At 65.1% G+C, this 56,201-nt stretch carries 51 protein-coding genes and 1 pseudogene (2 of these 52 cut by a window edge); 30 read left to right on the forward strand and 22 right to left on the reverse strand.

The features are described 5' to 3' along the window. Nucleotides 1-130, forward strand: the 3' portion of a protein-coding gene (locus tag HAP47_RS14395) for a DegT/DnrJ/EryC1/StrS family aminotransferase (protein WP_173637670.1). Its footprint begins 968 nt before the window's first position; the window shows 130 of its 1,098 coding nt (coding positions 969-1,098); its start codon lies beyond the left edge, outside the window; it ends in the stop codon at nt 128-130. Nucleotides 131-156: 26 nt separating this feature from the next. Here HAP47_RS14395 and HAP47_RS14400 read toward each other — a convergent pair whose 3' ends face one another. Both HAP47_RS14400 and HAP47_RS14405 read right to left on the reverse strand, forming a co-directional pair. After that, a complete protein-coding gene (locus HAP47_RS14400) occupies nt 157-687 on the reverse strand; it encodes an HAD family hydrolase (protein WP_173637669.1) in 531 nt (176 codons plus the stop codon). Between the two features lie 100 nt (nt 688-787). Beyond that, nucleotides 788-2,011 (reverse strand): phenylacetate--CoA ligase family protein, encoded by a 1,224-nt coding sequence (locus HAP47_RS14405; RefSeq protein WP_173637668.1) that lies wholly within the window; start codon nt 2,009-2,011, stop codon nt 788-790. A 95-nt stretch (nt 2,012-2,106) separates the two neighbouring features. Here HAP47_RS14405 and HAP47_RS14410 point away from each other — a divergent pair, with 95 nt between their 5' ends. Then, nucleotides 2,107-3,255: an AGE family epimerase/isomerase gene (locus tag HAP47_RS14410; RefSeq protein WP_173637667.1), complete on the forward strand. Its 1,149-nt coding sequence runs from the start codon at nt 2,107-2,109 to the stop codon at nt 3,253-3,255. 64 nt (nt 3,256-3,319) lie between these two features. On the opposite strand, the gene HAP47_RS14415 is transcribed toward HAP47_RS14410, so the two are convergent. The 4 genes from HAP47_RS14415 to HAP47_RS14430 form a co-directional block, all read right to left on the reverse strand. After that, nucleotides 3,320-4,159 carry an ABC transporter ATP-binding protein gene (locus HAP47_RS14415; protein WP_173637666.1) on the reverse strand — a complete coding sequence of 280 codons (840 nt, stop codon included), beginning with the start codon at nt 4,157-4,159 and terminating at the stop codon, nt 3,320-3,322. Nucleotides 4,160-4,339: 180 nt separating this feature from the next. Then, a complete protein-coding gene (locus HAP47_RS14420) occupies nt 4,340-5,623 on the reverse strand; it encodes an ABC transporter substrate-binding protein (RefSeq protein ID WP_173637665.1) in 1,284 nt (427 codons plus the stop codon). A 54-nt stretch (nt 5,624-5,677) separates the two neighbouring features. After that, nucleotides 5,678-6,751: a branched-chain amino acid ABC transporter permease gene (locus tag HAP47_RS14425; RefSeq protein WP_173637664.1), complete on the reverse strand. Its 1,074-nt coding sequence runs from the start codon at nt 6,749-6,751 to the stop codon at nt 5,678-5,680. A gap of 3 nt (nt 6,752-6,754) precedes the next feature. Next, nucleotides 6,755-7,648: a branched-chain amino acid ABC transporter permease gene (locus HAP47_RS14430; protein ID WP_092115511.1), complete on the reverse strand. Its 894-nt coding sequence runs from the start codon at nt 7,646-7,648 to the stop codon at nt 6,755-6,757. Between the two features lie 107 nt (nt 7,649-7,755). Between HAP47_RS14430 and HAP47_RS14435 the strand changes: the two genes are divergently transcribed. Then, nucleotides 7,756-8,121: an endonuclease domain-containing protein gene (locus HAP47_RS14435; protein ID WP_173637663.1), complete on the forward strand. Its 366-nt coding sequence runs from the start codon at nt 7,756-7,758 to the stop codon at nt 8,119-8,121. A gap of 62 nt (nt 8,122-8,183) precedes the next feature. On the opposite strand, the gene HAP47_RS14440 is transcribed toward HAP47_RS14435, so the two are convergent. Both HAP47_RS14440 and HAP47_RS14445 read right to left on the reverse strand, forming a co-directional pair. Further along, nucleotides 8,184-10,112 carry a long-chain fatty acid--CoA ligase gene (locus HAP47_RS14440; RefSeq protein WP_173637662.1) on the reverse strand — a complete coding sequence of 643 codons (1,929 nt, stop codon included), beginning with the start codon at nt 10,110-10,112 and terminating at the stop codon, nt 8,184-8,186. Continuing rightward, nucleotides 10,109-10,930 (reverse strand): ABC transporter ATP-binding protein, encoded by an 822-nt coding sequence (locus HAP47_RS14445; protein ID WP_173637661.1) that lies wholly within the window; start codon nt 10,928-10,930, stop codon nt 10,109-10,111. Before HAP47_RS14445 ends, HAP47_RS14440 begins: the two co-directional genes overlap by 4 nt. A 401-nt stretch (nt 10,931-11,331) precedes the next feature. On the opposite strand from HAP47_RS14445, the gene HAP47_RS14450 reads away from it, so the two are divergent. From HAP47_RS14450 to fcl, 3 genes are all read left to right on the forward strand, one after another. Next, the gene (locus tag HAP47_RS14450) at nt 11,332-12,006 is read left to right on the forward strand and encodes a Crp/Fnr family transcriptional regulator (RefSeq protein ID WP_092115508.1); all 675 of its coding nucleotides are present in this window, start codon (nt 11,332-11,334) and stop codon (nt 12,004-12,006) included. 142 nt (nt 12,007-12,148) lie between these two features. Continuing rightward, nucleotides 12,149-13,249, forward strand: coding sequence for a GDP-mannose 4,6-dehydratase (gene gmd, locus HAP47_RS14455; RefSeq protein WP_173637660.1), 1,101 nt, complete (start codon nt 12,149-12,151; stop codon nt 13,247-13,249). After that, nucleotides 13,221-14,186, forward strand: a complete 966-nt coding sequence (gene fcl, locus HAP47_RS14460) for a GDP-L-fucose synthase (RefSeq protein WP_371821780.1) — start codon at nt 13,221-13,223, stop codon at nt 14,184-14,186. The genes gmd and fcl overlap by 29 nt, the downstream gene beginning before the upstream one ends. A gap of 114 nt (nt 14,187-14,300) precedes the next feature. Here the strand turns inward: fcl and HAP47_RS14465 are convergent, their stop codons facing one another. Beyond that, nucleotides 14,301-15,143: a uroporphyrinogen-III synthase gene (locus tag HAP47_RS14465; RefSeq protein ID WP_173637659.1), complete on the reverse strand. Its 843-nt coding sequence runs from the start codon at nt 15,141-15,143 to the stop codon at nt 14,301-14,303. A gap of 135 nt (nt 15,144-15,278) precedes the next feature. Between HAP47_RS14465 and purU the strand changes: the two genes are divergently transcribed. Together purU and HAP47_RS14475 are read left to right on the forward strand one after the other, a co-directional pair. After that, nucleotides 15,279-16,142: a formyltetrahydrofolate deformylase gene (gene purU / locus HAP47_RS14470; RefSeq protein WP_173637658.1), complete on the forward strand. Its 864-nt coding sequence runs from the start codon at nt 15,279-15,281 to the stop codon at nt 16,140-16,142. Nucleotides 16,143-16,207: 65 nt separating this feature from the next. Further along, nucleotides 16,208-17,008 (forward strand): phosphodiesterase, encoded by an 801-nt coding sequence (locus tag HAP47_RS14475; RefSeq protein WP_173637657.1) that lies wholly within the window; start codon nt 16,208-16,210, stop codon nt 17,006-17,008. Here the strand turns inward: HAP47_RS14475 and HAP47_RS14480 are convergent. Next, nucleotides 16,998-17,198 carry a hypothetical protein gene (locus HAP47_RS14480; protein ID WP_371821781.1) on the reverse strand — a complete coding sequence of 67 codons (201 nt, stop codon included), beginning with the start codon at nt 17,196-17,198 and terminating at the stop codon, nt 16,998-17,000. The two genes, HAP47_RS14475 and HAP47_RS14480, sit on opposite strands and share 11 nt — an antisense overlap. 454 nt (nt 17,199-17,652) lie before the next feature. On the opposite strand from HAP47_RS14480, the gene HAP47_RS14485 reads away from it, so the two are divergent. The 6 genes from HAP47_RS14485 (at nt 17,653) to HAP47_RS14510 (ending at nt 23,516) form a co-directional block, all read left to right on the forward strand. Further along, nucleotides 17,653-18,834, forward strand: a complete 1,182-nt coding sequence (locus HAP47_RS14485) for an ABC transporter substrate-binding protein (RefSeq protein ID WP_173637655.1) — start codon at nt 17,653-17,655, stop codon at nt 18,832-18,834. Nucleotides 18,835-19,014: 180 nt separating this feature from the next. Further along, nucleotides 19,015-19,884, forward strand: a complete 870-nt coding sequence (locus tag HAP47_RS14490; RefSeq protein WP_173637654.1) for a branched-chain amino acid ABC transporter permease — start codon at nt 19,015-19,017, stop codon at nt 19,882-19,884. Between the two features lie 7 nt (nt 19,885-19,891). Next, complete coding sequence (locus HAP47_RS14495) at nt 19,892-20,920, forward strand: branched-chain amino acid ABC transporter permease (RefSeq protein WP_173637653.1); 1,029 nt, start codon at nt 19,892-19,894, stop codon at nt 20,918-20,920. Then, nucleotides 20,917-21,669: an ABC transporter ATP-binding protein gene (locus HAP47_RS14500; protein WP_173637652.1), complete on the forward strand. Its 753-nt coding sequence runs from the start codon at nt 20,917-20,919 to the stop codon at nt 21,667-21,669. The genes HAP47_RS14495 and HAP47_RS14500 overlap by 4 nt, the downstream gene beginning before the upstream one ends. Next, nucleotides 21,662-22,378: an ABC transporter ATP-binding protein gene (locus tag HAP47_RS14505; RefSeq protein WP_173637651.1), complete on the forward strand. Its 717-nt coding sequence runs from the start codon at nt 21,662-21,664 to the stop codon at nt 22,376-22,378. The genes HAP47_RS14500 and HAP47_RS14505 overlap by 8 nt, the downstream gene beginning before the upstream one ends. A 19-nt stretch (nt 22,379-22,397) precedes the next feature. Next, the gene (locus HAP47_RS14510) at nt 22,398-23,516 is read left to right on the forward strand and encodes a cobalamin-independent methionine synthase II family protein (RefSeq protein WP_173637650.1); all 1,119 of its coding nucleotides are present in this window, start codon (nt 22,398-22,400) and stop codon (nt 23,514-23,516) included. 118 nt (nt 23,517-23,634) lie between these two features. On the opposite strand, the gene HAP47_RS14515 is transcribed toward HAP47_RS14510, so the two are convergent. Then, the gene (locus tag HAP47_RS14515; RefSeq protein ID WP_173637649.1) at nt 23,635-25,365 is read right to left on the reverse strand and encodes a caspase family protein; all 1,731 of its coding nucleotides are present in this window, start codon (nt 25,363-25,365) and stop codon (nt 23,635-23,637) included. 185 nt (nt 25,366-25,550) lie between these two features. Between HAP47_RS14515 and HAP47_RS14520 the strand changes: the two genes are divergently transcribed. The 3 genes from HAP47_RS14520 (at nt 25,551) to ahcY (ending at nt 29,796) form a co-directional block, all read left to right on the forward strand. After that, the gene (locus HAP47_RS14520; protein WP_173637648.1) at nt 25,551-26,906 is read left to right on the forward strand and encodes a hypothetical protein; all 1,356 of its coding nucleotides are present in this window, start codon (nt 25,551-25,553) and stop codon (nt 26,904-26,906) included. Between the two features lie 60 nt (nt 26,907-26,966). Further along, nucleotides 26,967-28,163 (forward strand): methionine adenosyltransferase, encoded by a 1,197-nt coding sequence (gene metK, locus HAP47_RS14525; protein ID WP_173637647.1) that lies wholly within the window; start codon nt 26,967-26,969, stop codon nt 28,161-28,163. A 205-nt stretch (nt 28,164-28,368) separates the two neighbouring features. Next, the gene (ahcY, locus tag HAP47_RS14530) at nt 28,369-29,796 is read left to right on the forward strand and encodes an adenosylhomocysteinase (protein WP_173637646.1); all 1,428 of its coding nucleotides are present in this window, start codon (nt 28,369-28,371) and stop codon (nt 29,794-29,796) included. Nucleotides 29,797-30,203: 407 nt separating this feature from the next. Here ahcY and HAP47_RS14535 read toward each other — a convergent pair whose 3' ends face one another. The 4 genes from HAP47_RS14535 to HAP47_RS14550 are packed head-to-tail and all read right to left on the reverse strand — an operon-like array spanning nt 30,204 to nt 34,720. Continuing rightward, nucleotides 30,204-30,998, reverse strand: a complete 795-nt coding sequence (locus HAP47_RS14535; protein ID WP_173637645.1) for an IclR family transcriptional regulator — start codon at nt 30,996-30,998, stop codon at nt 30,204-30,206. A gap of 29 nt (nt 30,999-31,027) precedes the next feature. Continuing rightward, on the reverse strand, nt 31,028-31,792 hold the full coding sequence (locus tag HAP47_RS14540; protein WP_173637644.1) for an SDR family NAD(P)-dependent oxidoreductase: 765 nt from the start codon (nt 31,790-31,792) through the stop codon (nt 31,028-31,030). Next, complete coding sequence (locus HAP47_RS14545) at nt 31,789-33,507, reverse strand: FAD-dependent oxidoreductase (RefSeq protein ID WP_173637643.1); 1,719 nt, start codon at nt 33,505-33,507, stop codon at nt 31,789-31,791. Before HAP47_RS14545 ends, HAP47_RS14540 begins: the two co-directional genes overlap by 4 nt. A gap of 10 nt (nt 33,508-33,517) precedes the next feature. Continuing rightward, the gene (locus HAP47_RS14550) at nt 33,518-34,720 is read right to left on the reverse strand and encodes an ABC transporter substrate-binding protein (protein WP_371821782.1); all 1,203 of its coding nucleotides are present in this window, start codon (nt 34,718-34,720) and stop codon (nt 33,518-33,520) included. Nucleotides 34,721-35,076: 356 nt separating this feature from the next. Here HAP47_RS14550 and HAP47_RS14555 point away from each other — a divergent pair, with 356 nt between their 5' ends. Then, nucleotides 35,077-36,006: an aspartyl/asparaginyl beta-hydroxylase domain-containing protein gene (locus HAP47_RS14555; RefSeq protein WP_173637641.1), complete on the forward strand. Its 930-nt coding sequence runs from the start codon at nt 35,077-35,079 to the stop codon at nt 36,004-36,006. Nucleotides 36,007-36,094: 88 nt separating this feature from the next. On the opposite strand, the gene HAP47_RS14560 is transcribed toward HAP47_RS14555, so the two are convergent. Continuing rightward, nucleotides 36,095-36,250, reverse strand: coding sequence for a hypothetical protein (locus HAP47_RS14560; RefSeq protein WP_173637640.1), 156 nt, complete (start codon nt 36,248-36,250; stop codon nt 36,095-36,097). Nucleotides 36,251-36,709: 459 nt separating this feature from the next. Here HAP47_RS14560 and HAP47_RS14565 point away from each other — a divergent pair, with 459 nt between their 5' ends. Next, on the forward strand, nt 36,710-38,407 hold the full coding sequence (locus HAP47_RS14565; RefSeq protein WP_173637639.1) for an NAD-dependent malic enzyme: 1,698 nt from the start codon (nt 36,710-36,712) through the stop codon (nt 38,405-38,407). A 64-nt stretch (nt 38,408-38,471) separates the two neighbouring features. On the opposite strand, the pseudogene HAP47_RS14570 reads toward HAP47_RS14565, so the two are convergent. Beyond that, nucleotides 38,472-39,500, reverse strand: a pseudogene (locus HAP47_RS14570) (trypsin-like peptidase domain-containing protein); the annotation flags it as partial. 300 nt (nt 39,501-39,800) lie between these two features. On the opposite strand from HAP47_RS14570, the gene HAP47_RS14575 reads away from it, so the two are divergent. Both HAP47_RS14575 and HAP47_RS14580 read left to right on the forward strand, forming a co-directional pair. Continuing rightward, complete coding sequence (locus HAP47_RS14575; protein WP_173637638.1) at nt 39,801-41,138, forward strand: MFS transporter; 1,338 nt, start codon at nt 39,801-39,803, stop codon at nt 41,136-41,138. 25 nt (nt 41,139-41,163) lie between these two features. Then, nucleotides 41,164-41,547 carry an SPW repeat protein gene (locus HAP47_RS14580; protein WP_231168880.1) on the forward strand — a complete coding sequence of 128 codons (384 nt, stop codon included), beginning with the start codon at nt 41,164-41,166 and terminating at the stop codon, nt 41,545-41,547. On the opposite strand, the gene HAP47_RS14585 is transcribed toward HAP47_RS14580, so the two are convergent. After that, nucleotides 41,544-41,816 (reverse strand): hypothetical protein, encoded by a 273-nt coding sequence (locus HAP47_RS14585; protein ID WP_231168881.1) that lies wholly within the window; start codon nt 41,814-41,816, stop codon nt 41,544-41,546. The genes HAP47_RS14580 and HAP47_RS14585 overlap by 4 nt on opposite strands. Nucleotides 41,817-42,023: 207 nt before the next feature. Between HAP47_RS14585 and HAP47_RS14590 the strand changes: the two genes are divergently transcribed. After that, nucleotides 42,024-42,257, forward strand: coding sequence for a hypothetical protein (locus HAP47_RS14590; RefSeq protein WP_173637636.1), 234 nt, complete (start codon nt 42,024-42,026; stop codon nt 42,255-42,257). A 180-nt stretch (nt 42,258-42,437) separates the two neighbouring features. Next, a complete protein-coding gene (locus HAP47_RS14595; protein ID WP_173637635.1) occupies nt 42,438-42,704 on the forward strand; it encodes a hypothetical protein in 267 nt (88 codons plus the stop codon). A gap of 61 nt (nt 42,705-42,765) precedes the next feature. On the opposite strand, the gene HAP47_RS14600 is transcribed toward HAP47_RS14595, so the two are convergent. The 3 genes from HAP47_RS14600 to galE all read right to left on the reverse strand — a co-directional run bounded on the left by HAP47_RS14600 (nt 42,766) and on the right by galE (nt 46,437). Beyond that, a complete protein-coding gene (locus tag HAP47_RS14600; RefSeq protein ID WP_173637634.1) occupies nt 42,766-43,467 on the reverse strand; it encodes a fumarylacetoacetate hydrolase family protein in 702 nt (233 codons plus the stop codon). A 36-nt stretch (nt 43,468-43,503) separates the two neighbouring features. Next, nucleotides 43,504-45,315 (reverse strand): ABC transporter ATP-binding protein, encoded by a 1,812-nt coding sequence (locus HAP47_RS14605; protein WP_173637633.1) that lies wholly within the window; start codon nt 45,313-45,315, stop codon nt 43,504-43,506. Nucleotides 45,316-45,423: 108 nt separating this feature from the next. Further along, entirely contained in the window at nt 45,424-46,437 is a 1,014-nt protein-coding gene (gene galE, locus HAP47_RS14610; RefSeq protein WP_173637632.1) for a UDP-glucose 4-epimerase GalE, read from the reverse strand. Between the two features lie 137 nt (nt 46,438-46,574). Between galE and HAP47_RS14615 the strand changes: the two genes are divergently transcribed. After that, nucleotides 46,575-47,615 carry a glycosyltransferase family 4 protein gene (locus HAP47_RS14615; RefSeq protein WP_173640497.1) on the forward strand — a complete coding sequence of 347 codons (1,041 nt, stop codon included), beginning with the start codon at nt 46,575-46,577 and terminating at the stop codon, nt 47,613-47,615. Here the strand turns inward: HAP47_RS14615 and waaF are convergent. Beyond that, nucleotides 47,597-48,661, reverse strand: a complete 1,065-nt coding sequence (gene waaF / locus HAP47_RS14620; protein WP_173637631.1) for a lipopolysaccharide heptosyltransferase II — start codon at nt 48,659-48,661, stop codon at nt 47,597-47,599. The genes HAP47_RS14615 and waaF overlap by 19 nt on opposite strands. Before the next feature lie 135 nt (nt 48,662-48,796). Here waaF and rfaD point away from each other — a divergent pair, with 135 nt between their 5' ends. From rfaD to HAP47_RS14650, 6 genes are all read left to right on the forward strand, one after another. Next, nucleotides 48,797-49,777 (forward strand): ADP-glyceromanno-heptose 6-epimerase, encoded by a 981-nt coding sequence (gene rfaD / locus HAP47_RS14625; RefSeq protein WP_173637630.1) that lies wholly within the window; start codon nt 48,797-48,799, stop codon nt 49,775-49,777. A gap of 18 nt (nt 49,778-49,795) precedes the next feature. Further along, nucleotides 49,796-51,268 (forward strand): D-glycero-beta-D-manno-heptose-7-phosphate kinase, encoded by a 1,473-nt coding sequence (gene rfaE1, locus HAP47_RS14630; RefSeq protein ID WP_173637629.1) that lies wholly within the window; start codon nt 49,796-49,798, stop codon nt 51,266-51,268. Nucleotides 51,269-51,276: 8 nt separating this feature from the next. After that, nucleotides 51,277-52,557, forward strand: a complete 1,281-nt coding sequence (locus tag HAP47_RS14635) for an O-antigen ligase family protein (protein WP_173637628.1) — start codon at nt 51,277-51,279, stop codon at nt 52,555-52,557. Between the two features lie 83 nt (nt 52,558-52,640). Beyond that, a complete protein-coding gene (locus HAP47_RS14640) occupies nt 52,641-54,554 on the forward strand; it encodes a nucleoside-diphosphate sugar epimerase/dehydratase (RefSeq protein WP_173637627.1) in 1,914 nt (637 codons plus the stop codon). A 48-nt stretch (nt 54,555-54,602) separates the two neighbouring features. Beyond that, a complete protein-coding gene (locus HAP47_RS14645) occupies nt 54,603-55,817 on the forward strand; it encodes a glycosyltransferase family 4 protein (protein WP_173637626.1) in 1,215 nt (404 codons plus the stop codon). A 59-nt stretch (nt 55,818-55,876) separates the two neighbouring features. Next, a protein-coding gene (locus HAP47_RS14650; RefSeq protein WP_371821783.1) for an NAD-dependent epimerase/dehydratase family protein crosses the window boundary here: on the forward strand, nt 55,877-56,201 show its 5' end (the start). Its footprint extends 554 nt past the window's final position; only the first 325 of its 879 coding nucleotides appear in the window; it begins with the start codon at nt 55,877-55,879; its stop codon lies beyond the right edge, outside the window.

Consider the following 56,201-nt stretch of genomic DNA (forward strand, 5'->3'; position numbering starts at 1 on the left):
GTTTGGCCACCGGGCGGAGCAATTCCCCAACGCTCATCGCGATCAGGGCCAGATTCTCTCGCTGCCGATCTTCGCCGAGATCACGCGCCAGCAGCAGGATGAGGTGATCGACCTGGTTCGGAAGTTCTGATCGTAGCCTCGCGCTGAGTGCAGGGCTCAGCTTCGCTGCAGCAGCGGCTTCAGGAACGCTTCCAGATTGGGGCCTGAGAACAGGTAGCCCCTCACGCCCGCTGCGCGTGCGGCCTCGAGATCGGTCGGCTGATCACCGACCAGAAAGCTTCGTTCGACATCGACCGGAAAGCGCTCCAGGAGATCGGTGATCATGCCCGGCGACGGCTTGCGCCGGTGGCTGACCTGCCGATATCGCTCCACGGTCCCTTCCGGGTGGAACGGGCAATACTCAAAGGCGTCGATGTGTGCGCCGATCTTGCCGAACTCGGCGGCCATCCAGTCGTGGAGCTCCTGGACGTGCGCCTCCTCATAGAGGCCTCTTGCCACGCCTGACTGGTTGGTCACGACGAACGCAAGATAGCCCATGTCGTTGACGGCCTTCACCGCCTCGCGCGCGCCTTCGATCCAGATCAGCCTGTGGCTCTCGAACAGATAGCCGATGTCGTGGTTCAGGACGCCGTCCCGATCGAAGAAGACCGCCGGCCGTCGCGGCTCACTTTCGGAAGCGCTGCTCATGAGGTGATGATCCCGTCTCCACGAGGCATGAGCCAGCTCAATAGTTCACAATGCCGCGCGCGACAATGTGGACCGAGGATGCCCCCGGGTGGCCTCAAGGCTATCGCTCGTCCGCAATCACCTTGCCATCGTTCGGCAGCGAGCCTGCGCCGACCAGCTCGACGGCGCCGCCGAGTTTTGTCACGGCACGCAGCGTCGCCGCAACTTCATTCAACAGGGTATCCGGCGCCGAAGCACATTCGGCTTTCAGCGTCATCGCGTCGGCCTCGCCGGCGCGGGTGACGACGAGGCGCAGCCGTCCGAGTTCGGGATGGCGCTTGCCTATCTCGGCGATTTGCTCGGGGCGCACGAACATGCCCTTGACCTTTGTGGTCTGGTCGGCGCGGCCCATCCAGCCCTTGATGCGCATGTTGGTGCGTCCGCACGGGCTCGCACCGGGCAGGGCGGCGGTCAGGTCGCCGAGCGCGAGGCGGATCCATGGATGATGCGGATCGAGCGAGGTCACCACGATCTCGCCGACGTCACTGGGCGCAACGGGATCGCCGGTGCCGGGCTTGACGATCTCCAGGATCAGATCCTCATTGACCGTCATTCCCTCGCGCGCCGGCGTCTCGAACGCGATCAGGCCGAGATCGGCCGTGCCGAACGCCTGGTAGGCCTCGACGCCGCGCGACTTCATCTCCTCCTGCAACGATTTCGGAAAGGCGGCGCCCGAGACCAGGGCGCGCTTGATCGAGGACACGTCGCGGCCGCCCGCTGCGGCGGCGTCGAGCAGGATCTTCAGGAAATCGGGCGTGCCGCTATAGCCGACCGGGCGATAGGCCTCGATCAGCTCGAATTGCTGCTCGGTATTCCCGGGGCCGGCCGGGATCACCGCGCAGCCGAGCGCCCGCGCGGAGGCGTCGAAGATGAAGCCGCCGGGGGTGAGGTGATAGCTGAAGGTGTTGAGAACCACGTCCCCTTCGCGAAAGCCGGCCGCAAACAGCGCCCTCGCGCCGCGCCAGGGGTCCGCCTGGCGACCTTCGGGCTCGAAGATCGGTCCGGGCGAGGTGAACAGCCGGGCGAACGAGCCGGGCTTGTCGGCCACGAAGCCGCCGAAGGGCGGGGCGGCCTTGTGCAGGGCCGGCAGTTCCGATTTGCGCAACACCGGCAGCCCCGCCAGCGCCTGCCGACTGCTGATGGAGGCGGGATCGGTGCCTCTCAGCAGGTTGGCATAGGCGGGCGCCGCCATCGCCCTGCGCAGCACATCCGGCAGCCGGGCGAACAGGGCGGTCTCGCGCTCGGCCGGATCGCGCGTTTCAAGGGCATCGTAATGGTCGGTCATGGCAGGTCCTTGAGAGGATTTGCGCAGGTGGCGTGTCGGTCCGCCCGTGCTATCAAACGTTGACCGCTGACATTGGGACGGTTCCAGGGAGCACGATGGCTGAGGCAGAGAGCGTTGCGGCGGACGGGGCCGCCGACGTCGTCGCGAGGTTGAAGCGCCGCATCATCGACCACGCCTTGCCGCTGTGGTCGACGGTCGGCTGGGACGGCACGGCCGGCGGCTTTGTCGACCGGCTGCATCAGGATGGGACAGCCGACAACGCCGCGCCGCGCCGCCTGCTTGTGCAGGCGCGCCAGATCTATTGCTACGCCAAGGCGGCCCAGATGGGCTGGTATCCCGAAGGCCGCGCGATCGCGCTGAAGGGGCTGGAATATTTGCTGGCCAAGGCCAAGGCGCCGGATGGCCGGCCGGGCTTCGTGTTCAGCCTGACGCCGGACGGCGGCGTGCATGACCCGCTGCGCGACACCTACGGCCATGCCTTCGTGCTGCTCGCGCTGGCGACCGCCTACGGCCTCGACCAGGACGCCCAGATTCGCGCCGAGATCGACGCGCTGCTGTCGTTCCTCGACACCCAGCTGCGCTCGCCCCATGGCGGTTTCCAGGAAGGCCTGCCGCCCTCGATGCCGCGCCGGCAGAACCCGCAGATGCATCTGTTCGAGGCGATGATCGCCTGCTTCGACGCGACGCATGATTTGTCGTTCCAGAACCGCGCCGGCGATTTCTTCGCGCTGTTCCTGGCCAATCTCTACGACAAGCAGACCCACACCCTCGGCGAATATTTCGAGGAGGACTGGTCGAGGATTCCGCCGGTCAGCGTCGAGCCCGGGCACCTCGCGGAATGGGTCTGGCTGCTGAAGGGATTTGAACGGATCACCGGCTGCCCCACCGGACGCCCGCGCAGCGAGCTCCTGGCCTCTGCGCTGCGCTATCGCGACGCGACCGGCTGCCTGATCGACGAGGGCGATACTGAGGGCAATATCCGTCGCCACAGCAGGCGGCTGTGGCCGCAGAGCGAGCTGGCGAAGGCCTGGATCGCGCAGGCGGAGTCGGGCGAAGCCGGCGCTGCGGATGAGGCCCGCGCGGCGCTGGTGCTGCTGGAACGGCACTATCTCAGCCATCCCGTGGCCGGCGGCTGGTACGACCAGTTCGACCGCGACGGAAATTCGCTGGTCGCCACGATCCCGGCGTCGTCGTTCTACCATGTGCTCTGTGCGGTCACTGAGGCCGAGCAGGTGCTCGGATAGAACCGCCTTCCTGGTCTGACGCGTTTTCTGCACACGCAACTCCGCCCGAAAACGCTCGATACCCTCACAGCCAGCGCTTGCGCCGCTTGAAGCTCTTCAGGTTCTTGAAGCTCTTGCGCTGGTCGCCGGCGCCGCCGAGATAGAATTCCTTGACGTCCTCGTTGTCGCGCAGCTCGTCGGCGGAGCCGTCGAGCACCACCTTGCCCTGTTCCATGATGTAGCCATGGCTCGCGACCGACAGCGCGGCGCGGGCGTTCTGCTCGACCAGCAGGATCGTGACCCCGAGGTCGCGGTTGATCTCCTTGATGATCGCGAACACTTCCTTGACCAGCAGCGGCGACAGCCCCATCGAGGGCTCGTCCATCAGGATCACCTTCGGGCGCGCCATCAGCGCGCGGCCGATCGCGAGCATCTGCTGCTCGCCGCCAGACAGATAGCCGGCGAGACCCGTTCGCTCCTTCAGCCGCGGGAAATATTTGAATACCATGTCGATATCGGCCGAGACCTCGCGGTCACGCCGGGTGAAGGCGCCGAGTCGCAGATTCTCCAGCGACGTCATGTCGGCGACGATGCGGCGGCCTTCCATCACCTGGAAGATGCCGCGGCGGACGATCTTGTCGGGATCGATGCCGTTGATGCGCTGGCCCTCGAACAGGATCTCGCCGCGGGTGACTTCGCCGTCCTCGGTCTTGAGCAGGCCGGAGATCGCCTTCAGCGTGGTCGACTTGCCGGCGCCGTTGGCGCCGAGCAGCGCCACGATCGCGCCCTTCGGCACCTCGAGGCTGAGGCCGCGCAGCACCAGGATGACGTCGTCATAGACGACCTCGATGTTGTTAATGCTGAGCAGTGGCGGCGGCGGGACTGCCGTCGGCACCGGGCGGGTCGCTTCGAGGGTTTCGTTCATGGTCTCGATCACTCTCCACGGTCGTCACCCGCGTTTCGTGCGCAACTGCGCACTGGAGCGGGTGACCCAGTATTCCAGAGACGCCGGCGATCAATCGAGAGGCCGCGGCGTACTGGATCCCCCGCTTTCGCGAGGGATGACGATTGTTGTCGAGGCTGCGCTGGTGGCAGCCTCACGACCTCACCAGCCAAACCATTCCGGCTTGCGCGGCAGTTCGACGGTCTTCACCTTTTCGAGCTTGATCGTGCCCTTGCCCATCAGGTCGTTGATGTCGCCATCGGTCGCGCCGGAAACCTTGGCGCGATAGAGGTCGACCTTCGTCGTCGGGCGATGATCTTTCTCGGTCCAGGTCGAGGGATTGCAGACCCCCTCCATGCCGGCCGGCACCCAGTCCTTCTTCTGGTAGAAGCCTTTGGCGACGTTCTCACCGGTGGCGCCGCCGTTCTTGGCGGCCCAATCCAGCGCTTCCTTCATGTAGAGCGCGCTGCAGACGCCGGCGATGTAGTGCACCGGGCGATAGACCTTGCCCGATGGATCGGACATCTTGGAAATCTCCATCACCGTCTTCATGCCGGGCGCATTGCCGCCCCAGCCGACCGCCGTGCGCAGCGGGAAGATCACGCCGTCGGCGGCATCGCCTGCGGTCTTGGCGGCATTCTCGTCCATGCCCCACACGTTGCTGAGGAACTGGACGTCGACGCCGGCGGTCTTGCAGGCCTTCATGACCGAGATGTTGGAAGCAGCAGTATTGCCGAGATAGGCGTAATTGGCGCCGGAGCTCTTCAGGCTCAGGCACTGCGCCGAGTAGTCGCCGGGCGACAGCGCGAACACCAGCGGCGGCAGCACCTCGAAGCCGAGTTCGGTCGCGAGCGCCTCACCGGCCGCCTTCGGCGCGTTCGGATAGGGATGGTTGGCGCCCATATGGACGAATTTGGGCTTGCCGGGTTTGCCCTTCGCCTTCCAGTCCTCGGCCGCCCAGGTCAGCTCGGCGCGCAGCGCATCCGAGTAGCTCGGGCCGTAGAAGAAATTGTACGGCGCGGGCTTGGCCTTGCCGCTGGTGCCCTCGGGATCGGTCAGCGCGGCGGCGTAGGAGCCCGACATGTCGGGGATCTTGTCCTGGGCGAGGAAGCCGGTCAGCGCCTCGGTGTCCGCCGTGCCCCAACCCATGATCGCCGCGACCTTGGCGTCGGATGCCGACCACTTCTTGTACAGCGCGATCGCGCGCGGCACCTGGTAGCCATAGTCGTTGCTGTCGACATTGAGCTGCTTGCCGCCGACGCCGCCGTTCTTGTTGACCCAGGCGAAGGTATCGGCGACGCCCTGGCCGTAGGGCGTGCCGACGTCGGAGGTGCCGCCCGAGAGGTCCTGCAGATGGCCGATGGCGATCTGCGCCTGCGCGGTGGCGGCCGCGCTGCCGATCAGCAGCGCAAGGGAGACCGAGCTCAAAAGGGATCTAATCGTCATTGGTTGTTTCCTCCTGCTTTTATTCGTTGAACCGAATTTGAGTTGCTTCAAGCGTCAGTGCGAGAACGGATACAGCTTCCAGTAGGCCTTGATCTGCCGCCAGCGATGCGCGAGGCCGTCAGGCTCGAACATCAGGAAGCCGATGATGATCAGGCCGATCGCGATCTCGCGCAGGAAGGTGATGTTGTTGTTGAGCTGCAGCGCCTTGTCGATGGCGCTGCCCTTCAGCCAGGCGCTTAGCCATTCCATCGATTCCGGCAACAGCACGACGAAGGCCGTGCCCATCAGCGTGCCCATCACCGAGCCGGTGCCGCCGATGATGACCATCGCGAGGAACAGCACCGAGCGCTCGATGCCGAAGCCTTCCTGGGACACCACGAGCTGATAGTGCGCGTAGAGCGCGCCGGCGATGCCGGCAAAGAAGGCGGCAAGTCCGAACGACAGCGTCCGGTACTTGGTCAGGTTGATGCCCATGATCTCGGCGGAGAGATAGTGATCGCGGATCGCGACCAGCGCGCGGCCGTCGCGGGTGCGCATCAAATTGGTGACCAGCAGATAGCTGATCACCATGTAGGCGAGCACGACGTAGAAATACTGCCGGTCGCCGCGCAGCGTGTAGCCGAAGATCGAGAACGGATTGGCGCTGGCTGGCACCGAGCCGCCCGAGAACCAGTCGGCGCGCGAGAAGAAGTCGAGCAGGATGTACTGCGCGGCGAGCGTTGCGATGACAAGGTAGAGCCCCTTCAGCCGTGCCGCCGGCACGCCGAACACCAGGCCGACCAGCGCCGTGATCACGCCGGCGAGGGGAATCGCGAAGAACACCGGGATCGGTGCGTTGTTGGAGATGTAGGCCGAGGTGAAGGCGCCGAACAGGAAGAACGCGGCGTGGCCGATCGAGATCTGGCCGGTGAAGCCGACCAGCACGTTGAGGCCGAGCGCTGCGATCGCGAAGATGCCGATCTGGATCGCGATCGAGAGCAGGTAGTTGGACAGCAGCATCGGCGCGAAGCAGGCGAGCGCGATGCCCAGAATCGCGAAGTTGCGGCTGGTCGCGGTCGGGAAGATCGTGGTGTCGGCCGCGTAGCTGGTGCGGAAATCGCCCGACGGGATGAGGGTGCTCGTTGCCATTGATCAGACCCGCTCGATGTCTTTGGTGCCGAACAGCCCGTACGGCTTGATCATCAGGATGATGATCAGGACGTAGAACGGCGCAATCTCGTAGAGATTACCCCAGTGCAGATACTCGCTGTCGACATATTGGGCGACGTTTTCCAGGAGCCCGATGATGATGCCGCCGAGCACGGCGCCGCCGACCGAGTCGAGCCCGCCGAGGATCGCGGCCGGAAACACCTTGATGCCGTAGGCGGAGAGGCCGGACGACACGCCGTTGACCACGGCGACCACGACGCCGGCGACTGCCGAAACGGTGGCCGAGATCGCCCACGCCATCGCAAACACGCTCTTCACGGAGATGCCGAGCGACTGTGCGACCTGTTGGTTGAAGGCGGTGGCGCGCATCGCAAGGCCGTACTTGGAGGCGCGGAAGAACCAGGCCATGCCGACCATCATGGCGAGCGAGACCACGAGGCTCATCACATAGACGGTCTGGATCTGCAGTCCGAACAGGCTGACCGACTGGCTCTGGAATATCTGCGGGAACGGCTGCGGGTTGACGCCGAAGATCCATTTCAGCGCCGCCTGGAACACGGTCGAGAGGCCGATCGTCACCATGATCACGGAAATGATCGGCTCGCCGATCATCGGCCGCAGGATCACGACCTGGATCGCGATGCCGAAGATGAACATGAACACCAGCGTGATCGGCATGCCCACCCAGAACGGCACCTGGTACTTCGTCAGCAGCGCCCAGCACACCCAGGCGCCGACCAGCAGCAATTCGCCCTGCGCGAAGTTGACGACCTGCGTCGCCTTGTAGATCAGCACGAACGACATCGCGACCACGCCGTAGAGCGTGCCGACCACGAGGCCATTGACGATCAGCTGGATCAGGAACTGGATGTTCATGTGCTACACTGAACCGTTCGCCTCGCCCCGCTTGCGGGGAGAGGCCGGCGCGCGCCGAGCGATGCGAAGCATCGTCCGGAGCGCGACGGGTGAGGGGGAGCTTCCGCATGCGCGGTGCCGATGAGTCCAAGATCAAACGCGCAAGGAGGTTGCGAACCGCTTCGACAGATGCCGAAGGAACGCTTTGGTACCGCCTTCGTGCCCGCAGGTTGAATGGCCACAAGTTTGTAAGACAGGAACCGATTGGACCATACACCGTCGATTTTATCTGTCGCGAACGCCGTCTCGTGATTGAAGTGGACGGCGGGCAACACGCCGACAGTCAACCCGATGCTGTTCGCGACAAATGGCTCGTCGACCACAATTATCGTGTTCTGCGGTTTTGGAACAACGAGGTCTCCGGCAATTTGGCCGGTGTCCTCGAAACGATTGTCACCGCCCTCGGGGAGACTCCCCCTCACCCGGATCGCTGACGCGATCCGACCTCTCCCCGCAAGCGGGGCGAGGTGAAAGCTAGTGGGTTTCGCTGGGTAAGTCATTCCGCGGCCTCCGCGATCACAGCGCGGCCGAGATCGACGACCTCGAGCGTGGTGCGGACGCGCTGCGTGGTGCCGTCCTGGAAGCGGATCACGGTGTCGACGGGGATGTTGGCCTTGCCGCGGTAGATCGCCTCGATGATATCGGCGTATTTCTCGTTGATGACGCCGCGGCGGACCTTTCGGGTCCGCGTCAGCTCGCCGTCGTCGGCATCGAGCTCCTTGTAGAGCAGCAGGAAGCGCGAGATGCGTTGCGCCGGCGGCAAGGTGGCGTTGACCGTCTCGACCTCTTTCTTCAACAGCGCGTAGACCTCGGGCCGCGAGGACAGGTCGGTATAGGTCGTGAACGAGATCCGGTTCTTCTCCGCCCATTTCGAGATGATCGAGTAGCGGATGCAGATCATCGCGGCCAGCGCGTCGCGGCCGGCGCCGAGCACGACCGCCTCGGCGACATAGGGCGAGAACTTCAGCTTGTTCTCGATAAATTGCGGCGAGAAGCGCTCGCCACGCGAAGTTTCGGCGAGGTCCTTGATGCGGTCGATCACAACAAGCTGCCGGTTGTCGTTGTAGTACCCGGCGTCGCCCGAGTGCATCCAGCCGTCCTTGATGTCGGCGACCGATGCTTCGGGGTTCTTGTAGTAGCCGTGGAACATGTTGGGGTGCCGCACCACGATCTCGCCGACGCCGTTGACGTCGGCATTGTCGATGCGGATCTCGATGTTATCGGCCATCGGAACGCCGGTGGTATCGGGATCGACCTTGCCTTCGGGATGCAGCGTGTAGGCGCCGAGCAGCTCGGTCTGGCCGTACAGCGTGCGCAGCGGCACGCCCATCGCCTGGAAGAACTTGAAGGTATCCGGCCCGAGCGCCGCGCCGCCGGTTGCCGCCGAGCGCAGCCGCGTGAAGCCGAGCCGGTCGCGCAGCGCACGGAACAAGAGCTGGTCGGCGAAGACAGAGCGCTTGCCGTCGGCGAGCGCCGCAAGCCCGGTCTTCATGCCGAGATCGTAGAGCCGCTGCTTGAACGGTGAGGCATCCATCACGCCGGCGCGGACGTCGGCCGCGATCGATTCCCAGACCCGCGGCGCGAACAGCACGAAGGTCGGCGCGATCTCGCGGAAGTCGTTCATCATCGTGTCGGGCTCTTCGACGAAGTTGACCTTCATCCGGGAGAGCAGCGCTTTGCCCAGCGCGTAGATCTGCTCCATGATCCAGGGCAGCGGCAGCACCGAGACATACTCGTCGTCCGGTCCCTTCGGATCGAAGGCGAGATAGGTCGCGCAGTGCCGCAGCACGCGCCCGGCCGAGAGCATCGCAAGCTTCGGATTGGCTGTCGTGCCCGAGGTCGTGCAGAGGATCGCGACGTCCTCGCCGCGTGTGGCATCGACCAGCCGCTCGTACAGCCCGGGCTCGCGCGCGGCGCGGTCGCGGCCCAGTGCGACGAGCTTGCTCGCCTCCATCAGCCGCGGATCGTCGTATTTCCGCATGCCGCGCGGGTCGGAATAGACGATGTGCTTGAGATTGGGCACGCGGTCGGCAAGGCCGAGCAGCTTGTCGACCTGTTCCTCGTCCTCGGCGAAGACCAGCTTGGCCTCGCCATAGGTCAGGAGATAGGAAGCTTCCTCGTCCAGCACGTCGCGGTAGAGTCCGAGGCTCATGGCACCGATCGCATGGCTGGCGATCTCGGCCGCGACCCAGTCCGGCCGGTTGTCGCCGATGATGCCGATCACGTCGCCGCGGCTGAGGCCGAGCTCGACCATGCCGAGCGCGAAATCATGGGTCCGGGTCTGGTAGTCGCTCCAGGTGAATTCGCGCCACAGCCCAAGATCCTTCTCGCGCAGCGCGATCTCGCTGCCGTGTTCCCTGGCGTTGAGACGCAGCATCTTGGGAAAGGTGTCGGCCTGCGCGGCGCGACCGGCATAGTCCATCATGCCGCGCTCTCCCGCACCGCCGGCTTGTCGTCGGGATCGACCAGCACCTCGTCCTCTTCGCCAAGATAGGCGCGCTTGACGTGGGGGTCGGCGAGCACGGCCGCCGGATCGCCCTCGGCGATCTTGCGGCCGAAGTCGAGCACCATGACGCGGTGGGAGATGTCCATCACGACACCCATGTCGTGCTCGATCATCATCACCGTCATGCCGAACTCTTCGTTGAGATCGACGATGTAGCGCGCCATGTCCTCCTTCTCTTCGAAGTTCATGCCGGCCATCGGTTCGTCGAGCAGGATCAGCTGCGGCTCCAGCGCCATCGCGCGGGCGAGCTCGACGCGCTTGCGCAAGCCGTAGGGCAGGGTGCCGGCGGTCGCCTTGCGCACCGACTGCAGATCGAGGAAGTCGATGATCTCCTCGACCTTGCGGCGGTGCTCCAGCTCCTCGCGGCGCGCGCCGGTCAGCCAGTACAGCGATCCCGTGATGAAGTTGTTCTTCAGCAGGTGATGGCGGCCGACCATGATGTTGTCGAGCACGCTCATATGGTGGAACAGCGCGAGATTCTGGAAGGTCCGGCCGATGCCGAGGCGGGGCCGCGCGTTCGGGTTAAGGCCGGTGATATCCTGGCCGCGATAGAACAGCTGGCCTTCGGTCGGCCGGTAGCGGCCGGAGATGCAGTTGACGATCGAGGTCTTGCCGGCACCGTTCGGGCCGATGATGGAGAACAGCTCGCCCTCGTTGACGCCGAAGCTGACTTCGGTCAGCGCGCGGACGCCGCCAAAGCGCAAAGAGACTCCGCGCACCTCGAGACTGTTAGCCACCCTGTTCCCTCCAGATACGGGCGCTTTGGCGCGCTCTTTATCTTCGCTTCGATCTGACTTCGATCTTACATGGGCCGCCGGAGGGAGACCATCCGACTAATGAAGCCGGCGTTCGGGAGCATCGCTCGCCCCGACCGCCTGCGTCATGCGCGGTAACGCCGCACCCCGCCTGCAAGCCCGTCTCTCGCGTCGTCCGCGGTCAGCGGTCCATCAAGGCGCTGCACGCGGCGTTAGGCGAGGTGGCTCTGAATACGAGAAAGCGATAGGTTGAATTGTCATGTGCCCGACAATTGGTCAGGAATTTTCGCTGGCATTGCAGGAAGCGGGTTCCTGGCTTCGCGCACGGCGTTGCTGCGGTGCAATATCGTGTCAGTATCTTGGGGTGGGATGCCGTCGCTAGAATGATTGCTGCTGATTACCTCAAGCGCATCGCGGCCTGGTCGCGCGAACTGAGCGAGCAAGAGATCGAAATCGCGCGCGCCGGCATTTCCGAGAAGTCCTACCGCGCCAACGAATTCATCTTCATGCGCGGCGACAATTTCCAGTACTGGACCGGCATCGTCACAGGGCTGGCGCGGATGGGCATCGTCTCGCGCGGTGGCAAGGCCGCGAGCTTCGCCGGCCTCACTGCCGGCGCCTGGTTCGGCGAGGGCACCGTGCTCAAGAACGAGCTGCGGCGCTACGACGTAGTCGCGCTGCGCGACACGCGCCTGGCGATGATGGACCGCCGGACATTCGTCTGGCTGTTCGAGAACAGCGTCGGCTTCAACCGTTTCCTGGTCGGACAGCTCAACGAGCGGCTCGGCCAATTCATCGCACTGCTCGAATATGGCCGCACGCTGGACGCCACCGCGCGGCTGGCGCGCTCGATCGCCTCGCTGTTCAATCCGATTCTCTACCCCGAGCTCACCTTGCACCTGGAGATCACCCAGGAGGAGATCGGGGCGCTGTCGGGTATCTCCCGGCAGAACGCCAATCAGTGCCTGAAACGGCTCGAGCGCGAGGGCCTGCTGCGGCTCGAATATGGCGGGGTGACGATCATCGAGCTCGACCGCCTACGCCATTACGGGGAGTGACCGGCTCGGGGCCGAACGACGTCACTTTTCGAGGCTCTAATGTCCTGATTTCAAACGATTAAGCCATTAGACTTGAAGCAGGCCGGATGCTACAGACCGGCCTCGTCGGGACCGCGCGGTTTTCGCGCTCTCTGGAGATGACATGGCGGTTAAGGATTCGGCGGCTCAGGACTCAAAGCGGCGCGTTGCGCTGATCACCGGCATCACCGGGCAGGACGGCGCGTACCTCGCCGAATATCTGCTCGGCCTCGGCTATACCGTGCACGGGATCAAGCGCCGGTCGTCCTCGTTCAACACGGCACGCGTCGACCATCTCTACCAGGATCCGCACGCCGGCAACGTGCCGTTCCTGATGCACTACGGCGACATGACCGATTCGACCAATCTGATCCGGCTGGTGCAGCAGATCCGGCCGACCGAGATCTACAACCTCGCCGCCCAGAGCCACGTCCAGGTCAGTTTCGAGAGCGCGGAATACACCGCCAACGCCGACGCCATCGGCGTGCTGCGCCTGCTTGAGGCGATCCGCATCCTCGGCATGGAAAGGGAGACCCGGTTCTACCAGGCCTCGACCTCGGAGCTGTACGGGCTCGTGCAAGAGGTGCCGCAGAAGGAGACCACGCCGTTCTATCCGCGTTCGCCCTATGGCGTCGCCAAGCTATACGGCTACTGGATCACGGTGAACTACCGTGAGGCCTACGGCATGTTCGCCAGCAACGGCATCCTGTTCAACCACGAGAGCCCGATCCGCGGCGAGACCTTCGTGACGCGCAAGATCACCCGCGCCGTCGCCCGCATCGAGGTCGGCCTGGAGACCAAGCTCTATCTCGGCAATCTCGATGCCAAGCGCGACTGGGGCCACGCCCGCGACTATGTCGAGGGCATGCACAAGATCCTGCTGGCGGACGAGCCCGGCGACTTCGTGCTCGCGACCGGCGAGACGCGCTCGGTCCGCGAATTCGTCGAGCTGGCCTTTGCGGAGGTCGGCCGCAGCATCGAATGGCGCGGCAAGGGCGTCGAAGAGGTCGGCGTCGACAAGGCGACCGGCAACACCCTGGTTCAGATCGACCCGGTCTATTTCCGTCCGACCGAGGTCGATCTTCTGATCGGCGACGCCAGCAAGGCGCGCGCCAAGCTCGGCTGGGCGCCGAAGACGCCGTTCGCGCAACTGGTGAAGGAAATGGTTGCCAGCGATCTCGTCGAGGCCAGGCAGGATGCGGCCAATGGCAAGCGCGGCGTTTGAACTGAAGGGCAAGACGGTTTTCGTCGCCGGCCATCGCGGCATGGTCGGCTCGGCGCTGATGCGCCGGCTGGCGCGCGAACAGGCCGATCTGCTGACGGTGTCGCGCGGAGAGGTCGATTTGCGCGACCAGGCCGCGGTCAATGCCTGGTTTGCCGCAAAACGGCCGCAGGCGGTGTTCCTCGCCGCCGCCAAGGTCGGCGGCATCGTCGCCAACAACACGCTGCGGGCGGAATTCCTCTACGACAATCTGGCGATCTCTACCAATGTGATCCAGACGGCCCACGCCAATGGATGCGAGAAGCTGATGTTCTTCGGCTCGTCCTGCATCTATCCGCGCCTGGCGCCGCAGCCGCTGCGCGAGGATTCGATGCTGACCGGCCCGCTGGAGCCGACCAATGAGCCCTATGCCATCGCCAAGATCGCCGGCATCAAGATGGCCGAGGCCTATCGCAGCCAGTATGGCGCCGACTTCATCAGCGTGATGCCGACCAATCTCTACGGTCCCGGCGACAATTATCATCCCGAATACAGCCACGTCGTCGCGGCGCTGATCCGCCGTTTCCACGAGGCCAAGGTCTCGGGTGCAGGCAATGTCGTGGTGTGGGGCACCGGCACGCCGCGCCGCGAATTCCTCTATGTCGACGATCTCGCCGACGCCTGTATCCACCTGATGAAGACCTATTCCTCTCCGGAGCTGGTCAATATCGGCACCGGCGAAGACATCACCATCGCCGAATTCGCCCGCGTCGTTGCGGCCACGGTCGGCTATCGCGGTGATATCAGTTTCGACACCTCGCGTCCCGACGGCACGCCGCGCAAGCTGCTCGACGTCAGCCGGCTCGCCAAGCTCGGGTGGCGCGCCGCGACTTCGCTCGAGGAGGGCATCAAACTCGCCTACCAGGCCTATCTAAACGAGACCAAGCAGGCGGCGGAATAGTCGTTGGATCGTTCCAAGTCGTCATTGCGAGGAGCGAAGCGACGAAGCAAGCCATCTTCTCGTCACGTCCCGAAATGGATTGCTTCGCTGCGCTCGCAATGACGGGGGCGAATGTTAGCGCGCCGTCGCGCGTGGCGGAGCTTTCGCCAGCGCCGTCGCCATCGCCGAGATCAGCGGCTTCATGAAGAACGCATCGTTCGCCGGGTAGATGTCGGTGGATAGGCCGTAGGTCTTCAATTCGTCCGACACCACGGGCCCGACGGAGGCGATCGGGGTCTGCTTCAGGCCCTCGCGCAATTGCGCTTCGCACCGATGCGCCTGCGCCACCTCGAGCAGGCGGCGAACCTGGCCCGAACTGGTCAGCGCGATCGCATCGATGCGGCCCTGCGCCATTTCCTCGATCGCGGTCACGATGTTCGCATCTGCGGCTTGTGCATCGTAGACATAGGGCAGCACCGTATCGACTTCGGCACCCTGCGCCTTGATTGCGCCGATCAGGGTGGCGTGGTCCTTGTCCGGATAGAGCTGGAGGCCGAGCCGATGACCGCTCAGGTCGAGCTTCGACAGCATCTCGGCGACGCCTTCCGAGGTCGGCTTCTCCGTCGTCATTTGCGGCTCCAGGGCGATCTCGCGCAGGGCGCGGCCGGGCTTGGGGCCGCGGGCGAATTTGCGTGTGTTGCCGAGGCTCGTGACAAACTCCGCCTCGACCCCGATCCGGCGTGCCACCTTCATCAGCCGGCGCAGGCCTTCGCCGGTCATCAGCACGAGGTCGTCGAGCGGCCGCTCGATGGCGCGGCGAATCCAGGCCTCGATCGGCGCCGGATCCGGCGCGTCGTGGATGGTGAACATCGGGCATTGCAGCACGTCGGCGCCCTGCTCGGCGAGCAGGCGGGAAAACTGCGCCTCCTCGCGCGTCTCGAGGATCAGGATGCGGTAGCCGTTCAGCCGGTCAGCCATGATGGTCCCTAACAAACATTGTCGTCATTTGTTCGATTTGACCCCCGCGCCGGGATTGGCGCAAGGCCGCCTGCGGTGTAGACGAGGGCCGAAAATGACTGTTCCACGCATCTGCTCAAGCTTTGGTCAATTGGCATGCCCGACCATCAATTCGTTCTGACCCTGTCCTGTCCGGATCGCCCCGGGATCGTCTCCGCGGTCTCGACGTTCCTGGCGCATAACGGCCAGAACATCCTGGACGCCCAGCAGTTCGACGACATCGAGACCGGCAAGTTCTTCATGCGCGTGGTGTTCACCGCGGCCGATCTCGCGGTCGGGCTGCCGGCGCTGCAGACCGGCTTTGCCGCGATCGCCGAACGCTTCGGCATGGAATGGCAGATGCGCGATCGCGCCAGCCGCCGCCGGGTGATGCTGCTGGTGTCGAAGTCCGATCATTGCCTGGTCGACATCCTCTATCGCTGGCGCACCGGCGAGCTCGAGATGATCCCGACCGCTATTGTCTCCAACCATCCGCGCGAGAGCTACGGTTCGCTCGATTTCGGCGACATCCCGTTCCACCATCTGCCGGTGACCAAAGAGACCAAGCGGCAGCAGGAAGACGCGGTATGGAAGCTCGCCCAGGACACCAATACCGACCTCGTGGTGCTCGCCCGCTACATGCAGATCCTGTCGGACGAGATGTCGGCGCGGCTGTCGGGCCGTTGCATCAACATCCATCATTCCTTCCTGCCGGGCTTCAAGGGCGCCAAGCCCTACCACCAGGCGCATGAGCGCGGCGTCAAGCTGATCGGCGCCACCGCGCATTACGTCACCAGCGATCTCGACGAGGGGCCGATCATCGACCAGGACGTCGAGCGTATCAGCCATCGCGACACGCCCGAGGATCTCGTGCGCAAGGGCCGCGACATCGAGCGCCGCGTGCTGGCGCGCGCGATCCGCTACCATCTCGCCGACCGCGTCATCCTCAACGGGCGCAAGACCGTGGTGTTCGTGGACTGATCCGCAGGTTCATCCCGGTTGCCGCGCTTTGACGGCGATGGTGTCGAGCTGCATCGAGGTGCTGCATGAAACTCATCCACATGAGCGACATCCATCTGACGGCGCCGGGGAGGACGATCTTCGGCCGTGATCCTCTGCTGAATTTCGAGCGTGCGCTCGATCATGTGCTTGCCGATCATCGCGATGCCGAGCTCATGGTGATCTCGGGCGATCTTTCCGATCTCGGCGACCTCGCCGACTATCAATTGCTGCGCGAACGCCTGAGCCGGTTTCCGATGCCTGTGCGGCTCTGTATCGGCAACCACGACCATCGCGAGACGTTTCTCGGCGTGTTTCCCGAATGCGCCGACGCGGACGGTTTCGCGCAGGGCGTTTACGACGCTTCGTTCGGCCGTTGCCTGCTCCTCGATACCTATGAGCCGGAGACGGCCGCCGGCAGTTTCTGCGAGAGGCGGCAGGCCTGGCTGCAGCGGCAGCTATCGGAGCATGACGGTCCGTTCTTCCTGTTCATGCATCACAATCCATTCCCGACGCATATCGCCCCGGTGGACCGGATCGGCCTGCTCGACGATGCCGCGTTCCGGTCGATCGTCGCGAAGCACCGGAGCAAGATCCGGCACATCTTCTTCGGTCACTGCCACATGGTGCTCAGCGGTTCTGTTGCCGGTGTCCCCACGACCTCGCTGCGCGGAACGAACCACGCAAGCTATCCCGTGTTCGCGGAGGTCTTGACCGTCGCCGATCTGCCGGAGTCCTACGGCGTCGCGTTCATCGGCGCGGACTACGTCACCGTGCATATGGTGGAGTTCGGCTACCGCGGCGACATCCTCAGCGAGGATTCGCCCAGCCAGGCAGTCATTGGGTAGCGTTCTGCGCCGGCGCCGCCGGCTTGGCGTCGTCGCCGCGCTCCGCCGCCGGCATCAGGCGCTTGCGTTCCCGCTCCTGCATGAACTTGTCGTACTCGGGGGTGCCCGCCCGCGGCGGCGCGTCGGCGGGCAGACCGCCGGCCCAGGCCGGAATGGTGTCGGCCATGCCGGCCGAGACCTTTTGGTTCACGGTGCTGCATCCCCAGAGCGCACAGGCCGCGAGCGCGAGGGCAGTCAGGACAGGGATGTGGCGTGTGAAGATCGACATTGGCGGCAGCATACAGCCCTGATCTTTATGGATGATGATCTCAGGCGCGACCGTTCGGCTGCAATTGTGCTTGTTTGTTGACATTGCAGATTGATTTGTACGATCGTACAAATGAAGCGGGCCAACGGAGGTCTGAGAGGCGAGAGCCGTTCCTGTAGGGGCGTTGAGTTTCGGGGAATGATTCTGGTATCCTGATACTTGTTTCTGCGGCGGGCCAAATCGCGGCGCGCGCGACACACGTCCATCGTCCGATTGACAGAGGGCGCGGGGAAACGCCTTGTCGCGTTACGGCTCGGCCGTGACATGTTGGGTTAAGGTAAGGCAAAGGGCCGGGCACTCGGCTCGACGCAGAAGAATGGAAGGGGGAGGGACGTCGATGTTCAATCGTCGCAGGATATTGCTGTGGGGCACCGCTTCGGCCGTGCTTCCGGGATTGTGCGCCAGCGTGCCGGCGTGGGCGGACGACGCCGTCAAGATTGGCCTGATCCTGCCGATGACCGGCGGCCAGGCCTCGACCGGCAAGCAGATCGATAACGCCATCAAGCTCTACATGCAGCAGAAGGGCGACACCGTCGCCGGCAAGAAGATCGAGATCATCCTGAAGGACGACGCCGCGGTGCCCGACAACACCAAGCGGCTCGCGCAGGAACTGATCGTCAACGACAAGGTCAATTTCATCGCGGGCTTCGGCGTGACGCCCGCGGCGCTGGCCGCGGCGCCGCTGGCGACGCAGGCCAAGATCCCGGAAGTCGTGATGGCTGCCGGCACCTCGATCATCACCGAGCGTTCGCCCTATATCGTGCGCACCAGCTTCACGCTGGCGCAGTCCTCCACCATCATCGGCGACTGGGCGGTCAAGAACGGCATCAAGAAGGTCGCGACGCTGACCTCCGACTACGCGCCGGGCAATGACGCGCTGACCTTCTTCAAGCAGCACTTCACCGCCGGCGGCGGCGAGATCGTGGAAGAGGTCAAGGTCCCGCTTGCCAATCCCGACTTCGCGCCGTTCCTGCAGCGCATGAAGGACGCCAAGCCCGACGCGATGTTCGTGTTCGTGCCGGCCGGGCAGGGCGGCAACTTCATGAAGCAATATGCCGAGCGCGGGCTCGACAAGAGCGGCATCAAGGTGATCGGCCCCGGCGACGTGATGGACGACGACCTGCTCAACAACATGGGCGATGCCGCGCTCGGCGCGGTGACGGCGCATCTCTATTCGGCGGCGCATCCCTCCGCGATGAACAAGGATTTCGTCGCCGCCTACAAAAAGGCATACGGCAACCGCCCGGGCTTCATGGCGGTCAGCGGCTATGACGGCATCCATCTGATCTACGAGGCGCTGAAGAAAACGGGCGGCGCGACCGATGGCGACAAGCTGATCGAGGCGATGAAGGGCATGAAGTGGGAGAGCCCGCGCGGCCCGATCTCGATCGATCCGGAAACCCGCGACATCGTGCAGAACATCTATATCCGCAAGGTCGAGAAGGTCGACGGCGAGCTCTACAATGTCGAGTTCGCGACCTTCGAGGCCGTCAAGGATTCCGGCAAGACCAAGAAGTGACGGAACGCGCTCCTGAGGCGCGAGCTTCGCTCTCTCCACGTCATGCCCGGGCTTGACCCGGGCATCCACGTCTTTCCCCGCGGCGAGAAGGCGTGGATGGCCGGGACGAGCCCGGCCATGACGGAGGCTTTGGTATTCGCGGCATGGTGTTTGTTGCGTCCTCAAGGCTAAACTGACCCGATGGCCTCTATCCTCACCAATTTGTTCGACGGCGTTGCCTACGGCATGCTGCTGTTCGTGCTGGCCTGCGGGCTTGCGGTGACGCTCGGGCTGATGAACTTCGTCAACCTCGCGCATGGCGCGTTCGCGATGGCCGGCGGCTATATCTGCGCCGTGCTGGTCAACAATTCCGGCTGGCCGTTCTTCGCAGGCCTGCCGCTCGCCTTTGTCGGGAGCGCTGTGATCGGCGTCGCGCTGGAGCGCACGCTGTACCGCCATCTCTATGCCCGCAGTCATCTCGATCAGGTGCTGTTCTCGATCGGTTTGGTGTTCATGTCGGTCGCGGCGGTCGACTACATCATGGGATCGTCGCGGGTCTTCATCAAATTGCCGGCGGCGCTGGAAGGCCAGATCGATCTGTTCGGCGTGGGCATCGGACGTTACCGGCTGATGATCGTCGTGATCTGCGGCCTGCTCACGCTGGCGCTGCAGCTGATCCTCGCGAAGACGCGATTCGGCAGCCGCCTGCGCGCCGCGGTCGACGATCCGCGCGCCGCGATCGGGCTCGGCATCAACGTGCCGCAGGTGTTCGCCTTCACCTTCGCCTTCGGCTGCGGCCTGGCCGGCCTCGGCGGCGCGCTGAGTGCGGAAATCCTCGGGCTCGATCCGTACTTCCCGCTGAAATTCATGATCTACTTCCTGATCGTGGTCACGGTCGGCGGCTCTTCCTCGATCACCGGGCCGTTCCTCGCATCGCTGCTGCTCGGCATAGCGGATGTCGCCGGCAAATATTACGTGCCCAAGGTCGGCCCCTTCGTGATCTACACTGTCATGATCGTGATCCTGCTCTGGCGCCCGAACGGCCTGTTCGGCCGCACCGCCGCGCGGTGAGACGGTCATGACCGCGCTGTCCGACGTCTCCACTCACGCGATGGCCGGCGCGCGCTGGCGGATCAGCGAGGTTGCCTTCTGGGTGCTGGCGCTCGGCTGCGCCTTCCTGTTCCCGTCGCGCTATCTGATCATGACCGACATCGTGCGGCTCGGCCTGTTCGCGCTGTCGCTCGACCTGATCCTCGGCTATGCCGGCATCGTCTCGCTCGGCCACGCGGCATTCTTCGGCGTCGGCGCCTATTCGGCCGGCTTGCTGGCGCTGCATGGCATCATGAACGAGCCCGTCATCGCGCTGGTCGCCGCCGGTCTCGTTGCGGCGGTGCTCGGCTTCCTGACCAGCTTCCTTGTTATTCGCGGCGTCGACCTGACGCGGCTGATGGTGACGCTCGGCATCGCGCTGCTGCTGGAAGCGCTCGCCGAGCGCTTCTCTGATATCACCGGCGGCACCGACGGTTTGCAGGGTATCGAGATGCAGCCGATCCTCGGGCTGTTTGCCTTCGACATGTTCGGCAAGACCGGATTCTTCTACTCGCTGATCGTGCTGTTCGTCCTGTTCCTGTTTGCCCGTCGCGTGGTGCATTCGCCGTTCGGCCTCTCGCTGCGCGCGATCAGGAACAATCCGCTGCGCGCGGCCGCAATCGGCATACCGGTCAACCGCCGCCTGATCGCCGTCTATACACTTGCCGCCTTCTATGCCGGGATCGCCGGCGCGCTGTTCACCCAGACCACGGCGCTGGCCTCGCTCGACGTGTTTTCCTTCGAGCGCTCCGCCGATTTGATGCTGGTGCTGGTGATCGGCGGCACCGGCTATCTTTATGGCGGGCTGATCGGCGCGGTCGTGTTCAAAATGCTGCAGGAGCTGTTTCAGAGCATCACCCCGCAATACTGGCTGTTCTGGATCGGCCTCGTGCTGGTCGTGATCGTGATGGTCGGCCGCGCACGGATCCACCGCTGGGCGCTGTTCGTGCCGAACCTGATCATCGGCCAGTTCGCCGGCCGCAAGGCCACCGCCGTGCCGGAGAGTGACCCGTCATGACGATCGCGCTCGAAACCCGCGGCCTCGAGAAATCCTTCGGTGGTCTTCGCGTCACCCGCGACCTCTCGCTGAAGGTGATGCAGGGCGCCCGCCATGCGCTGATTGGACCGAACGGCGCCGGCAAGACCACAGTCATCAATCAGCTGACCGGTGTGCTGACCCCGAACAGCGGACAAATCCTGCTCGAGGGCAGCGACATCACCGGCCTCTCCGTGCACAAGCGGGTGCTCCGCGGGCTGTCGCGTACCTTCCAGATCAACCAGCTCTATCCCGACCTGACCCCGCTCGAAACCATCGGGCTTGCTGTCTCCGAACGGATGGGCCGCGGCGGCGACTGGTGGCGGCGGATGGGGACGCGAAGCGACGTCAACGCCGAGATCGCCGAGATCCTGTCGCGCTTCCATTTGCTGGATGTGATGACCGAGCTCACCTCGACATTGCCCTACGGCAAGCAGCGCCTGCTCGAGATCGCGGTCGCGATCGCCGCCAAGCCGCGGGTGCTGCTGCTCGACGAGCCCGCGGCCGGCGTGCCGGAGAGCGAACGCCACGATATCCTGGCAGCGGTCGCAGCATTGCCGCGCGACGTCACCGTGCTGCTGATCGAGCACGACATGGACCTCGTGTTCTCCTTCGCCGACCGCATCTCGGTGCTGGTCAATGGCGGGCTGCTCACCGAGGGCGCGCCCGACGAGGTCGCGCGCGATCCACAGGTGAGATCGGTCTATCTCGGCGAGGCGGCCGATGTCTGACCTGCTCTCCATCAAGGGCTTGCGCGCCGGATATGGCGAGGCGGTGGTGCTGCCCGACATGTCGCTGGCGCTTGCCGAGGGCCAGGTGCTCGCGCTGCTCGGTCGCAACGGCACCGGCAAGACCACGCTGATCAATTCGATCGTCGGCATCGTCAGGCGCCTCAGTGGCAGCATCGCGCTCGCGGGCCACGACATCACGGCACTGCGGCCCGACCAGCGCGCCCGTGCCGGGATCGGCTGGGTGCCGCAGGAGCGCAACATCTTTCGCTCGCTGACGGTGGAAGAGAACATGACCGCGGTGGCGCAGCCCGGTCCGTGGACTGTCGAGCGGGTGTACGAGATGTTTCCGCGGCTGAAGGAGCGGCGCGGCAATTTCGGCAACCAGCTGTCCGGCGGCGAGCAGCAGATGCTGGCGATCGGCCGCGCGCTGACGCTGAATCCGAAAGTGCTGCTGCTCGACGAGCCGACCGAAGGCCTCGCGCCGATCATCGTTGAGGAATTGTTAAAGGCGATCGGAACCATCACGCGTTCCGGAGGCATCTGCTCGATCATCGTCGAGCAGAATGCACAAAAGATTCTCGGGCTCGCCGACCGCGTTGTGATATTGGAACGCGGGACGATCGTGCACGATGCCGCAAGCAGCGCGCTAAAGGCCGATCCCTCCGTCCTCGAGCGCCATCTCGGCGTCGCCGGGACCAAAAAACACTGACGCTCTCAGGGAGTTGACCATGCAACGAACCAAGCCACCGTTCCGCGCCGACGAGGTCGGCAGCCTGTTGCGTCCGCCAAAGATCAAGGAAGCGCGCGCCAGACTGGAGAAGCGCGAGATCTCGGCCGACGAGCTGCGCAAGATCGAGGACATGGAGATCGAGAAGGTCGTGCACAAGCAGGCCTCGGTCGGCCTGAAGCTTGCGACCGACGGCGAGTTCCGCCGCTCCTGGTGGCACTTCGATTTCCTCAGCCGCCTCACCGGCTGCGAGCTGTTCCACCCCGACATGGGTATCCAGTTCGCGGGCGTGCAGACCAGGCACGACGCCATCAGGGTGATCGGCAAACTGGATTTCCCCGATCGTCACCCGATGCTCGATCACTTCAGGTTCCTGAAGAAGTACGCCGACCAGGCGCATGTCACCCCGAAGATGACGATCCCGTCGCCGGCGGTGCTGCACTTCCGCGGCGGCCGCAAGCTGATCTCGAAGGAGGTCTATCCCGACCTTGAGGAGTTCTACCAGGACCTCGGCAAGACCTATCGCAAGGCGGTGAAGGCGTTCTACGACGCCGGTTGCCGTTACCTGCAATTCGACGACACGGTGTGGGCCTATCTGTGCTCGCAGGAGGAATTGCAGAAGTCGCGCGACCGCGGCGACAATCCCGATGGCCTGCAGGAGATCTATGCGCGCGTCATTAACTACGCGATCGCCGATCGTCCGTCCGACATGGTGATCACGACGCATGTCTGCCGCGGCAATTTCCGGTCGACCTGGATTTCCTCCGGTGGCTACGAGCCGGTCGCCGAGACCATGCTGACCGGCACCAATTACGACGGCTACTTCCTCGAATATGATTCCGATCGTGCCGGCGGCTTCGAGCCGCTGCGCTTCCTGCCGAAGGGCAACAAGGTCGTGGTGGTCGGCGTCATCACATCGAAGTTCGGCGAACTCGAGAAGAAGGACGACATCAAGCGGCGGCTGGAGGAGGCATCGAAGTTCGCGCCGATCGAGCAGCTCGCAGTGTCCCCGCAATGCGGCTTTGCCTCGACCGAGGAGGGCAACATCCTCTCCGAGGAAGAGCAGTGGGCCAAGCTGCGGCTCGCGGTCGAGGTCGCGAACGAGGTGTGGGGGAAATAACATCCGCTGTTTCCTCGCGTTATTGCGAGGAGCGATAGCGACGAACCAATCCATCTTTACTTTTGTGGGGGCATGGATTGCTTCGCTTCGCTCGCAATGACAGGGAGAGAGCAACGTTTCACTGCTCCGCCAGATAGACCTCGCCGAGCAGCGAGGAGTTCGACCACGGCACCTGCTTGCCCTTGGTCGCGGCGACGACCTCGGCGCGGACCCGCGTCAGCATCTGCTGCACCTCGAGGCCGGGCGTGCCGACATGGCGCGATAGCGCCGCGGAAAATGGGCTGTTGGCGCCTTCGCCGTCGAGCGCGACCTGGCCCGGCGCGGTTGCAAACGCGATCAGCGTGCCGGCGCCGAGCGTCGAGCCCGATCCGAGCGAAGCCGGCGCGGCAAGGCCGGAGCCGGCCTCGATGCCGCGGCTCGGGCCAGCGGATGCCACCCGCGGCGCCATCGGATTGTTGCGGCAGGCATCGAGGATCAAAATATTGGTGCGGATCTGATCGTCGAGGCCGGCCATGATGGTGTCCATGTCGACCATCGCGTCGGTCATGCGGCCGCCTGCCTTGAACTCGATATCGACCGGCACGAGGTAGTTGCGGCCCTCGACCTGCACGCCGTGACCGGCGTAGTAGACCACGGCGATCTGCGACCGCGCCGCCTCGCGCAGGAAGTCATGGATCGTCTTCTGCATCGCGTCGCGATCGAGATCGAGTCCCTCTGAAACAGTGAAGCCGATGTCGCGCAGGCTCCTGGCGATGGCACGCGCGTCATTGGGCGGATTGGGCAGCGCCTTCACATGCGCATAGGCGCCGTTGCCGATCACCAGCGCGACGCGCCGGCCGGTTGCCGCGGCCTGCACGCGTGCCGCGGGTGCGGCCGGAGCTGCTGCCGCGGGCGCCGGCGGTGCGGGCGCGGAGCTGTTCTCGGCGGCAGGCGCCGCCGCGGTCTTGCGCGGCGCCGCGTCGGCCTCCTTCAGCAGTGCGAGCCGCACCTTGGCGGTGGCCTGGTTGGCCTTGCTGCCGGCGTCGGAGGCCTGGCCCTCGAGCACCGCGGCGTAGTCCTCCTTGGCGTGCGCTGCATCGCCCTTCGCCTCGTAGGCGAGGCCGCGCTGGGTGTGGGCCGAGATCAGCACGCTGCCGGGCGGCGTCATGATGTTGACGGGCGCTTTCGCCTTCGCGAGCCGGATCGCTTCTGACGTGTCCGCAATCGCGCGTGCGATGTCGCCCTTGGCGCGCCAGATCACGGCGCGGCTGATCAGCGGCTGCGGCAGCGACGGGTCGAGCCTGACGGCCTCGTTGATGTCGGCGAGCGCGCCGTCGAGATCGCCGAGCGCCTGCTTCGAGGCGCCGCGGTTCTGATAGGAGAACGCCGACTTCGGACCGGCCTTGATCGCGGAGTCGTAGTCGGCGATCGCCTTGGCGTAGTCGCCCTTGCCGCGATAGGCGTTGCCGCGGTTGTGAAAGATGATGCCGCTCGGCGGCCCCATGCGCAGCGCGTCGTTGAAGTCGGCAATCGCGATGTCGTACTCGCCCTTGTCGTAATAGGCCGAGCCGCGCAGGTTGTAGACGGCTGCGCCCGGCTTCAGGCGCAGCGCCTCGGTGGCGTCAGCGATCACCTGCGCATAGTTGCCTTTCTTGTTCCAGCCCACCGCGCGCCAGAAATAGATCGTCGCGAGCTTCTCGCCGGAAAACACCTTCAACGCGATGATCTTGGTGCAGGCGTCGATCATCTGGTCGGCCGGCGTGGTGTCGGTCGTGCAGAGCGGGCCGAGCTGGGAGCGCGCCTGGGCGAAGCAGGGCGCCGACCACAGGATGGCCGCGAGCAGGCAGGGGATCAGGAGCAGTCGGCGCATCGGTCATCCGGGGGTAGGGCCGTCGCGGTGGTCGGCGGCGGCGAGGCAGTCCAGGAGGCTATCCATGACTGTTTGGTGATCGGCCGTGGAGGGGGGTTCAACTGGTGGGAAAATGGTGATAAGACATCGCCGCACACAATCTCTGCCCACTTTTGTCCCACTGGCCGTTGCCCACTCCAGGCACCATGAAGAACGACGAAATCCTCAGTCAGATCACGGATTTCTGCCGTCACTCCGACATGGCGGAGACGACGTTCGGCCGCCGTGCCGTCAACGACGGCAAGCTGGTGCACCGGCTGCGCGAGGGCAAGCGCATCACCATCGATACGCTCGACCGCATCAATGCGTTCATTGCGACCTCGACGCCGGGCGGCGTGGCGCCGCCGCGCGGGCTCGTAGTGCCGCCGGAAAAGCGCGATCCGAGGGGCAATTTCCGCTTCTTCGAGAACCGCCAGCGCTATTTGCTGTTTGTGCACACCTGCAGCGAGAAGCGGGTGATCGCCGACCGGGTTGCGCTCGAATTGGCCGCAATCCACCCGCGGCCCCCGGCGCTGCGGGTCTTCGATGCCGGGATGGGCGATGGCACCGTGCTGGCGCGGGTCCTGCGTGCCATGCATGGCCGCTTCCCACATATGCCGTTCTATGTCGCCGGCAAGGAACTGAGCCTGGAAGACGTCCGCCTCACCCTCGACAAGGTCCCCGACCGCCTGTTCGAGCACCCGGCCAGCGTCTTCGTGTTCACCAACATGTATTACGCCGAGGCGCCCTGGCTGACGCCCAAGAACTCCGCGGCGGCGGCCAGCATGATCTGGCACGAGGTGGCCCTGCGGGGCGCTTCCTCCGGCGAATTCGAGACCCAGATCGCCGAACTCGGTCCATTCCTGGAGCAGAACTGGCGGGCCAACCTCAGCCCCGGCAATGCGATGCCGATCTACGAGCGGCCGGTGGCGCTGGTGCTGTACCGGGACGACCACCGGTTCCTGCTCGATTCCATCATTCCCCGCGCCGGCCGGACCGAGGCCAATTTCGACCTCGTGATCGCCTCGCAGCCCTATCGCGCCAAATCCTCGGTGAATTTCCGCGCCAAGCGGATCATCGCGCCGCTGGCCCGCGCGCTGCGCGGCGGCGGACGGCTGATAGGAATCCACTCCCACGGAAGCGATCCCGGACTTGAAATTATTCAGTCGGTCTGGCCGGGAGAAAATCCTTTCGCCGTCAGCCGTCATGAGATACTGCGCGCGGTGAAATACGAGTTGGGCTCGGCCGGCCGCGAGCTGAACTTCAACGCCTACGCCGATAACCGATCGATCTTCCGATATGATATGGAAGCGCTGCCTAATGAGGTGACCGGCTCGATCGGAACCTCGACCGCCTTCGCCGCGTGGAATGCAGCAGTGTATGTCGCGCAGATCGAAGATGAGCGGTTGACTGAAACGACCGAAAACGGACGAGCTCTCGAGGCCACACGCGAGGTTCTCCGGAAACACAACGGGCTGTGGTTTTACGACGAATCCTACGTCATCTCGCGGCGACGAGACTGACATTCCGGGGACATATTCACCAACCAACGTCGGACTTCGACGAAACAAGGGGTTTGCTTGATGCGCGCGTCTTATCTCTTCACCAGCGAGTCGGTCTCGGAAGGCCATCCGGACAAGGTCTGCGATCGCATCTCGGATGAGATCGTCGATCTGTTCTATCGCGAGGGGCCGAAAGCGGGCATCGACCCGTGGCAGATCCGCGCGGCCTGCGAAACGCTCGCGACCACCAACAAGGTGGTGATCGCCGGCGAAACCCGCGGGCCGGCTTCGGTCACCAACGAGCAGATCGAGGGCGTGGTTCGCTCTGCGATCAAGGACATCGGCTACGAGCAGGACGGCTTCCACTGGAAGACCTGCGATATCGAGATCCTGCTGCATCCGCAGTCGGCCGACATCGCGCAGGGCGTCGACGCCCTGCAGCCGGGCGAGGTCAAGGAAGAGGGTGCCGGCGACCAGGGCATCATGTTTGGTTACGCCACCAACGAGACGCCGGACCTGATGCCGGCGCCGATCTTCTACGCCCACAAGATCCTGCGGCTGATCTCCGAAGCGCGCCACTCCGGCAAGGAAAAGGTGCTGGGTCCGGACTCCAAGAGCCAGGTCACCGTGCAGTACGAGAACGGCAAGCCGGTCGGCGTTCGCGAGATCGTGGTGTCGCACCAGCATCTCGTCGAAGACCTCTCGTCCAGCCAGATCCGCGACATCGTCGAGCCCTATGTGCGCGAGGCGCTGCCGAAGGAGTGGATCAACGGCAAGACGATCTGGCACATCAATCCGACCGGCAAGTTCTTCATCGGCGGTCCCGACGGCGACTCCGGCCTGACCGGCCGCAAGATCATCGTCGACACCTACGGCGGCGCGGCCCCGCATGGCGGCGGTGCGTTCTCCGGCAAGGATCCGACCAAGGTCGACCGCTCGGCCGCCTATGCCGCGCGCTATGTCGCCAAGAACATCGTCGCGGCCGGTCTCGCCGACCGCTGCACGCTGCAGCTCGCCTACGCGATCGGCGTGGCGCGTCCGCTGTCGATCTACATCGACACCCACGGCACCGGTAAGGTGTCGGAGGACGAGCTCGAGAAGGCGGCGGCCAAGGCGATGGATCTGACGCCGCGTGGCATCCGCACCCATCTCGATCTCAACCGTCCGATCTACGCGCGCACCTCGGCCTACGGCCATTTCGGCCGCACGCCCGACAATGAGGGCGGCTTCTCCTGGGAGAAGACCGATCTCGTCGAGCAGCTGAAGCGCGCGCTCTGACACTCACTCTTACCTCGCCCCGCTTGCGGGGAGAGGTCGCCACGAAGTGGCGGGTGAGGGGGACTCTCCGCGAATTCAGTGCGCGGATGGAGCCCCTCACCCCAACCCTCTCCCCGTAAGGACGGGGAGAGGGAGTAGGCCGCGCCGCAGGGCGGTTGGCTCGCCTTGTTACTGACACGCTGAACACACCGACCAGGAAAACAACATGAACGCCCCTACAAAGCCCGGCTTCACCGACTACATCGTCAAGGACATTGGGCTCGCCGATTTCGGCCGCAAGGAAATCTCGCTGGCCGAGACCGAGATGCCCGGCCTGATGGCCACCCGCGAGGAGTTCGGCCCCAAGCAGCCGCTGAAGGGCGCGCGCATCGCGGGCTCGCTGCACATGACGATCCAGACCGCCGTGCTCATCGAGACGCTCGCTGCGCTCGGCGCCGACATCCGCTGGGTCTCCTGCAACATCTATTCGACCCAGGATCACGCCGCCGCCGCGATCGCCGCCGCCGGCATTCCTGTGTTCGCCGTGAAGGGCGAGACGCTGACCGAGTATTGGGACTACACCGCCAAGCTGTTCGACTGGCATGGCGGCGGCACGCCCAACATGATCCTCGATGACGGCGGCGACGCCACCATGCTGGTGCATGCCGGCTACCGCGCCGAGCAGGGCGACACCGCCTTCCTCGACAAGCCCACCTCCGAGGAAGAAGAGATCTTCTACGCGCTGGTCAAGCGCCTGCTGAAGGAGAAGCCGAAGGGTTACTTCGCCGAGATCGCCAAGAACATCCAGGGCGTCTCGGAAGAGACCACCACGGGCGTGCATCGCCTGTACGAGATGGCCAACAAGGGCACCCTCCTGTTCCCGGCGATCAACGTCAACGACAGCGTCACCAAGTCGAAGTTCGACAACCTCTATGGCTGCCGCGAGTCGCTGGTCGACGGCATCCGCCGCGGCACCGACGTGATGCTGTCGGGCAAGGTCGCGATGGTCGCGGGCTTCGGCGACGTCGGCAAGGGTTCGGCGGCTTCGCTGCGCCAGGCCGGCTGCCGCGTCATGGTCTCCGAGGTCGATCCGATCTGCGCGCTGCAGGCGGCGATGGAAGGCTATGAGGTCGTGACCATGGAAGACGCGGCGCCGCGCGCCGACATCTTCGTCACCGCCACCGGCAACAAGGACATCATCACCATCGAGCACATGCGCGCGATGAAGGATCGCGCCATCGTTTGCAACATCGGTCACTTCGACAACGAGATTCAGATCGCTTCGCTGCGCAATCTGAAGTGGACCAACATCAAGCCGCAGGTCGACGAGATCGAATTCCCCGACAAGCACCGCATCATCATGCTGTCGGAAGGCCGCCTCGTGAACCTCGGCAACGCGATGGGCCATCCGTCCTTCGTGATGTCGGCCTCGTTCACCAACCAGACGCTGGCGCAGATCGAGCTGTTCGCCAACAACAAGGACGGCAAGTACGCCAAGAAGGTCTACGTGCTGCCGAAGACGCTCGACGAGAAGGTCGCCCGCCTGCACCTCGCCAAGATCGGCGTCAAGCTGACCGAACTGCGCAAGGACCAAGCTGACTACATCGGCGTCAAGCAGGAAGGTCCGTACAAGTCGGATCACTACCGCTACTGATCTGCGCTGACCGTGATCGATGAAGTGAAGAGCCCCGGCATCGTCCGGGGCTTTTTGCTTAGGTGGTGTGCGTGACAAGTCGGCAGCGGTTCTCTGGGCGACTCTCTGACGTCGCCCAAATCCACCGCCGTCGTCCTGCCTTCGCCGGGACGACACCGAATGTGCGGCGCGGCTTGAGAGTCATGCATCCGCAATCTCGCGACACGAATTGTCCGAGCTTTGCATCTTGTTCCGCCCGCTCTCGCAGAGGGCGCGCCCGTCGGGCTGTTCTGTCGCACTTCTCTTCGTCATTCCGGGGCAGCCCAAAGGACAGAGCCGGGAATCCGTTCAACCGCAAGACGCGTGGCTCGATGGATTCCGGGCTCTCGCTTCGCTGGCCCCGTAATGACGGCGGGGAGGGCCCACCATCATCCCGATGCCCGCACCGTGCCGTGCCCGAGCTGCCGCGAGATGTCGCTCGCGCAATCACGCAGCGCGGCTGCGATCGCGCTGTCCCAACTGGCGTCGAAAGTGCCCTCCGGTCCCATCGCGGTGATGACCAAAGCGACGTGGCCGGCGTGATCGAACACCGGGGCGGCGAAGGCGTTGACGCCGGGGAGGGGATCGCCGATCGCGCGCGCGAGCCCGCGGCTCTGAACCTCAGCAAGCATCTCCGTGGTCTTCGCGTTGATGGTCTCACGCTTCGGATTGTAGCCGACGCCGAGGCGGTCGAGGCCGCTCTCGAGCGCCGTCTTGACGGCGTTCGGCGGCATGAAGGCGGCGAAGGCGCGGCCGGTCGCGGTCTCGAGCAATGCCACCACCGATCCGACGCGCATCGCGATATGCACGGGATGGCTCGGCTCCTCGAGCCGCACCACGGTCGCGCCGTGGGTGCCCCAGACCGACAGCGACACCGCATGGTTGATGCTGTCGGCGAGCGCGGCGATCCGCGGCGTCGCGATTCGCACGGCGGAGAGCCGGCGCAGGCTGATCAGCCCGAGCTCGAGCGCGAGCGCCCCGATCTCATAACGGCCGGTGGTCTCGTCCTGCTCGATCAGGCCGATGCGGGAAAAACTCACGAGATAGGGATGCGCCTTGGCCGGCGGCATGCCGGCCTCGCGGGCGAGATCGCGCAGCATCATCGGCTCGCCGCTGCGGGCGAGCGCGCGGAGCAATTCTCCGCCGACCTCGATCGACTGTATGCCGCGGCTTTCTCTCGTCATGTCGCCCTGTCGGTTCTTCGACAATCTGCTTATACGGCGAGAAACCCTCCGTCGACCGGCAGGGTCACGCCGTTCACATAAGATGCCAGCTGCGACGCCAGGAACACCAGCGGGCCGACCAGCTCTTCCGGCTGTCCGACGCGGCCGAGCGGCGTGCGCCCCAGAAATCCGGCGAGCCGGGCAGGGTCGTTGCGGGTCGCCTCGGTCATCGCGGTCTCGATCACGCCGGGCGCGATTGCATTGACGCGAATGCCGTCGGCGGCAAGCTCGCGGGCGAGCGCCTGGGTGAGCAGCTTCACGCCGCCTTTGGACGGTGCGTAGCCCAGCGTATCGGCAACGCCTAGGAAGGAGGCGATCGAGCCGAGGTTGATGATCGAGCCGCGTGTCTCGCGCAGCGCCGGCAGGAAGGCGTGGGTGACGTTGAATGTGCCGGTCAGGTTGACGTCGAGCACCCGCCGCCAATTGTCGTGCGCGCGCGGGGAAGAGATCCCTTCACGGATGATGATGCCGGCATTGTTGACCAGGATCGCGATCGGCCCGACTTCGCGCGCCACACCCTGCGCCAGGGCGGAGCACGCCTCGGCATCGGTCACGTCGAGCTGGAACGGCCAGGCCGCGCGGCCGCGCTGGCGAATGTCGGCCGCGGTCTGCTCGGCGCCGGCGCGATCGATGTCGGCGACCACGACGTCGGCGCCATGCGCCGCGAGGCCAAGCGCGATGGCGCGTCCGTTGCCGTGGGCGGCGCCGGTCACCAATGCGCGCTTGCCTGTGAGCAGGGTCGCCATCGTGCTCATGCCGCGCTTCTTTCTGCCGCTGCGCCGGCGATGTGCTTGCCCGCGATGTAGCCGAAGGTCAGTGCGGGCCCCAGCGTGATGCCGGCGCCGGGATAGTTGCCGCCCATGATGCTCGCCATGTCGTTGCCGGCGGCATAGAGGCCGGCAATCGGCTGGCCGTCGGCGTCGAGCGCGCGGGCATTGGCGTCGGTCCGGATGCCGGCATAGGTGCCGAGATCGCCGATCACCATCTTGATGGCGTAGAACGGCCCGTGCTGGATCGGCGCGATGCACGGATTGGGGCCGTGCAGCGCATCGCCCTGATAGCGGTTGTAGGCGCGCGAGCCCTTGCCGAAGGCAGGGTCGCGGCCCTCCGCCGCGGTCGTGTTGAACGCCGCGATGGTTGCCTCGAGCGCCTTCGCATCGATGCCGGCCTGCGCGGCAAGCTCCGCCAGCGTCGCGCCGCGCTTGAGATAGCCGGTCTTCAGATGGTGGCCGAGCGGCATCGGGCGCGGCGGCACGCAGCCGAGGCCATATTTGCGCAGCGTCTCGTGATCGCAGACGAGATAGGCCGCGATCTCCTCGCCGGGCTTCGCCGCCTTGATCATCTCCTGCACGAAGTCGTGATAGGAATTGCCTTCATTGGAAAAGCGCTTGCCGTCGCGCATCACCGCGATCACCCCGGGCTTGGCGCGATCGATGAAGTGGGGCATCACGCCCTTTGAGCCGTCCTTGCGCGTGGTGACCGAGACCGGCACCCAGGCCGCGGCATTCGGCAGCGAGTCCTCGACACGGCCGCCGGCGGATTCCGCGAGTCGCAAACCGTCGCCGGTGTTGCCGGTCGGGCCCGGTGAATAATGCTCTTTTCCGGTCGGCGCATGCGGAAACATCTTCTGCCGCCGCGCGACGTCATGCGGGAAGCCGCCGCAGGCGAGCACGACGCCACGCTTGGCGTTGACGCGGACGGTGCGGCCCTCGCGCTCGATGACCGCGCCGCGCACCACGCCGCTCTCGACGATCAATTCGCGCACCGGCGAATTGAGCCAGAGCGGGATCTTGAGGTCGAAGGCGGATTTCGCCAGCCGGCCGGCCAGCGCATTGCCGTTGGTCAGCGTCATGCCGCGGCCGTTGCGCATCACGTCGATCGCGTGCTTCGACAGCCGCTTGGCGACATAGGCCGCCGAGGTCAGTGACCGCGTCGCGCGCATGAAATGGACGATCTCCTTGCCGGAGCCGAGCATCATGCCGAACACCGTGAGCTCGGGCAGGGGGCTGCCGAGATCCTTGATGGCATCGCCGAGCTCGTGGCCGTCGAACGGCCGCGTCACCATCGAGCGGCCGCCCTGCGCGCCGCCGGGCGCTTCCGCATGATAGTCCGGGAAGGTCAGCGGCATGTCGAAGCGCACGGCGGTCTTGGTCGTGAAGAAATCGACCGCCTTCGGCCCTTCGGTCAGGAACGCATCGACCCGCGCGGCGTCAAAGCTGTTGCCGGCCTCGTGGCGCAGATAGGTTTTGGCCTGATCGGGGCTCTCCTCGATGCCCCAGGCCTTCGCCAGCGAGGTGCCGGGAATCCACAGCCAGCCGCCGGAGCGCGCGGTGGTGCCGCCGAAGCGCGGCTCCTTCTCGACGACCAGGACCTTCAGGCCGAGATGGCCGGCGGTGACCGCTGCCGACAGCCCGGCGCAGCCGGAGCCGACGACGAGCGCGTCGCAGTCATACGTTTCTTCGTTGGCCACGCGATCGATCCTATTTCTTGAGCAGCGGGCATTTGGACTCGGAGACGGGACGGAAGGCGTCCTCGCCCTTCACCGTCTTGATGATGTCGAGATAGTCCCACGGCTCCTTGGATTCCGAGGGCTTCTTCACCTTCGCCAGATACATGTCGCGGATGACGCGGCCGTCCTCGCGCAGCTTGCCGCCATGCACGAAGGTGTCCTCGATCGGCAGCTCGCGCATCTTCGCCATCACCGCTTTCGGATCATCGGTGCCGGCGGCCTGGATCGCCTTCAGATAATGCAGGACCGAGCCGTAGACGCCGGTCTGGATCATGGTCGGCATCACGTTGGTGCGGGCGTAGAATTTCTTCGACCAGGCGCGGGTCTTCTCGTCCATGTTCCAGTAGGACGCCGTCGTCATGTAGGTGCCTTGCGCGGCGTTGAGCCCGATCGCATGCACGTCGGTGTCGAACATCAGAAGGCCGACCAGCTTCTGGCCGCCTTGCACGAGGCCGAACTCGCCGGACTGCTTGATCGAATTGTCGGTGTCCTGGCCGGCATTGGCGAATGCCACCACGTCGGCCTTGGAGCTCTGCGCCTGCAGCGCGAACGAGGAGAAGTCGGCCGTGTTGGTCGGATGGCGCACGCTGCCGAGCACCTTGCCGCCCATCTCATTGATGAAGCGGGTGGCGTCCTTCTCGAGCTGCTGGCCGAAGGCGTAGTCCGCGGTGATGAAGTACCAGGACTTGCCGCCTTCCGCGATCACGGCCGAGGCCGTGACCTTCGACAGCGCATAGGTGTCGTAGGTGAAGTGCACGGTGTTGGGGCTGCACAGCTCGTCGGTCAGCGAGCTCGCGCCGGGTCCGGACAGCAGCGCGATCTTGTTGCGCTCGCGCACCATGTTGTGCACGGCGATCGCGATCCCGGAGTTCGGGATGTCGACGACGGCGTCGACCTTGCCGTTGTCGAACCAGCCGCGCACGATCTGGACGCCGACATCGGTCTTCATTTGATGGTCGGCTGAGATGATCTCGATCGGTTTGCCGAGCACGGTGGGGCCGAATTCCTCGACCGCCATCTTGGCCGCTTCGACCGAGCCCGGGCCGGAATTGTCGCGCCCCCAGCTCGACAGGTCGGTCAGCACCCCGATGCGCACGACGTCATCGGAAACCTGCGCGTGCGCGGCCGTAGTCATCGCCGCGAGAATGGCTGCCGCCAAAACGTGTCTCATCATTCCTCCCTCTGATGTCCGCGTTCTCGGGCGGACCGTCTTGTGATTAGTAATTATCTAATCGATTTGTCAATGGCGAATAATAGGTGCGGGGATGTTGCCACAGAGCTGTCCGCTCGAATGAGGCGGTGCTTCACATTTGGTGAGCATACGCTTACATGGCTTATCCGGGATGGCACCGCGGCAGGACTTCGAGCTCGCGCCAGAGTTCAGCGGCAGTGCCAAGTCACTATGAAACAGGGGAATTTTCGCGGACGGCGTTGCGCTTCGCCGCCCGGGGCTAAGCCGCCCGTCGAGGGTCCAGGCTGCTACGGGGCGGTGCATGGACAGCATCGGCGCGCTGCGATCATAGACGGACCATGTTGAGACAACTCTTTGCGCCGCAGCTCGTCATTCTCTACGTGCTGGTGGCCTCCACGCTCTACGTACACTTCCGCGGCAAGCAGCGGCTGCGCTTCGCCCGCCAGCTCGGCGATCACTCGACCTACCTCGCGCCCTACAATGTGCTGATGTATGCGGGCTCCGACGTGCCGAACACGCCGGTGATCCCGGTCGAGCAGTTTCCCGAGCTCAAGAAGCTCTCCGACAATTGGGAGACGATCCGCGACGAGGCGACGCGCCTGTTCGACGAGGGCTTCATCCGCGCCGCGGCCAAGAACAACGACTGGGGCTTCTACTCGTTCTTCAAGAGCGGCTGGAAGCGGTTCTATCTGAAATGGTACGACGACTTCCTGCCCTCGGCGCGCACGCTGTGTCCGAAGACGGTGGAGCTGCTGAACTCGATCCCGAACGTACACGGCGCGATGTTCGCGATGCTGCCGCCCGGCAGCAAGCTCGGGGCGCATCGCGATCCCTTCGCCGGCTCGCTGCGCTATCATCTTGGCCTGGTGACGCCGAACTCGAACGCGTGCCGCATCCTGGTCGATGGCGTCGAATGCGTCTGGCGCGACGGCGAAGCCTTCATGTTCGACGAGACCTTCATCCACAGCGCCGAGAACAAGACCGACGTCAACCGCATCATCCTGTTCTGCGACGTCGAGCGCCCGATGAAGTATGGCTTCATGACCCGGATCAATCGCTGGGTCAGCCACAACATCGTCAAGGCGTCGGCGACCCAGAACGTCGACGGTGAGCATGTCGGCGCGCTGAACAAGGTGTTCGGCAAGCTCTACGAGATCCATCTCGCCAGTCGCAAGGTCAAGGAGTGGAACCGGAACGTGTACTACACGCTCAAATATTCCGTGACCGCGCTGATCCTCGGCCTGATTGTGGTGTCGGCGCTGCGGTGAAGGCAGTGGCCGCGCCGCGTTGAATGCAAAAGCCCCGGAGCGAACCGGGGCTTTTTGTCCGGGGTGTGAGCTGTGAAGCGCAACAGCATCAGTCGCGTTCGAAAACCTTGGCGCCGGGGTAGACGCGCCGGGCATAGGCGACGACCCATTCCCGGTCCTGGGTCTCCAGGAACGGCGTCCGGATCGTGCACGACCCGACGACGAGGTGCCACAGGCCGTTCAGCTTCTGAATGTTGACGATCATGTGAGTGTTCCTCGAACCCGCGTCCGTGTCGGCACTTGCTTCCCGTGATAGTGCTGCGCTTTTCGCCCCGGAGCAGTGATCCCGATCACGGATTTCGGAACGCCATTTGCGCCCGCAGTCGTTGGTCGCCCGTTGAAGTGGCCGCGAGTATAGAAATCGCCCGCCATCGCTCAACTGTACGAGCGTAGGTATAGGGCATCACAAGGAATCAGAGAGGCCTTACCAAGGTATGTTGATGTCTGTCCGGAGGCGCAGCGGCAGCGCGTTGCCTCAGTCCGGACGAACACTGATGGCCGCTTGGCCGAAAACTCCGCCGGGCTGATGCTGCCACGAGGTCCACCTCGCGAGCCGCGACGTCGGCGCCATTCAACTTTGCGCGGCGCCGTGCCTTCGTGCTCCGATCCGTTACACGGGCGTGATAGGGTCGCGTCAGGCATTTCGCATCGAGGGGACCTTGTCATGTCGGAGTCTACAGGAGCTTTCGCCACCACCGCGCTGAGCGGCTACGAGCTGTTGGCCGATCCGCAGCTGAACAAGGGCACGGCGTTCTCCGAGGCCGAGCGCGAGGCGTTCGACCTGCATGGCCTGCTGCCGCCCAATATCCTGACACTGGACGAGCAGGTGTCGCGCCGCCTCGAGGCGTTGCGCGGCTACGAGACCGACATCGAGCGCTATGCCTTTCTGCGCGAACTGCAGGACACCAACGAGACGCTGTTCTACGCGCTCCTGGTCGGCAATCTGGAAGAGCTGTTGCCTATCGTCTACACGCCGACGGTCGGCGAGGGCTGCCAGAAATTCAGTCGGCTGTTTCGCAAGCCGCGCGGGCTGTTCCTCAGCATTCCGCACCAGCACCGGATCGACCGCATTTTCGCCCATCCGCGCTTCGATCACGTCGAGGCGATCGTCGTCACCGACGGCGAGCGCATCCTCGGCCTCGGCGACCAGGGCGCCGGCGGCATGGGCATCCCGATCGGCAAGCTCTCGCTCTACACCGGCTGCGGCGGCCTGCATCCGGCGACGACGCTGCCGATCCTGCTCGACGTCGGCACCGACAATCCGGACTGCCTGGCCGATCCGCTCTATATCGGCTGGCGCAACGAGCGCGTCCGCGGTCAGGCCTATGACGACTTCATCGAGGCGTTCGTCTCGGCGGTGGTGAAGCGCTGGCCGCGCGTTCTGCTGCAATGGGAGGATTTCGCCAAGAACAACGCGACGCGCATGCTCGAGCGCTATCGCGACCGGCTCCTCACCTTCAACGACGACATTCAGGGCACCGCGGCGGTCGCAACCGGCGCCTTGCTTTCAGCCATCAACGTCACCGGCGTGCCGCTGACCGAGCAGCGTGTCGCGGTGTTCGGCGCGGGCTCCGCCGGCTGCGGCATCGCCAGCCTGATCCGCGCGGCGATGATCGACGCTGGCCTGTCCGAGAGCGAGGCGGCGAAGCGCTTCTTCATGGTCGACCGCGACGGGCTGCTGCTCGAGGGTATGAGCGGGCTCGCCCCGTTCCAGCTGCCCTTTGTCCAGAGCAAGCAGGCGATCGCGGGCTGGCAGCTCAACCATCCCGACAAGATCGCGCTGCTCGACGTCGTGCGCAACGCCAGGCCGACCGTGCTGATCGGCGTCTCCGGCCAGGCCGGCGCGTTCTCCGAGCCGATCGTCCGCGCGATGGCCGAGTGCAACAAGCGGCCGGTGATCTTCCCGCTGTCGAACCCGACCTCGCGCGAGGAGGCGACGCCTTCCGATATCGAAGCCTGGACCGAAGGGAGGGCGCTGATCGGCGTCGGCAGTCCGTTCCCGCCGATCACGCGCGACGGCGCGCGCTTCAAGGTCGACCAGACCAACAACTCCTACATCTTTCCGGGCGTCGGTGTCGGTGCGCTGGCGGTCGGCGCGAGCCGCGTCAGCGACGGGATGTTCATGGCCGCCGCCAAGGCGCTGGCCAGCGTCTCGCCGGCCCGCAACAACCCGAAGCACAATCTGCTGCCGCCGGTCAGCGCGCTGCGCGATGTGTCGCTGACGGTGGCGCTGGCGGTCGCGCTGCAGGCGCATAAGGAAGGGCTCGCCAAGGATATTCCGATCGACCAGGTCGAGGCCCGTATCCAGGCCAAGGTCTGGACGCCGCGCTACGTGCCGTATCGGCGCAACACGCAGGGTTGATGGGTGAAAAGCCATCCGCTGTGTGGGAGCGACGCGGACGCGTTCGCTTGAGAATAATTTATGTCTAGCCCGGCCGATTCCCGCCGGCCAGCGCGCCGCTTTGCTCAAGCGGCGGCGCCACCCTCACCACCGCGCTGGCGGCGGCGCCGTCGCGCAGCAGCGAGAATCTCACGTCCTGGCCGATGCGGGCAAGGCCGATCAGATTGCGCAGCTGCGCCGCCGTGCGGATCGGGCGGTCGTCCGCCATCGTAATGACGTCGCCCTTGCGCAGGCCGGCTCGTTGCGCCGGCGAATCCGAGGCAACCTCGGCAATCATAGCGCCTTCGGTGCGACCCTTGTTGCTGGAGGGGTGGAGGTCCTGCAAGGCAACGCCGATGCGACCACGCTCGACCCGACCGGTGGCGACGATCTGTTCCATCACGCGCCGCGCCATGTTGACCGGGATTGCAAACCCGATCCCGACATTGCCGCCGGCGGGCGAAATGATGGCCGAGTTGATGCCGATGAGTTCGCCGCGCAAGTTGACCAGCGCGCCGCCCGAATTGCCGGGGTTGATCGCGGCGTCGGTCTGGATGAAGTCTTCATAGCCCTGCTTGCCGAGCCCGGTGCGGCCGAGCGCGCTGACGAGGCCCGAGGTCACGGTCTGGCCGAGCCCGAAGGGATTGCCGATCGCGAGCACGAAGTCGCCGACCTCGAGCGTGTCGCTGTCGCCGAGCGGGAGTGCCTTGAGGCCGCCCGGGTCCTGGATTCGCAACACGGCGACATCGGTGGGCGGGTCGCGCCCGATCACCTTGGCGGAGAACTGACGGCCGTCCTTGGTGGTGACCTGGACCACGGTGGTGCCTTCGACGACGTGATTGTTGGTCAGAACATAGCCACGCTGCGCATCGACGATCACGCCGGAGCCGGTGGCGTTGACCTCCTTCTCGATCTGCTTCGGGATGTCGAAAAACTCGCGGAAGACCCGGTCGCGGTAGAGCGGGTTGTCCTCGCGAATCCGGCCGTGCACGGAGATGTTGACGACGGCCGGCGTGATCTGGCGGACCAGCGGCGCCAACGTCGGGACCGAGCCGCCGGTCCTGACATCCGGAATCTAGCCCGCGGCGGGGCATGTCACCGACAGCGCCAGTATCAAGAGACTGATCGAGAACGAACGTATCCGAACCATCTTCGTCACCCCGGTTTTCGCCTAAGTCCGAATTTGGAAGACTTTGTGGCCGCGCGTCGCCATGGTTTTCCTTCGATGCCGCTGCCCGGCGCCGCTCACGATCGACTAAAGTTCTAGCCTGCGCATTCCCTTCTGTTGGAACCTTCGCTGCCGTCATGTCGTTCGTACTCAAACGACCCAAACAGTCAGAATCCGTCCGGGGGCTTGTCCGAGGGAGATGCTCCCATGACGACACTTGGCCTCGACTCGACCCAACTCACGCCATCCGAGCACCAGCTCCAGCTGCGCCGCGCGGTGATCGCCTCCACGATCGGGACCGCGATCGAGTGGTATGACTTCTTCCTCTACAGCACCGTCACCGGGCTGGTTTTCGCAAAACTGTTCTTTCCGCTTTCCGATCCCTGGGTCGGCACGCTGGAAGCCTTTGCCATCTACGCGGTCGGCTTCGTCGCGCGGCCGATCGGCGCCGCGATCTTCGGGCACTATGGCGACCGCATCGGCCGCAAGTCGACGCTGATCGCGACGCTGCTCCTGATGGGACTGGCGACCGCGGCGGTCGCACTGGTGCCGACCTATTCCAGCATCGGCATCTGGGGCGCCGTGATCCTCACCGTGCTGCGTTTCATCCAGGGTGTCGGCGTCGGCGGCGAATGGGGCGGCTCGGTGCTGATGTCGATGGAATGGGCGCGCAACGATCGCTCCCGCGGCCTGATCGCGTCATGGCCGCAATTCGGTGTGCCTTGCGGGCTGTTCCTCGCCAATCTTGCCGTGCTGGCCTTCAGCCAGATGTCGGGCGACCAGTTCCTGGCATGGGGCTGGCGCGTCCCGTTTGCGCTCAGCATCATTCTGGTCGGCGTCGGCCTCTACATCCGGCTCGGCATTCTCGAAACGCCGGTCTTCGCCAAGCTGGTGGCCGAGCGTCAGCTCGACCGCACGCCGATGCTGACGGTGATCAGAGATCATCCGAAGGAGATCCTGCTGTCAGCCTTCGCGCGGATGGCCGAGCAGGCGCCGTTCTACATCTTCACCGCTTTCGTGTTCTCCTATGGCATCGGAACGCTGCACGTGTCGCGCGACTTCCTGCTGATCGCGGTGCTCTCGGCCTCGGTGCTGTCGTTCGTCTCGATTCCGGTGTTCGGGCATCTGTCCGACGAGATCGGCCGCAAGAACATGTACATGATCGGCGCGGTGGCGACCGGCATCTTCGGCTTCATCTACTTTGCGATGCTGAACACGGGATCGGCGGCGATCATCTTCCTGGCGATCATTCTCTCGCTCATTCCGCACGACATGCTGTACGGCCCGCAGGCCGCCCTGATCGCCGAGAGCTTCACCGGACGCCTGCGCTACAGCGGCGTCTCGTTCGGCTATCAGCTCGCATCGGTGATCGCCGGCGGTCCCGCGCCGCTGATCGCGGCGTGGCTGTTCGGCACCTATCATTCGGCGACGGCGATCTCGATCTATATCGCGCTCTGCGCCGTCATCACGCTGGTCGCAACCGCGCTGATGACCGACTACACCGGGAAGGACATCAATGCCGCCGCCGCGCATCAGCAGCGGTGAGTTGAACACAGCATGGGAGAAGCAGATGGTGAAATGGCGAAAGGAGTCCGCGCTCGATCTCTATAACCTCGTCGCAGCGATCTTCCTGCTCGCAGCGCCGTGGCTGTTCGTGCGCGCCAACCCGACGGCGGCGATCGATCTGAGGATCAGCGGTGCCGCGATCGCAATCATGTCGCTGGCGGCGATCGTCGCGTTCTCGATCTGGGAGGAATGGATCAATCTGTTGGTCGGATGCTGGCTGATCGCCTCGCCCTGGCTGCTTGGCTTCACGCACACCCGCGCGATGCATTTTGCCATCGCCGCGGGTGCGGTGGTCGCATTCATGGCGCTGCTCGAGCTGTGGCTCGAGTACGAGAAGACGCATCTTGGTCCGGCCGCAGCGCAGGATCAGGGGAGCGTTAGAAGCTAGCAGCCGCGGCAAATGCTCTTGATCTTGCGGTCGACGGTCGCGTCCTCCTGATCGATGATCTGCTGCGATGCCGACGCCGCTGCCGGAATGTCGGCAGCGCGCGGCTGGCGATGACCGAGGGGCGCCGACCATGGTCGGGTCGCGGTTTCGTTTGAGGCAAATGCACTGGGCTCCCGAACCGCCGCCTGTGCGAAGCAGGAGGTCGTCACTGCCATGGTCAGGATTGCAGCCAGGCCAAGTCCTCTGCCAAATCGTCGAAGATCGCTCATCAGAATCTCCATGCCGTCATCGCCGCGTTTGCGCGCGGCCTTGATGAAATGGAGCGCCTCTCGCGTTCCGGTATTCCCCGATCCGCCTGATGTGATCAGGCGCTCGCGGTTCGGTGATCGCGCGTGATGAAATAATTTCTCGGCATCTACAGTCATTGGTCACAGGAGCCGAGCTCGGTCGGCTTCATCCACGTGCGGAGAAATCCAATGACCAAATTGACCTTCGTGACGCTTGCTCTGGTTGCGGCAGCTGCCTATTCGGTTCAGGCGTCCGCTGCCAGCAACAATGCTGCGATGCGGCGCGCCCATGCTTCGATGACGACGTCGACGACGACACCGGTCAGTAGCAAGACGACCGATTGCGTGCGCGCGCCGAACGTCGGATCGTTCGCAACTGCGCCCTTCACCGAGCCGCCCTGCATGCCCGGCACGATGCGCTGACCACGCGCAGCGGAAAGCCCCGGACCTCTGGCCCGGGGTTTCCCGGGCGATGCGATGTCGCCGGGAAGTGGCCGTGGAATGGGAGTGACCCACCTCACAGCCAAGCCAGTGCAATCGTGCGAAGCGTGCGGCGTCGGAGCTGGCGCATGGTGCCCCGGCCCGAGTTCAAGGAGACGTCGCATGACACGCAATTCGCTTCTTGCTTTCGCTGCCGTTGTCGCGTTCGGCGTTACCGCGCTGAGCTCCGCAAATGCGGGCGGACTTCACATGACGCCGCCGAAGAATGTCGGCGCGAAACTGCCCCCGGGCGGTTCGGGCGGCCCGCACCGCCAGCCGGTCGATCCGCAGCCCTCGCTTGGAACGGGTTACAGCGGTGACAGTGCGGGTGGCAGCGGAGGCGGCGGATATCTCGGCGACCCCAATCATCCCGGCCACGAGCAATTCTGATACAGCAACGGCCCCGAATTTGGTTCGGGGCCGCGGTCTGCTGGAGGATCGGATTCGAAGTCTATTCCGGCTTGCCGATCGATACTTTCAGCGTGCCGACGCCGTCGACGCCGCATTCGAGCTTGTCGCCCACCTGCAGCTGCGAGACGCCGGCGGGCGTGCCGGTCATGATGATGTCGCCGGCGGCGAGCTTCACCTGCTGCGAGAGCTGCCAGATGATCTCAGGCACGTTCCAGATCAATTCGGTGAGGTCGCCCTTCTGCGCTTCCTTGCCGTTGACGGTGAGCCAGATCCTGCCGCTGGAGGGATGACCGATCTTCGACGCCGGCTGGATCGCGGAGCAGGGCGCGGAATAGTCGAACGACTTGCCGATCTCCCAGGGCCGCTCCTTCTTGCGCGAGGCGATCTGCAGGTCGCGGCGGGTCAGGTCGATGCCGACGGCATAGCCGTAGACATGCTCGAGCGCCTTGTCGGCGGGAATGTTGAGCCCGCCGCTCTTCATCGCCACCACCAGCTCGACCTCGTGATGCAGGTCCTTGGTCAGCGGCGGATAGGGGATCGTCGCACCATCCGGCACCAGCATGTCGGCATGCTTGCCGAAGAAGAACGGCGGCGCTCGCTCGTCATTACCCATCTCCCTGATATGCTCGAGGTAGTTGCGGCCGACGCACCAGATGCGGCGGACCGGATAGACGCCGGATTCCCCGACGACGGGGAGCGAGGGCTGCGGGGGAAGCGGAATGACGGTGGAGGCGGCGTTCATGTGGGTCTCGCTGCTCTTGGGGTGGATTTGATCGGTCTAGCCCGTGGCGCTGATCGGCGCCAATGCCAGCGGGGATGGGTCGTGGTGATGCTGCAGGCGGAAGAACGAGGCGTAGCGGCCGCCGCGGCGCAGCAGATCCTCGTGACGCCCGCGCTCGACGATCTCGCCGCCCTCGACCACCAGGATCGCATCGGCGTGCATGATGGTGTGCAGGCGGTGCGCGATCACGATCGTGGTGCGGCCCTGGCAGAGATGCTCGATCGCCTCCTGCACCTGCTTCTCGGACTCCGAGTCGAGCGCGGCGGTGGCCTCGTCGAGCAGGATGATCGGCGCGTTCTTGACCAGCGCGCGGGCGACCGCGATGCGCTGGCGTTGTCCGCCGGACAGTTGCGTGCCGTGCTCGCCGACCGGCGTGTCGTAGCCGAGCGGGAAGCTCATGATGAAGTCGTGCGCGCAAGCGGCCTTGGCGGCGTCGACGATCTCGGCCTCGGTGGCGCCCGGCTTGCCGAAGGCGATGTTGGCGCGGATGGTGTCGCGGAACAGATAGACGTCCTGGCCGACATAGGCGGTCTGCCGGCGCAGCGACTTGCGCGAGACCGACAGGATCGACTGTCCGTCGATCAGGATGTCGCCCTCGCGCGTCTCGTAGAAGCGCAGCAGCAGGGCGAGCACCGTCGATTTGCCGCCGCCGGAGGGGCCGACCAGCGCGGTGACCTTGCCGGGCTCGGCCATGAAGCTCAAGCGGTTCAGCACCGGCTCACCGGGCCGATAGGCAAAGCTGACATCGCGTAGTTCGATCCGCGCGTCGGAGAGTTTGAGCGCCGGCTTGTCGTCGTCGGCCTGCTCGCTTGCGGGGCTGTCGACGACCTCGAGCAGCATCCGCGCGCCGACCAGCTGGCTGTTGAGATCGATGTTGAGCCGCGCCAGGCGCTTGGCCGGCTCAGTCGCCATCAGGAAGGCGGTCAGGAACGTGAAAAACTGGCCAGGCGTGGAACCGAGCGCCACCACGCTGTAGCCGCCATACATCAGGCAGCCGGCGACCGCGAAGCCGCCGAGCATCTCCATCAGCGGGTTGGAGCGGTTGGCGACATGCGCCATCTTGTTGGCATTGCGCTCGACGATCGCGATGTTCTCGTCGATCCGCTGCTGCATGGTGTCTTCCAGCGTGAATGCCTTCACGGTGCGGATGCCCTGCAGCGATTCCTGCATCGTCTCCATGATGTCGGCGGTGCCGGTGAACTGGTTGTAGGCGAGGCCCTTGATCCGCTTCACCAGCTTGCGCAGCACCAGCATCGCCGGCGGCACCGCCACGAGCCCGATGAACGACATCAGCGGGTCCTGCCAGACCATGACGGCGACCATGCTGATCAGCATCAGGAAGTCGCGGCCGATCGCATTGACCAGCATGTTGAGCACGTCGGTGATCGACTTGGCGCCGGCGGTGAGCCGCGCCAGGAATTCCGACGAGTGCCGCTGCGAGAAGAAGCCGATGCTTTCGCTCATCAGCTTGGCGAACAATTGCCGCTGATTCCGCGCCAGGATGGCGTTGCTGATCTTCGACAGGATCACCATGTGGCCGTAGGTCGCCACGCCCTTGATGAACAGCAGCACCACCGTGACCCCGGCAAACATCGCGATGCCGGGGATGTTCTTGTCGACATAGGCCTGGTTGATCACCTGGCCGAGCACGTAAGTGGCGCCGGCCGTCGAGCCGGCCGCAACGGCCATCAGGGCGAATGCCGTCAGGTAGCGCCGCCAATAGGTGATCCCCTGTTCCGTGACCAGACGGCGAATCAGGATCGCCGCGCCATAGGGATCGTCGGTAATTTTCTTTGGAAACTGAGCCATCCGCGTTCCATTGACGGCAGGCAGCGCCGGCCGTCAGGGTTGCGGACCTCCTTGCCCGCTTGGCGGGGCTTTTTCAAGCACAATAACGGCTTGATAACGGCTTGATTTTTAGGCCGATTCTGCCTGTCGCGCAGCGCCACCGCGCTCCCGGAACAACTTCTCCTCCCAGGCCAGCGCGTGGTTCGCGATGGTCTCGAGATCGTCGTAGCGCGGGGTCCAGTCGAGCAGCGAGCGGATCCGGGTCGTATCGGCAACCATGGTCATGATGTCGCCGGGCCGGCGCGCGGCGTAGGCGACCGCGAAATTGCGCATCGAGACCCGGCGCACCGCCTCGATGGTCTCGAGCACGGAATAGCCGCGGCCGTAACCGCAGTTCATCGTCACCGATTGCCCGCCGCCGCGCAGATAGGACAGCGCCGAGCGATGCGCCTCGACGAGGTCGCTGACATGGATGAAGTCGCGCACGCAGCTGCCGTCCTGGGTCGGGTAGTCGGTGCCGAACACGTCGATCTTGGCGCGCTGGCCGGTCGCGGCCTCGACCGCGATCTTGAGCAGATGGGTGGCGCCGATGGTGGCAAGACCGACGCGGCCCTTCGGGTCGGCGCCGGCGACATTGAAGTAGCGCAGCACGACGTAGCTCATGCCATGGGCGGAGGCGACATCGTGCAGCATGATCTCGGTCATCAGCTTCGACGAGCCGTAGGGCGACAGCGGACGCGTCGGCGCGATCTCCGGCACCGGCACCTGGTCCGGATTGCCGTAGACGGCCGCGGTCGAGGAGAAGATGAAGCGGTTGACGCCGCCCTTCACCGCCGCGTTGAGCAGGCTGCGCGTCGTCATGGTGTTGTTGCGGTAGTAGCCGAGCGGATCGCGCATCGAGTCCGGCACAACGACAGAACCGGCGAAATGGATGATGCTGTCGATGCCGTGCTGCGCGATCACGCCCTCGACGAGGTTCTCGTCGCCGGCGTCACCGATGAACAGCGGAACACCTTCGGGCAGGAACGCGGAAAAGCCGGTGGAAAGATTGTCGACGACGACGACGCTCTCGCCGGCATCGACCAGCGCATGAACCATGTGACTTCCGATATAGCCGGCACCGCCGGTCACGAGCACGGTCATGGATGGAGCTCTCCCGATATCTTTGACCGGTGATGCTAGCGGGAGTGCGGTGAAGAGGGGGTTTCGCGGCGGCCGAACTGGCCACTATGCTTAATGTTGCGTATAGGAACTGGCACGAAACGGAGACTTGCGTGCCGATCGAGAACACACCTGCCGGCGAGCTTGTGCTCATCGTGCCCAATCTGCACCGACGCTATTCGGGTGTCACCGCGACCAACCGCATGGTCGCGCCGAAGCTTGCCAAAGTGTTTCGCGCAGGCTGGCTCGGCTCGCATCGGCCCGACGGCATCGACGCGATCGGATTGGTCGATCTGATGCGGCTGTGGCGGCGCGCCCGGCCTGTGATCTGGCACGCGCGGCGCAATGACGAGATGATTGTCGGGCTCGCGCTGCGGGCGCTTGGCTGGCCGCTGAAACTGCTGTTCACGTCAGCCGCGCAGCGCCATCACGCTTGGCTGACGCGCTGGCTGATCCGCAACATGGATGCCATCATCGCCACCAGCCCGCTGTCGGCCTCCTATCTGAAGCGCGAAGCCACCGTGGTGATGCATGGCGTCGATACCGATCGTTACGCGCCGCCGGCCGATCGTGCGAACGCCTTCGCGGAAAGCGGATTGCCGGGCCGTTATGCGATCGGCTGCTTCGGGCGGGTGCGCGCGCAGAAGGGCAGCGACGTGTTCGTCGAGGCGATGTGCAGGCTGCTGCCGCGCTATCCGGATTTCACCGCCGTCATCGTCGGCGCGGTGGTGCCGGAGCAGCAGGCCTTTGCCAATGAGCTGAAGCGGAAGATCGCGGCCGCCGGCCTGCAATCGCGCATCATCATCACGGGTGAGCTGCCGATCGAGGATGTCGTGCGCTGGTACCAGCGGCTGACGATCTATGCCTTCACCTCGCGCAATGAAGGTTTTGGCCTGACCTTGATCGAGGCGATGTCGGCAGGCGCGGCGCTGGTGGCCGCACGCGCGGGCGCTGCCGAGTTCGTGGTCGAAGACGGCGTCACCGGCGTACTGACGCCGCCCGGGGACGCCGACGCGCTGGTGGCGGCACTGGAGCCCCTGATGCGTGATCCGGCATCGGCCGCTTCGATGGGGGCGCGGGCACGCCAACGAGTTGTGGATAAGTTCAGCCTCGATGCGGAGGCGAACGCGATCGCTAAGGTCTATCGCGCGCTGATCTGAGCCAGTACGCGCTCGGCGATCCCGACGACGTCTTCGGGGGCGATGTCGCGCATGCAGCGATGGTCGTTCATGGTGCAGACCGTGCGCTGGCACGGCTGGCACGGCAGCTTGCTTTTGGTCTGCTGCACCGTGGCGGCGAGGCCGTTGAGGGGCGCCCAGAGATAGGGATCGGTCGGGCCGAAGATGCCCATGGTCGGGGTGCCGATCGCGGCCGCGATGTGCATCAGCCCGGAGTCGTTGGTCACCGCGACGCTGGCCGCGGCCATTGCCAGCACGCCGTTGCGCAGATCGGTACCGGTGAGATCGCGGACCCGCGCGCCGCCGACAGCGGCGATCTCCTGCGCCAGCGCCTTCTCGCCGGGGCCGCCGACCACCCAGACGTCGAAGCCGTGTTCGGCGAACAACCGGGCGGCTTCAGGATAATAGGTCCAGCGTTTCGAGACCCCGACCGAGCCGGGTCCGAGTGCGATCGCCGGACCGGCACCGAGGCCGTTGGCCTGCCGCCATCGGCCGACCTCGTCGGCGGGAACCCGCAGCTGCGGCACCGGCCATTCGGGCGGCCGAGGGGTGCCATCGGGCAGCGCCAGGATAGCGTTCTTGTCGATGAAGCGCGGCTGCTTCTTCTCGCCCCATCGCATCGCGTTGATCAGGCCGAACCGCGCCTCGCCGAAGAAGCCGACCCGCTCCGGAATGCCCGCCAGGGCCGGCGCGATGGCCGCCTTCCAGGTGCGCGGCAGCACCAGCGCGGTGGCGTAGTTCCGCTTCCGAAACTCGGCCGCCAGCGCCCGCTGCCGGGCCAGCGCCAGCCGGCTGCGCGGCAGGTCGAACACCACGGCGGCACGGACCCCGGGCATGTAATCGACCAAAGGGGCGCAAAGCCGGCTGGTCAGGAGGTCGACCGGCCGGTTGGGCCAGCGCTTGCGGAGCACCCTGACCACGGTGTGGCCGCGCACGAAATCGCCGATCCAAACATAGGGCACGACGAGAATCGGTCTGGTATCCTCGGTGTCCTGGGTTTCGATGTCAGATATTGAATCAATATTCATTTCTAAACAGGCCAAAGCCGGATCGGCGCGGCCAAGTCGGTAACCGCTTCGCGAAGTGAGGTAAAGCCGTCGTTGCCTGTGGCGCGGGAGTGGGGCAAAGCTGGCGGCTGCAAAGGAATCTGGCGGGATTTCATCATGTTTCTGGTAACCGGGGGCGCCGGTTTTATCGGATCGAACGTCGTGGCCGCGTTGAATGACGCCGGGCGCAGCGACGTTGCGGTCTGCGACATTCTTGGGGACGACGGCAAGTGGCGGAACCTGGCCAAGCGCCAGATCGCCGATTTCGTGCCGCCGACCGAGTTGATGGCTTGGCTGCAGGCCCGGCAGCTGGATGCCGTCCTCCATCTCGGCGCCATCTCGGCGACCACCGCGACCGACGGCGATCTGGTGATCGAGACCAATTTCCGTCTCTCGATGCGGCTGCTCGACTGGTGCACCGCGACCGGAACCCCGCTGATCTATGCCTCGTCGGCGGCCACCTATGGCGACGGCGACCAGGGCTTCGACGACGATGGTTCGGTGGAGGCGCTCAAGCGTCTGCGGCCGATGAACCTGTATGGCTGGAGCAAGAACCTGTTCGACCTCGCCGTCGCCGAGCGCGCTGCGAAAGGCGAACCTCTGCCGCCGCAATGGGCGGGGCTGAAATTCTTCAACGTGTTCGGCCCGAATGAATATCACAAGGGCACGATGATGAGCGTGCTGGCGCGCCGCTTCGACGACATCAAGGCGGGCCGCGTCGTACAGCTGTTCAGGTCGCATCGCGAGGGCATCGCCGATGGCGATCAGCGCCGCGACTTCATCTATGTCGACGACGTCGTGCGGGTGATGATGTGGCTGGTCGCAACGCCGTGGGTCTCCGGCCTCTTCAATGTCGGCACCGGCAAGGCGCGCAGCTTCAAGGACCTGATCGTCTCGGCCTACGGCGCGCTCGGCCTGCAGCCGAACATCCAGTATGTCGACATGCCCGAGCAGATTCGCGGCAGTTATCAATATTTCACCCAGAGCGTCGTCGATCGTCTCGGGCGCGCCGGATACAATGGCGGTTTTACGCAGTTGGAAGATGCGGTCGGGGCCTATGTGAACGGCTTTCTCGATCGCGCGGATCGCTATCGCTAGAGCGGATGACGGTGACTGATGTTCGATTTTGAAGCGATCTCGCGTGCAATGTCCGGCCAGACCGTGCTCTGCGTCGGCGACCTGATGCTCGACGAGTTCGTGTACGGCGAGGTGTCGCGGATCTCGCCGGAGGCGCCGGCGCCGGTGATCGCGGTCAGGCGCAGCGAGATCAATATCGGCGGCGCCGGCAACGTCGCGCGCAATATCGCCGCGCTCGGCGGCCGCTGCATCTTCGTCGGCCTGATCGGCGAGGATGCCGCCGGAACGGTATTGACCGAAGCGCTGGCGAAAGAGGCGGGGATCGAGACCGTGCTGGTGCGCGACGCCGCGCGTCCGACCACGCGCAAGGTACGCTTCGTCTCCGAACAATTCTCGACCCACATGCTGCGCTCCGATTGGGAGCTGGCCGCGCCGGCCGCGCCCGCCATCGAGCAGCAGCTGATCGATGCGATCCTGCCGCACCTTGCGCGCGCCGACATCGTGCTGCTGTCCGATTACGCCAAGGGCGTGCTGACCGCGCGCGTGATCCGCAACGTGATCGACGCCGCGCGCCAGGCGGGCAAGCGCGTGATCGTCGATCCCAAGAGCGCCAACCTCGCGATCTATCGCGGCGCGACCGTGTTGACGCCGAACCGGAAGGAATTCGCCGAGGCGACCCGCAGCGGTGCCGACAGCCAGGACAGCATCGCGCAGGCCGCGCCCGATGCGATGGTCCTCGCCGATTGCGAGGCGATGCTGGTGACGCAGGGCGAGCGCGGCATGACGCTGGTGACGCGGGAGGGCGGTTCGATCCACGTGCCGGCACTGCCGGTCAAGGTGCGCGACGTCTCCGGGGCCGGCGATACCGTCGCTGCGGCGCTGGCGCTGGCGCTGGCTGCTGGTGCCGACTGGGACGGCGCGCTGCGGATCGCGAGTGCCGCAGCCGCGGTTGCGGTCGGCAAGACCGGTACCGCGATCGTCAGGTCCGCCGAGTTGCGGCGAAGGATCCTGCCGCACGCCTCGCTGGCGGCCGAGGAGAAGATCGTCCCGGCCGGCGGCGATATCGACGCGTATCTCGAGGAATGGCGCAGGCAGGATCTGCGGATCGGCTTCACCAATGGCTGTTTCGACATCCTGCATCCGGGCCACGTCCAGGTGCTGACCGCCGCGCGGAGCGCCTGTGACCGCCTGATCGTCGGATTGAACAGCGACGCCTCGGTGAAGCGGCTGAAGGGCGAGGGGCGTCCGGTCCAGAACGAGCGCGCCCGGGCCGAGGTGCTGGCGGCGCTGGAAGCCGTCGACCTCGTCGCAATCTTCGAGGAGGACACGCCGATCAACCTGATCACGAAGGTGCGGCCGAGCGTGCTGGTCAAGGGCGGCGACTATACCCGTGAGCAGGTGGTCGGCCACGAGATCGTCGAGGCCGGCGGCGGCGAGGTGGTGCTGGTCGAGATTCTGCAGGGCCACAGCACGACGTCGCTGGTTGCCCGGGCTCGCGAGGGCAAGGCGTGAGCGCGAGCATGGCATCCCCGGCAGGCGCCGCGGCGTGCCCGGCCTGGCGCGATCCGGCGCGCTGGCAGAGTGCGACCGACGTGGTCGCGGTCCTGATTGCGCTGTCGCTGCCGTGGTCGACCTCGCTGGTCGGCATCTTCGGCGTGGTGCTGCTGATCTCGATTGCGCCGACCGTCGACCTGCGGGCGTTCTGGACGCTGCTGAAGCGGCCGATCTGCGTGGCGCCGATCGCGCTGTTTTGCCTCGCGCTCGCCGGAACGCTCTGGTCGGACGCAGCCTGGGGCGCGAGATTGTACGCGGTCGGGCCGACCGCAAAGCTCTTGGTGCTTCCGGTCCTGCTCTATCACTTCCAGCGCTCGGCCCGTGGGACATGGGTGTTCGTGGCTTTCCTCGTCTCCTGCACGCTGCTGATGCTGATTTCGTGGCTGGTGCTTGCCTATCCCCACCTCGCGCTGCGGGCGCCGGCGCCCGGCGAGCAGGGCGTCTTCGTCAAGAACTACATCGACCAGAGCCAGGAATTCACGCTGTGCGCGGTCGCGCTGGCCTATCCGATCGTGATGCTGTTGCGGGCCAATCGCGTTCTGCCGGCCGTGTTGCTGGTCGGGATCGCGCTCAGCCTGCTTGCCAACATGGCGTTCGTGGTGGTGTCGCGGACCGCGCTGGTGACTATCCCGATCATGTTCGCGGTGTTTGCGCTGCTGCATTTGCGCTGGCGCAGCATCGCCCTGATCCTGTGTGCGGCCGGTGCGTTGTCCGTGGCGGCGTGGTATGCCTCGCCGCAACTGCGCGCGACGGCCGATTCATTCCAGCGCGACTACAAGCTCTACATGGAGCGCAACGAGCCGACGTCGCTTGGTTTGCGGCTCGAATTCTGGCGCAAATCGCTCGGCTTCTTCGCCGAGGCACCGGTCATCGGCCACGGCACCGGAGCGACGCGGGGCCTGTTCGAGCGCGTCGCGGCCGGCGGCGTGAACCAGGCTTCCGCCGAAGTGATCGGAAACCCCCACAATCAAACGTTGAACGTCGCCGTTCAGTGGGGCATTGTGGGTGTAGCGATACTGTACGCGATGTGGCTGCTGCACCTGTTGCTGTTCCGCGGCGACGGTCTCGTCAACTGGATCGGGCTTCTCGTCGTGGTACAGAATATTTCAAGTTCGTTGTTTAATTCACACATCTTCGACTTTCATGAAGGCTGGATGTACGTGCTGGGCGTCGGCGTTGCGGGCGGCATGGCGTTGAAGGGGCGATTGGGGACGGATATGGAACCCGAGCCTCCGATCCGTCCATGATCGCTGGCAAGGGCTCCGCAGATACGCTACAGCCTGCCAATGTCCCGTCGCGAACTCCCAGTTGCCAGCAACCCGTCCGTTAGATGACGCGCCTTTCACAATTCCACCTGCGCAACTTCCTGATTCTGGCGCATGACGCGCTCGCGACGACGTTTGCGTTGCTGGCGAGCTTTTATCTGCGCTTCGAGGGCAGCCTGCTTACCGATCGGCTGCCGCATTTGCTGCGCATTCTGCCCTGGTTCGTGCTGTTCAGCGTCGTGGTCAGCTATTTCTCCAATCTGACCACGGCGAAATGGCGCTTCACCTCGCTGCCGGACGCGGTGAACATCCTGCGGGTCGCAGCGGTGCTGACGCTGGCACTGGTCGTGGTGGATTACGTCTACTTCTTCACCGGAGCGAATTCGCCAAGTCCGGTGTTCCTCGGCCGTGTCACGATCATCCTGTTCTTCTTCCTCGAGGTGTTCGCGCTGAGCGCGCTGCGCCTCGGCTATCGCTACTTCCGCGCTTCGCGCACGCGACTTCATGCCCGATCCGACAATGCCGCGTCGGCGCTGCTGGTCGGACGCACGGCCGACGCGGAAGTCGTGCTGCGCGGCATCGAGAACGGCGCCATCAAGCGGCTCTGGCCGGTCGGCGTGCTCTCGCCGTCGGCCGCGGACCGCGGCCAGATGATCCGCAACATTCCCGTGGTCGGCGGCGTCGATGATATCGAAGCCGTGATTCGGGATTTCGAGAGCCGCCGGCGGCCGATCAAGCGCGTGATCATGACGCCCTCGGCCTTCGAGCCGGATGCGCATCCGGAAAGCGTGCTGATGCGCGCCAAGCGGCTCGGTCTGATGGTCAGCCGCCTGCCGTCGCTGGAGGGCGGCGATACGCCACGGCTCACCAATGTCGCGGTCGAAGACCTGCTGCTGCGCCCGAGCCAGAGGATCGACTATGCGCGGCTCGAGTCGCTGGTGAAGGGCAAGTCCGTCATCGTGACCGGCGGCGGCGGCTCGATCGGTGCGGAGATTTGCGAGAGGGTCGCGACCTTCGGCGCGGCGCGTCTCCTGGTCGTCGAGAACTCGGAGCCGGCGCTCTATGCGGTCACCGAGGCGCTATCCGCGCGCGACAGCGGCCCCGAGATCGAGGGCCGGATCGCGGACATCAGGGATCGCGAGCGCATCACGCGCCTGATGAGCGAGTTCAAGCCCGACATCGTGTTCCATGCCGCGGCGCTCAAGCATGTGCCGATCCTGGAGCGCGACTGGAGCGAAGGGGTCAAGACCAACATCTTCGGCTCCGTGAACGTCGCCGACGCGGCGCGTGCCGCAGGCGCGAGCGCCATGGTGATGATCTCGACCGACAAGGCCATCGAGCCGGTGTCGATGCTCGGCCTGACCAAGCGGTTCGCCGAGATGTACTGTCAGGCGATGGATCATGACCTGATGACCGAGGCCAGGGGTAAGTCGCACATGCGGCTGATCTCGGTGCGGTTCGGCAACGTGCTGGCCTCCAACGGATCCGTGGTGCCGAAATTCAAGGCCCAGATCGAGGCCGGCGGGCCGATCACGGTGACCCATCCGGACATGGTCCGTTATTTCATGACGATCCGCGAAGCCTGCGATCTCGTGATCACCGCCGCGACGCACGCCATGACGCCGGCGCGACCTGACGTCTCGGTCTATGTGCTGAACATGGGGCAGCCGGTGAAGATCGTCGATCTCGCCGAGCGGATGATCCGCCTGTCGGGCCTGCAACCGGGCGTCGACGTCGAGATCGTGTTCAGCGGCATCCGTCCCGGCGAGCGGCTGAACGAGATCCTGTTCGCAAGCCAGGAGCCGACGCTCGAAATCGGCGTTGCCGGCGTCATGGCCGCCAAGCCGAACCAGCCTCCGATGTCGACGCTGCGCAAGTGGCTCGCGGCGCTGGAAGATGCGATCGAGAGGGATGACCGCGTGACCATCCGTGCCGTTCTTCAGGACGCCGTGCCCGAGTTCGGATCGAATGCCGCCTGACCGCGCCGTCCTGTGGGCGATCAGGCAGGACCGTTTCGAAAGCCATTGATGCCCAGTTCTCGAAAAGTCGTGGTCGCCAGCCAGCATTATCCGCCGGACCACAGCACGACCGCCGCGATCATGTCCGCGATCGCCGAACGGATCGCGCAGGAGGCGGACGTGGTGGTGGTCTCCGGGATGCCGGGCTCGGCGAGGGCGCCGGCGCCGGGGCGCCCCGTCGTCGTCGAGATCAGGAACTGGCTGCCGGGAAAGGCGGCGCTGATCAAGCGCGCGCTGGCCGAGGCGCTGTTCACCGGACGGATGTTCTTTGCGTTGTTGTCGCGGCTGCAGCGGGGCGACGTGGCGCTGACGGTGACGGCTCCCTTCGCGCTGCCTTATGCGGTTGCCGCCGCGGCGCGGCTGAAGGGGGCCAAGTCGGCGTTGATCCTGCACGATTTGTTTCCGGATGTTCTCGTGATGGCCGGGCTGCTGCGGCCGTCCTCGCTGGTCGCGCGGGCGATGCGCGCGATCAACGCGCTGATGTTCCGGGCCTTGAACATCGTCATCGTCATCGGCCGCGATGCCGAGAAGCTGCTGCTGCGCTATCGTGGCATGACACCGGAGAAGATCAGGTTCATCCCGAACTGGGCCACGCTCGACCCTGGCAATCGTCCCGTCAGCCCCGACAATCCGTTTCGCAAGGCGATCGCCGCCCGCTTCGTCGTCGGCCTGTCCGGCAATCTCGGCTTCACCCACGATCCGGAGATCGTCTTCGGAGCCGCGCGGCTGTTGCGCGACGAGCGCGATATTCATTTCCTGCTGTCGGGATGGGGCATGGGCTTTGCGCGGCTAAAGGAGATGCAGGCCGAGGCGCAACTCGCCAACGTCACGCTGGTCGAGCGCGTCGCGGATGGCGAGCTCGATGCGCTGCTGTCCAGCGCGGACGTCTGGCTCATTCCCTATCGCAGGAACGTTGCCGGTGTATCGGTCCCGAGCCGGTTCTATAATCTGCTCGCAGCCGGCCGGCCCGTTATCCTGGTCTCCGAACCCGAAGCCGAGGCCGCGCTGACCGTCAGCGAGAACCGGCTGGGCTGGGTCGTCACGCCGGGACGGCCCGACCAACTCGCCGGTGCGATCAGGATGGCGTCGCAATCGCAGGACGCCGCGATGGCCGAGCGTGCCGTCGCGACCGCGCGGACCTTCAGTCCCGAGCGGGCCCTGTCGAGCTACGCCGCGCTGGTTGCGGAGCTGTTATCCAATCACGATGTGGAGCGGACAGCATGAATGATCGCCGCCCGACGGTTCTGGTGACGGGTGCGAGCGGCTTTGTCGGTCGCCACGTGGTGCCGGAGCTGGAGCAGAGCGGCTGGTTGGTGCGACGCGCGGTGCGCACCCCGCTGCAGGATGCAAACGACGTGGCGATCGGCTCGCTCAGTCCCGCCACCGACTGGCGCGCCGCGCTCGATGGCGTGGACGCCGTTGTTCACCTTGCGGCTCGCGTTCACCAGCAGTCCGATGAACAGGCGATCGAGCTCTACCGCAACGTCAATATCGAAGGCACGCTGCATCTGGCGCGTTCGGCGGTTGCGGCGGGCGTTCGGGATTTCATTTTTGTCAGCACGATCCTGGTGCATGGGCGCAGCAATTACGGGCGCCCGCCGTTTCGCG

It is taken from the genome of Bradyrhizobium sp. 41S5 (genome assembly GCF_011516665.3).
GTDB classification, from domain to species: domain Bacteria; phylum Pseudomonadota; class Alphaproteobacteria; order Rhizobiales; family Xanthobacteraceae; genus Bradyrhizobium; species Bradyrhizobium quebecense.

Excerpts from the sequence above, each read along its gene's own strand:
- HAP47_RS14400 (WP_173637669.1), bottom strand. The coding sequence starts at position 687 with ATGAGCAGCGCTTCCGAAAGTGAGCCGCGACGGCCGGCGGTCTTCTTC.
- HAP47_RS14405 (WP_173637668.1), bottom strand. The coding sequence starts at position 2,011 with ATGACCGACCATTACGATGCCCTTGAAACGCGCGATCCGGCCGAGCGC.
- HAP47_RS14410 (WP_173637667.1), top strand. The coding sequence starts at position 2,107 with ATGGCTGAGGCAGAGAGCGTTGCGGCGGACGGGGCCGCCGACGTCGTC.
- HAP47_RS14415 (WP_173637666.1), bottom strand. The coding sequence starts at position 4,159 with ATGAACGAAACCCTCGAAGCGACCCGCCCGGTGCCGACGGCAGTCCCG.
- HAP47_RS14420 (WP_173637665.1), bottom strand. The coding sequence starts at position 5,623 with ATGACGATTAGATCCCTTTTGAGCTCGGTCTCCCTTGCGCTGCTGATC.
- HAP47_RS14425 (WP_173637664.1), bottom strand. The coding sequence starts at position 6,751 with ATGGCAACGAGCACCCTCATCCCGTCGGGCGATTTCCGCACCAGCTAC.
- HAP47_RS14430 (WP_092115511.1), bottom strand. The coding sequence starts at position 7,648 with ATGAACATCCAGTTCCTGATCCAGCTGATCGTCAATGGCCTCGTGGTC.
- HAP47_RS14435 (WP_173637663.1), top strand. The coding sequence starts at position 7,756 with ATGCGCGGTGCCGATGAGTCCAAGATCAAACGCGCAAGGAGGTTGCGA.
- HAP47_RS14440 (WP_173637662.1), bottom strand. The coding sequence starts at position 10,112 with ATGATGGACTATGCCGGTCGCGCCGCGCAGGCCGACACCTTTCCCAAG.
- HAP47_RS14450 (WP_092115508.1), top strand. The coding sequence starts at position 11,332 with ATGATTGCTGCTGATTACCTCAAGCGCATCGCGGCCTGGTCGCGCGAA.
- gmd (WP_173637660.1), top strand. The coding sequence starts at position 12,149 with ATGGCGGTTAAGGATTCGGCGGCTCAGGACTCAAAGCGGCGCGTTGCG.
- fcl (WP_371821780.1), top strand. The coding sequence starts at position 13,221 with ATGCGGCCAATGGCAAGCGCGGCGTTTGAACTGAAGGGCAAGACGGTT.
- HAP47_RS14465 (WP_173637659.1), bottom strand. The coding sequence starts at position 15,143 with ATGGCTGACCGGCTGAACGGCTACCGCATCCTGATCCTCGAGACGCGC.
- purU (WP_173637658.1), top strand. The coding sequence starts at position 15,279 with ATGCCCGACCATCAATTCGTTCTGACCCTGTCCTGTCCGGATCGCCCC.
- HAP47_RS14475 (WP_173637657.1), top strand. The coding sequence starts at position 16,208 with ATGAAACTCATCCACATGAGCGACATCCATCTGACGGCGCCGGGGAGG.
- HAP47_RS14485 (WP_173637655.1), top strand. The coding sequence starts at position 17,653 with ATGTTCAATCGTCGCAGGATATTGCTGTGGGGCACCGCTTCGGCCGTG.
- HAP47_RS14490 (WP_173637654.1), top strand. The coding sequence starts at position 19,015 with ATGGCCTCTATCCTCACCAATTTGTTCGACGGCGTTGCCTACGGCATG.
- HAP47_RS14495 (WP_173637653.1), top strand. The coding sequence starts at position 19,892 with ATGACCGCGCTGTCCGACGTCTCCACTCACGCGATGGCCGGCGCGCGC.
- HAP47_RS14500 (WP_173637652.1), top strand. The coding sequence starts at position 20,917 with ATGACGATCGCGCTCGAAACCCGCGGCCTCGAGAAATCCTTCGGTGGT.
- HAP47_RS14505 (WP_173637651.1), top strand. The coding sequence starts at position 21,662 with ATGTCTGACCTGCTCTCCATCAAGGGCTTGCGCGCCGGATATGGCGAG.
- HAP47_RS14510 (WP_173637650.1), top strand. The coding sequence starts at position 22,398 with ATGCAACGAACCAAGCCACCGTTCCGCGCCGACGAGGTCGGCAGCCTG.
- HAP47_RS14515 (WP_173637649.1), bottom strand. The coding sequence starts at position 25,365 with ATGCGCCGACTGCTCCTGATCCCCTGCCTGCTCGCGGCCATCCTGTGG.
- HAP47_RS14520 (WP_173637648.1), top strand. The coding sequence starts at position 25,551 with ATGAAGAACGACGAAATCCTCAGTCAGATCACGGATTTCTGCCGTCAC.
- metK (WP_173637647.1), top strand. The coding sequence starts at position 26,967 with ATGCGCGCGTCTTATCTCTTCACCAGCGAGTCGGTCTCGGAAGGCCAT.
- ahcY (WP_173637646.1), top strand. The coding sequence starts at position 28,369 with ATGAACGCCCCTACAAAGCCCGGCTTCACCGACTACATCGTCAAGGAC.
- HAP47_RS14535 (WP_173637645.1), bottom strand. The coding sequence starts at position 30,998 with ATGACGAGAGAAAGCCGCGGCATACAGTCGATCGAGGTCGGCGGAGAA.
- HAP47_RS14540 (WP_173637644.1), bottom strand. The coding sequence starts at position 31,792 with ATGAGCACGATGGCGACCCTGCTCACAGGCAAGCGCGCATTGGTGACC.
- HAP47_RS14550 (WP_371821782.1), bottom strand. The coding sequence starts at position 34,720 with ATGATGAGACACGTTTTGGCGGCAGCCATTCTCGCGGCGATGACTACG.
- HAP47_RS14555 (WP_173637641.1), top strand. The coding sequence starts at position 35,077 with ATGTTGAGACAACTCTTTGCGCCGCAGCTCGTCATTCTCTACGTGCTG.
- HAP47_RS14560 (WP_173637640.1), bottom strand. The coding sequence starts at position 36,250 with ATGATCGTCAACATTCAGAAGCTGAACGGCCTGTGGCACCTCGTCGTC.
- HAP47_RS14565 (WP_173637639.1), top strand. The coding sequence starts at position 36,710 with ATGTCGGAGTCTACAGGAGCTTTCGCCACCACCGCGCTGAGCGGCTAC.
- HAP47_RS14575 (WP_173637638.1), top strand. The coding sequence starts at position 39,801 with ATGACGACACTTGGCCTCGACTCGACCCAACTCACGCCATCCGAGCAC.
- HAP47_RS14580 (WP_231168880.1), top strand. The coding sequence starts at position 41,164 with ATGGTGAAATGGCGAAAGGAGTCCGCGCTCGATCTCTATAACCTCGTC.
- HAP47_RS14585 (WP_231168881.1), bottom strand. The coding sequence starts at position 41,816 with ATGAGCGATCTTCGACGATTTGGCAGAGGACTTGGCCTGGCTGCAATC.
- HAP47_RS14590 (WP_173637636.1), top strand. The coding sequence starts at position 42,024 with ATGACCAAATTGACCTTCGTGACGCTTGCTCTGGTTGCGGCAGCTGCC.
- HAP47_RS14595 (WP_173637635.1), top strand. The coding sequence starts at position 42,438 with ATGACACGCAATTCGCTTCTTGCTTTCGCTGCCGTTGTCGCGTTCGGC.
- HAP47_RS14600 (WP_173637634.1), bottom strand. The coding sequence starts at position 43,467 with ATGAACGCCGCCTCCACCGTCATTCCGCTTCCCCCGCAGCCCTCGCTC.
- HAP47_RS14605 (WP_173637633.1), bottom strand. The coding sequence starts at position 45,315 with ATGGCTCAGTTTCCAAAGAAAATTACCGACGATCCCTATGGCGCGGCG.
- galE (WP_173637632.1), bottom strand. The coding sequence starts at position 46,437 with ATGACCGTGCTCGTGACCGGCGGTGCCGGCTATATCGGAAGTCACATG.
- waaF (WP_173637631.1), bottom strand. The coding sequence starts at position 48,661 with ATGAATATTGATTCAATATCTGACATCGAAACCCAGGACACCGAGGAT.
- rfaD (WP_173637630.1), top strand. The coding sequence starts at position 48,797 with ATGTTTCTGGTAACCGGGGGCGCCGGTTTTATCGGATCGAACGTCGTG.
- rfaE1 (WP_173637629.1), top strand. The coding sequence starts at position 49,796 with ATGTTCGATTTTGAAGCGATCTCGCGTGCAATGTCCGGCCAGACCGTG.
- HAP47_RS14635 (WP_173637628.1), top strand. The coding sequence starts at position 51,277 with ATGGCATCCCCGGCAGGCGCCGCGGCGTGCCCGGCCTGGCGCGATCCG.
- HAP47_RS14640 (WP_173637627.1), top strand. The coding sequence starts at position 52,641 with ATGACGCGCCTTTCACAATTCCACCTGCGCAACTTCCTGATTCTGGCG.
- HAP47_RS14645 (WP_173637626.1), top strand. The coding sequence starts at position 54,603 with ATGCCCAGTTCTCGAAAAGTCGTGGTCGCCAGCCAGCATTATCCGCCG.